We start from the raw sequence: 54164 nt of genomic DNA, 5'->3' as shown, positions 1-54164 counted from the left end.
GCCCAGCCAACTCACCGTATAGAACCGCGCCGCGGAAAACACGCCCAGTGCAACAGCCACCGCAAAGAGAGCGACAAAGTGATCGCGCAGCGCCATCGTTTGTTCTCCCTTGTCGCTGGGCACCAGTCCGCCGTCGATCAGGCTGCGCAATGCGACCGGGAACACCAGCGTGGTCGCTGCCGCCAGCACGAGGAAAACGCCCGCGAGGCCAATCTGGATGCGATAGGGCCGCAGGAAAGGGGCCAATCCGGACAGTGACTTGGGAGCGCCTTTGCCGGACGAAGGGGAAGCAGGGGAAACCATAGCCCGATTCTAGCTAACGCTTGCCCGCACAAAAGTCGCCTTGACAGTAATTGTCGCGGCAACTATTATTGCGTCATGTCCGATCCAAAGACTTCCGGAACCGGCCCACCGGCTCCTTCGCCAGGCAAGCTGCCTGAGGTCAGGGCTTTCTACAAGGCCGAGAACTATCGCGCGGAGGAAAGCATTGGTTACATGATGCGCCGCATCCTGACGGCGGTCGGCCAATCCGTCGAAATTCACATGTGCGAGCCCGGCAGCCCGACCTATCCGCAGTGGGTTCCGCTGCACAAGCTGCATATCGGTCAGGCCACCACCGTCGCCGAATTGGCGCGCGAATGCCAGCTCGATACCGGCGCCATGACTCGCCTTCTCGATCGCCTGGAAGCCAAGGGCTTGTGCCGCCGGGTGCGCTCCGTGGCCGATCGGCGCGTGGTCAATATCGAGCTCACCGATGAAGGCCGCGCGGCCGCCGAAGAAGTACCTCACGTGCTCAGCCGTGTGCAAAACGAGCACCTCGCCGGATTCACGAACGAAGAGTGGCAACAGCTCAAGAGCTATCTGCGCCGCATCCTTGATAACGCACAGGCCCTGTCGGCCCGTGGAGAGAAAGATGACTCAGCTTCTTCCTGAAGGCGCCGTGCGCCATGCGACTGCAGCGGCAGCCGCGGCGCTCGCCCTGGTCCTTGCCGGCTGTGCCGACATGGGCAATATCGCTTCGCACGCGAAGCTTCGCGACGCGGAGTCGCTCGGCCTCACGGCCGCGGCCGCCACATCGGCAGTGCCTGCCGTCAGCGCCGCTGCCCCGGCGATCGATAGCCAGTGGTGGCTCGCGTTCGGCAATGCGCAACTCGATTCGCTCATCGCCCAGGCGATCGAAGGCAATCCCAGTCTGCAAGTCGCGCGCGCTCGTCTTGTACGCGCGCAGGCCTCAGTCTCGGCCACCGAGGCTGCGGACAAGCCCCAGATCAATGGCTCGCTCGACCTGACGCGCCAGAAGTTCAGCGGCAACTACATCTATCCGGCGCCGCTGGGCGGGTCTATCCAGGAAACGGGTGCCCTTCAGCTGAACGGCAGCTGGGAGCTCGACTTCTTCGGCAAGAACCGCACCGCGATCGAAGCCGCCATCGGCTCTGCAAACGCTGCCGCCGCCGAAGCCGATGCGGCTCGCATCCTGTTGGCCAGCAACGTCGCCCGGAGCTACGTGCAGTGGGCCCGCTTGCACGATCAGCTCGCAGTCGCCGAACGCACGCTGGCGCAGCGGGAAGAAGTCTTCAAGCTGGTGCGCGACCGCGTCTCCGCCGGCCTCGATACGCAACTGCAGTCAAAGCAGAGCGAAGGCGCCATTCCCCAGGCGCGCCAGCAGATCGAGTCGTTCCGCGAGCAGATCGAGATCGCGCAACATGCGCTGGACGCACTGGTGGCAAAGCCGGGTGCAACTCAGGCGCTGATTCCACCGGCGCTCGACGGCCTCAAGACGATGGCACTGCAGCCGACGATCCCCGCCGACCTGCTGGGCCGCCGCGCCGACATCGCCGCCGCCCGCTGGCGCGTCGAAGCGGCGACCAGCGACGTCGCCAACGCCAAGACCCAGTTCTATCCCAACATCAACCTCGTCGCCTTTGCCGGTTTTTCCAGCATAGGTATCGACAACCTGCTCAAGTCGGGCAGCCAGCAGTGGGGCGTCGGTCCTGCCATTCGATTGCCCATTTTCGAGGGCGGGAGGCTGCGCGCCAATCTGCGTGGCAAGGCGGCCGATCTCGACGCTGCGATCGAGAGCTACAACACCACCGTGCTCGACGCCGTGCGCGATGTGGCCGACCAGGTCACGAGTGTGCAATCGATCGCGCGCCAGCAGGTCCAGCAGCGCGAAGCGCAGGACGCCGCGGAAGCTGCCTACCAGATCGCCGTCCAGCGCTACAGCGCGGGCCTGGGCAACTTCCTCGACGTGTTGTCGGCCGAGACCACTGTGCTGCTGCAGCGCCGCGAGGGCGTAGATCTCGCCGCACGCGCGCTGGACAGCCAGGTCGCCCTCGCACGCGCGCTGGGCGGCGGCTGGCAACCTGACGGCGACAAGACCGCCGCTGCTGCATCCGCGCCCCAACACCCCTGAACATCGCTCTGAATTCGAAAGACATTGCCATGGAAAATAACAACGCCGCCCAACCCGCTGCACCCGCTGCCGAGGCGCCGGCTTCCAATAACACGCGACGTCGCGCGCTGACCGCCCTCGCATCGATCGTCGTCGTCGCCGGTGCCGGCTGGGGCGTGTACGAATGGCTGGTCGCCAGCCACTATGAATCGACCGACAACGCCTACGTGCAAGGCAACGTGATCCAGATCAACCCGCAGATCGGCGGCACGGTGATGGCGATCATGGCGGACGACACCGACCTGGTGAAGGCCGGTCAGCCGCTGGTGCAGCTCGATCCGTCCGACGCCAAGGTGGCGCTCGACCAGGCCGAGGCCGCGCTCGCGCAGGCCGTGCGCCAGGTTCGCACCCTGTACGTCAACAACGCCTCACTGGCGGCACAGGTGTCGCTGCGTCAAGCGGACATCGTCAGGGCGCAGAGCGACATCGCCCGCGCGCAGGACGACCTGAAGCGCCGCCAGGCGCTCTCCGGCAACGGCGCGGTGTCGAAGGAAGAACTCAATCACTCCGAGACGGCGCTGGCCAACGCCAAGAGCGCCCTTGCGGCCGCGCAGGCCAATGCACTCGCCGCGCGCGAACAGCTCACCAGCAACCAGTCGCTGACCGAAGGCACGAGCGTCGAGCAGCATCCGAGCGTGCAGGCCGCTGCCGCCAAAGTCCGCGAGGCCTACCTCGCCACGCAGCGCGTCGCCATGCCGGCGCCGGTCGAAGGCTATGTCGCCAAGCGCACCGTGCAACTCGGCCAGCGCGTGGCCGCGGGCACGACGATGATGTCGATCGTCCCGCTCAACCAGCTGTGGGTCGACGCCAACTTCAAGGAAGTGCAGTTGCGCAACATCCGTATCGATCAGCCCGTGAAGCTCACGGCCGACCTGTACGGCAAGAAGGTGGAGTACGACGGGCGCGTCGCCGGGCTGGGCGTCGGCACCGGTGCAGCGTTTGCGCTGCTGCCCGCCCAGAACGCGACCGGCAACTGGATCAAGGTGGTGCAGCGCGTCCCCGTGCGCATCGCGCTCGACCCCGTGCAGCTCAAGGCCAATCCGCTTCGCGTGGGTCTTTCGATGGACGCGGAGATCGATGTGAGCCAGAAGGGCGGCAAGATGCTCGCCGACGCACCGCGTGACAGCGCGCTGGTGCAGACGCAGGTCTACAGCAAGCTCGACCACGGCGCCGACGCCGAAGTCGAACGCATCATCGCCGCGAACCTGGGCCGCGAAATGACGCGCAAGGCTCCCGCCGCGACGAGCCCGAACCATCACGGTGCGCCGGCCGCTTCGCAGGCCCAACCCGGCTGATCGGTCGGGCCCGCGCGATGTCGAACGCCCCGGTTTCCCAGCCGCTCCCACCGCTCGAAGGCTCAGCCCGCGTGTGGGGGACGGTCGCGCTGTCAGCCGCGACCTTCATGAACGTGCTCGACACGTCGATCGCCAACGTCTCGCTGCCGGCCATTGCCGGTGACCTCGGCGTCAGCTCGACCCAGGGCACGTGGGTCATCACCAGTTTCGCGGTGGCCAACGCCATTGCGGTGCCGCTCACCGGGTGGCTGACACAGCGCTTCGGCCAAGTGCGCCTGTTCATGACCAGCGTTCTGCTGTTCATCATCAGTTCGTGGCTTTGCGGCCTGGCGCCCAACATGACGATGCTCATCGCGTTTCGCGCGCTGCAGGGCTTCGTTGCCGGTCCGATGATTCCGCTGTCGCAGACGCTGCTGCTGTCGAGCTATCCGCGCGCGAAAGCCGGCCTCGCGATGGCGATGTGGTCGATGACCACGCTGGTGGCGCCCGTCATGGGACCGTTGCTCGGTGGCTGGATCACCGACAACATCTCGTGGCCCTGGATCTTCTACATCAACATCCCGGTCGGCCTGCTCGCCGCAGGCATCACGTGGGGCATCTACCGCAAGCGCGAAAGCGGCACGCGCAAGGTGCCGATCGACGGCATCGGACTCGCGCTGCTCGTGCTGTGGGTCGGCTCGCTGCAGCTCATGCTCGACAAGGGCAAGGAGCTCGACTGGTTCCACTCCGCCGAAATCGTCACGCTCGCTGTTGTGGCAGGTGTCGGCTTCGCGTTCTTCCTGGTCTGGGAACTCACCGACAAGCACCCGGTGGTCGACCTGTCGCTGTTCAAGCGGCGCAATTTTTGGTCGGGTGCGTTCGCGACGGCGGTGGCCTACGGTCTCTTCTTCGGCAACGTGGTGATCCTGCCGCTGTGGCTGCAGCAGTTCATGGGCTATACGGCCACGCAGGCCGGGATGATCATGGCGCCCGTGGGCTTGCTGGCGATCTTCTTCTCGCCGATTGTCGGCCTGACGGTGGCCAAGATCGATCCGCGCCGCTATGCCACCTTCTCGTTCCTCGTGTTCGCGCTGGTGCTATGGATGCGGTCGAACTTCAATACGCAGGCCGACTTCTGGACCATCATGATCCCGACGATCATCCAGGGCGTCGCGATGGCGTTCTTCTTCATCCCGCTGGTGACGATCACTTTGTCGGGCCTCTCGCCCGACCGGATTCCGGCCGCGTCGGGCCTGTCCAACTTCCTGCGCATCACTGCAGGCGCCATCGGCACCTCGACCGCGACCACCCTGTGGGAGAACCGGGCGGCCCTGCACCATGCGCAACTGGTCGAATCGGTCACCCAGGGCAGCGGGGCGGCAAGCAGCGCCATCGCCGGCCTGGGCGGCAGCGGTTTCAGCCCCGAGCAGGTGCTCGGTCAGCTCAATCGCTTCGTTGACCAGCAAGCGTTCATGCTCGCATCGAATGACCTGTTCTACGGCTCGGCGATCCTGTTCCTCCTGCTGATCCCGCTGGTCTGGCTGGCCAAGCCCACCCGCGGCCCCGGCGCCGCCGACGCTGCGGCCGGAGCGCACTAGCTAGGCACACCCCCAGGCTTGCCCACTTCGTGTGGCCGCCCACCCCCTTGCAGGGGGCGCTGCTTGCGGCCCGGCGGAGCCGGTTCCGCAGCAGCCCACGCGTAGTGCGGGGGCAACAGATACGTCCCAGAACATCTGCGGCAAGCGAAGCGAAGCCCCTTCGTGAAACACCGTGGAACCGGCTCTGCCGGGCCACCGGTGTTGCGCCCGGCAGGGGGGAGGCGCTGCGACACGAAGTGCGCAAGCCTGGGGGCGAGCTCAGCTAGGCATTTGCCCCAGTAGGCAAGTTTTGGTGGCCCCGCAAACAATGCGGTCCGCGCAGCCATGGTGGCGCGCACAGATGGACTGCATGACTGATTCTTCCTGCCAGCACACGGGTGACCGCGCGAGATGAGCGACATCATTCTCGAAACACGCCAGCTCACCAAGGAATTCAAGGGTTTCACCGCGGTCAGCAAGGTCAATCTCTCGGTCGTTCGAGGATCGATTCATGCGCTGATCGGTCCGAATGGCGCTGGCAAGACGACCTGCTTCAACCTGCTCACGAAGTTCCTCGAGCCGACGTCCGGCACCATCTTGTTCAATGGACAGGACATCACCAGCGAACGCCCGGCGCAGATCGCACGGCGCGGCATCATCCGTTCGTTCCAGATTTCGGCGGTGTTCCCGCACCTGACCCTGCTCGAAAACGTGCGCTTGGGTCTGCAGCGTGCGCTCGGCACTTCGTATCACTTCTGGAAGAGCGAGAAGTCGCTCACGCCGCTGAACGATCGGGCGCGTGCATTGCTGGCCGAGGTCGGCCTCGAAGACCTGGCGGACGAACTGACGGTCAATCTTCCCTACGGACGCAAGCGCGCGCTCGAAATCGCGACCACGCTCGCCATGGAGCCTGAGCTGATGCTGCTGGACGAGCCCACTCAGGGCATGGGTCACGAGGACGTGCACCGCGTGGCTGAGCTCATCAAGCGCGTGTCCGCCGGCCGCACTATCCTCATGGTGGAGCACAACATGAGCGTGGTGTCGACCATCGCCGACACGATCACCGTGCTCCAGCGCGGCGCCGTCCTGGCCGAGGGGCCATACGCCGAGGTGTCGAGGAATCCGCAGGTCATGGAAGCCTACATGGGCACCACCGACGGCCAACTGCAAGGGGCCCACTGATGGCGACCCCTGCACTCGAAATCAAGGGACTGCAAGCCTGGTACGGCGAGTCGCACGTGCTGCATGGCGTCGACATGGTCGTGCAGCCCGGCGAAGTGGTCACGCTGCTGGGCCGCAACGGCGCTGGCCGCACCACGACGATGCGCGCGATCCTCGGCCTCACGGGCGCGCGAAAGGGCAGCATCAAGGTCAACGGCACCGAGACCATCGGCATGGCCACGCACCGCATCGCGCACCACGGCATCGGCTACTGCCCCGAGGAGCGCGGCATCTTCGCGAGCTTGTCGTGCGAAGAGAACCTCTTGCTGCCGCCGGTATTGAAGGGCGCGGGGCAGGGCATGTCGGTGGACGAGATCTACGCGATGTTTCCCAACCTGGCGGAGCGGCGCAACAGCCAGGGCACGCGCCTGTCGGGTGGCGAGCAACAGATGCTGGCGGTCGCGCGCATCCTGCGCACGGGCGCTCGCCTGCTGCTGCTTGACGAGATCTCCGAGGGCCTGGCGCCGGTGATCGTGCAGGCGCTCGCCCGCATGATCCAGATGCTGCGCGGCAAGGGCTACACGGTGGTGATGGTCGAGCAGAACTTCCGCTTCGCCGCGCCACTGGCCGACCGCTTCTACGTGATGGAACACGGCCGCATGGTCGAGGCCTTCAGCGCCGCCGAACTCGAGGCCAAGATGCCGGTGCTCAACGAGCTGCTCGGCGTTTGAATTTCTCAACCCTTTGATTGGATTGGAGATCCCCATGAAGAACCAGCTCACCGCTTTGACACTGGCCGTCGCAGCGCTGGCGCTCGCGTCGGGCGCAGCGCATGCGCAGGAAAAGGTGAAGATCGGCTTCGTCACCGATATGTCCAGCCTGTACGCCGACCTCGAAGGCAAGAACGGCGCGCTCGCCATTCAAATGGCGATCGACGACTTCGGCGGCAAGGTGCTGGGCCAGCCGATCGAGCTCCTCACGGCCGACCACCAGAACAAGGCCGACATCGCCGCCTCGAAGGCGCGCGAATGGATCGACACCGAAGGCGTGACGATGGTCTTCGGGGGCACCAATTCGGGCACGGCCCTGGCCACCGCGAAGGTGGCGCAGGAAAAGAAGCGCGTGTATTTCAACAACGGCGCTGCATCTTCGGCACTCACCAATGAGCAGTGCAGCCCATACACGGTGCACTACGCATATGACACCGTCGCGCTCGCCAAGGGCACAGGCGCCGCGGTGGTCGATCGGGGCGGCAAGTCGTGGTTCTTCCTGACCGCCGACTACGCCTTCGGCCATGCGCTCGAGGCCGACACCACTGCCGTGGTCAAGGCGAAGGGTGGTACGGTGGTCGGCGCGGTGCGCCATCCGCTCAACGCTTCGGATTTCTCGTCCTTCCTGTTGCAGGCGCAGAACTCCAAGGCCCAGATCCTCGGCCTCGCCAATGCGGGCGGAGACACCATCAATTCGATCAAGGCATCGAAGGAGTTCGGCATCGGCAAGACCATGAAGACCGCGGGCCTGCTGATCTTCCTGAGCGACGTGCACAGCCTGGGCCTCAAGAACACCGAAGGCCTGCTGCACACCACGAGCTGGTACTGGGACCTAAACGACGACACGCGCAAGTTCGCCAAGCGGTTCTTCGACAAGACCAAGCGCATGCCGACCGACATCCAGGCGGCCGACTACTCCGCCACCACGACCTACCTGAAGGCCGTGCAGGCAGCCAAGACCACCGATTCGGACAAGGTGATGGCGCAACTCAAGAGCATGAAGATCGACGACTTCTACGCCAAGGGCCAGATCCGTCCCGATGGCCGCATGGTGCACGACATGTACCTGGTCGAGGTGAAGTCGCCCGCCGAATCCAAGCAGCCCTGGGACTACCTCAAGGTGAACGCCAAGCTGCCGGGTGAGCAGGTCTTCACCGCGAAGGCCGACTCCAAGTGCGCCCTCTGGAAATAACCGCATCTCTGCTATCAACCAACCTGAACCTGCCCTGAACATGAAAAAGACCATTGCACTCACCGCCGTTTCCCTTGCCGTTGCGTTTGCCACCGGCGCCGTGCAGGCCCAGGAGAAGGTCAAGATCGGTTTCATCACCGACATGTCGAGCCTCTACGCCGACGTCGAAGGCAAGAACGGCGCGACCGCGATCCAGATGGCCATCGACGACTTCGGTGGCAAGGTCAATGGCCTGCCGATCGAACTCGTCACGGCCGACCACCAGAACAAGGCCGACATCGCGGCATCGAAGGCGCGCGAGTGGATCGATACCGACAACCTGACGATGCTGTTCGGCGGAACCAATTCCGGCACCGGCCTCGCCATGGCGAAGGTCGCGCAGGAGAAAAAGCGCGTCTTCATCGTCAATGGCGCGGGCACTTCGGCGCTCACCAACGAGCAATGCAGCCCCTACACCGTTCACTACGCCTACGACACCGTGGCTTTGGCCAAGGGCACGGGCGGCGCAGTGGTCGAGAACGGTGGCAAGAACTGGTTCTTCCTGACGGCGGACTATGCGTTCGGCGCGGCGCTCGAAGGCGACACGGCCAAGGTCGTCAAGGAAAAGGGCGGCACGGTGGTCGGCGGCGTCAAGCATCCGCTCAATGCATCCGACTTCTCGTCCTTCCTGCTGCAGGCTCAGAACTCCAAGGCGCAAATCCTCGGCTTGGCCAACGCCGGCGGCGACACCATCAATGCGATCAAGGCTGCCAAGGAATTCGGCATCACGAAGAGCATGAAGATGGCGGGCTTGCTCGTGTTCATCACCGACATCCACAGCCTCGGCTTGAAGAACACCGAAGGCCTCCTGCTCACCACGAGCTGGGACTGGAACCTCAACGAGCAGACGCGCGCCTTCGGCAAGAGGTTCTTCGACAAGACCAAGCGCATGCCCACCGACATCCAGGCCGCCGACTATTCCGCCACCACGACCTACCTGAAGGCCGTTCAGGCAGCCAAGAGCACCGACGCCGACAAGGTGATGGTGGAGCTCAAGAAGATGCCGATCAACGACTTCTACGCCAAGGGCAACATCCGTCCTGACGGCCGCTTCGTGCACGACATGTACCTGATGCAGGTCAAGTCGCCGGCCGAATCGACGCAGCCGTGGGACTACTACAAGGTGGTCGCCAAGCTGCCCGGCGAGCAAGTTTTCACGACCAAAGCCGAGAGCAAATGCGCCGTTTGGAAGTAAAGCTCGCCTCCAGGCTTCGCGCTCTGCGTGTCGCTGCGCCTACTCCCTGCCGGGGGCGGGCCGGCCGCTACGGGCGGCCGGGCGCGGCGGCCCCTGGTGAAGAGGGCCGCTCCCGGTTGTTAAGACGTCTATGAACATCTCTCTCCCTGCCTTGTTGAGCCAGCTCCTGTTGGGGCTGGTCAACGGGTCGTTCTACGCCATTCTGAGCCTCGGGCTCGCGGTGATCTTCGGGCTGCTCAACGTCATCAACTTCGCGCACGGCGCGCTGTTCATGCTGGGGGCGGTGTTCACCTGGATGGCGATGAACTATTTCAACGTCAACTACTGGGTGATGCTGGTGGTGGCGCCGGTCATCGTGGGGCTTTTCGGCGTGCTCATCGAGCGGCTGCTGCTGCGCTGGATCTACAAGCTGGACCATCTCTATGGCTTGCTGCTCACCCTCGGCCTGACGCTGCTGATCGAGGGGGTGTTCCGTTCCATCTATGGGGTCTCGGGCCTTGCCTATGACACGCCGGACGCGCTTGCGAGCGCTACCGATCTCGGCTTCATGATCCTGCCCAACTACCGGGCCTGGGTGGTCGTCGCGTCGCTCGTCGTGTGCTTCGCGACCTGGTTCGTCATCGAGAAGACGCGACTTGGCGCCTACCTGCGCGCCGGCACGGAGAACCCGCGGCTGGTGGAGGCCTTCGGCGTCAACGTGCCGTTGATGATCACGCTCACCTATGGCTTCGGCGTCGCGCTCGCAGCCTTTGCCGGCGTGCTTGCAGCGCCGGTGATCCAGGTGTCGCCGCTGATGGGGCAGAACCTCATCATCGTGGTGTTCGCCGTGGTCGTGATCGGTGGCATGGGCTCGATCATGGGCGCCATCCTCACCGGGCTCGGGCTCGGCGTGATCGAGGGGCTGACCAAGGTCTTCTATCCGGAGGCTTCCTCCACCGTGGTGTTCGTGATCATGGTCATCGTGCTGCTCATTCGCCCCGCCGGCCTGTTCGGCAAAGAAAAATAAGACGACAGCTGCATGAAAAAGCTTTCCACTGTCATTTATCTGCTGCTGCTCGTCGCACTGGTCGCCGCGCCGTTCGCCGGCGCCTACCCCGTGTTCGTGATGAAGCTCATGTGCTTCGCGCTCTTTGCATCGGCTTTCAATCTGCTGCTGGGCTATACGGGGCTGCTGTCCTTCGGCCACGCGGCTTTCCTCGGCGGTTCCGCCTACGTGGCGGGCCATGCGATGAAGGTGTGGGGCCTGACGCCTGAACTGGGGCTCATCGCCGGCACGATCACAGGCGCGCTGCTGGGCTGGCTCTTCGGCGTGCTGGCGATTCGCCGGCAAGGCATCTACTTCGCGATGATCACGCTGGCGCTCGCGCAGATGGTGTTCTTCGTCGCATTGCAGGCGAAGTTCACCGGCGGCGAGGACGGTCTGCAGGGTGTGCCGCGCGGCAAGCTCTTCGGCGTGCTCGATCTGCAGAACGACCTCACCATGTACTACGTCACGCTCGTGATCGTCGTCGCCGCGTTCCTGCTGATCGTGCGCACCATCCACTCGCCCTTCGGGCAGGTGCTGAAGGGCATCAAGGAAAACGAGCCGCGTGCACTCTCGCTGGGCTACGACGTAAGCCGCTTCAAGCTGCTGGCCTTCGTGATCTCGGCGGCGCTGTCGGGCCTCGCGGGTTCGCTCAAGACGCTGGTGCTGGGCTTTGCCACGCTGTCTGACGTGCACTGGAGCGCTTCGGGACAGGTCATCCTGATGACGCTGGTCGGCGGCCTGGGCACGCTCTCGGGTCCGCTGGTCGGCTCGGCCGTGGTGGTGCTGCTCGAGAACAAGATCGGCGAGTTCGGCCACTTGCTGGCCCGCATCACGACCATCGACTGGTTCAACACGCTGGGCGAATCGGTCACCATGGTCACGGGCCTGATCTTCGTGATCTGCGTTCTCGCCTTCCGGCGCGGGATCATGGGCGAGATCATTGCCTTCATCGATCGTCGGCGTGGGGCAGCCAAGGGCTGAGCGCCAGCTCGAAGGTGTTCAGAGCCGCAGCGGCTGCGCGTAACCCGTGAGTTCGAGGTAGCCGCGGCCAACGGATTTTCCGCTCGCATCCAGCAAGTCGCTCAGGCCTTCCCAGTACACGGTGCCGGTCGAGCCATGGCCGTCAAGCTCCTGATCGTCCAGCAGGGCGCGTACCGCGAAGGCGCCGGCAGGCGTCTGGATTCGCCACCTTGTCGGGTAGACCGCTCTCGTGCGTGGGCTCGTCCAGGTACCCTCTGCATCGAAGTGCAGTTCGTCCGGGCCGAACACCCGCTGGTGCCCGTCGGCGGTGCGCAGCGAGCCGCCCGCCCAGATCGCCGAGCCGTCACGGCCCCGGATGCGGAAAGCCATCAACGCGCCGCCATCGAAGAGATTCATGCCGATCCAGTCCCAGCCTGCCGCGTCCGGGTGCAGGTAGGCCTCGCTCCATTCGCGATCAAGCCATGCGGTGCCCTGCACATCGAAGCGCCTGCCTTGCAGGCTCAGGCTGCCCTTCGCCGCGAGCTGTGGCTCGCTGTAGTAGTAGCTGGCCTGCTCGGCGTCCGGGCCCTTGCGCGAGAGGCCCGCGCTGCCTTGCAGCATCACCGGCTGGGTAGGGTTGAAGCGCAAGTCGATCGCAAAGCCGTTGGCGGGAAGGCGTGCCACATAGCCATTGGCGTCGCGCCGGAGCGTCCAGTCACGCAAGCGGACGTCGGTGTCGGTTTCGGAGGCATAGGCCACGCCGAAGCCCGCGCGTGCGATGCGCTGGTCGTGCCACAGCTTGCGGCCTTCGAGATCGGTGATGGCCGCGTGCGCAAAGATCAACTGCCGAGCAGCGAAGGCGGATCGCATCGACTGCGTCGCTTCGACGCGCGAGCGAAAGAAGGTGAGCTGGAATCCGAATTCACGCGCACCGGATTTCGCATGCCCCGTGATGTACCACCACTCGGTGCGCAAGTCCGGATGGCTGCCGAAATCGCGCGGAAACTGCATGGCACGCGGCGGCAATGCCCATGCCGCAGGCACCGCGAGCGCGGACAGCAACACAGCGCGACGTGACAGACCCTGCGAGGACGCATTCATTCACACATTTTCGGCCATTCGATTAAGAATGCGGGCGCTGGAGAGTCCCCATGCAAAAGACCGCGCCCGCTTCAAGTCCCGACGCCTATGTGCTGGCGCTCGATGGCTGGCGGCGCGAGTGCGTCGATGGGTTGCGAGCCGCGGTGCGTTCCGCGTCAACGATGGAGGAGGTCGTGAAGTGGCGCCACCTCGTCTATCTGGCGAACGGGCCGGTGCTGCTCATTCGCGCGGAGGACAGCCGTGTCCTGTTCGGCTTCTGGCGAGGGCAGCGCCTGCGTGACATCGAACCGGGTCTCAAACCCGGAGGCAAGTACGAGATGGCCACATTGGAGTTGCACGAAGGAATGGCCGTCGATACCGCCACGGTGCGGCGCCTGACGCGAGAGGCTGTCGAACTCAATCGAACCTTGGGCGATCCGACGCTCGCTGCGAAGTGAGACAGGGTCAACGGACCGCCGTTCCTGGAGCATTGAACATGCAGATCCTCAGCCCGTTCTTTCGCGAAGCCGGCGCCGGTCCCGGCGTGGTGTGCCTGCATTCGAACGCGAGCAGTTCGAGCCAATGGCGCGGCCTCATGGACCGCCTGGCACCGCAGTTTCACGTGCTAGCGGCCGACTCTTTCGGAGCGGGCAAGAGTCCCACGTGGCCGACCGACCGGAAGGTTGCGCTCCGCGACGAGGTCGCGCTGCTCGAGCCCGTTCTCGCGCTTGCCGGAGATCCCATGGTGCTGGTCGGCCATTCGTATGGCGCTGCCATTGCGCTCGTCGCAGCGATCGTTCATCCGCAGCGCGTGCGCGCCCTGGCGCTGTACGAGCCGACCTTGTTCGCAGTGCTGGATGCCGAGACGCCACCGCCCAATGCGGCCGATGGCATTCGCTCGGCCGTGGCGGGCGCCGGCGCCGCGCTCGACCAAGGCAATCCGTCCGAGGCAGCCAGATGCTTCATCGACTACTGGATGGGCGCAGGCGCCTGGAAACACACGCCCGACGCTCGCAAAGGCCCGATAGAAGGCTCGATGGTCAACGTCCGCAACTGGGCACGTGCGTTGCTGACTGAACCGACTCCCCTCGCTGCCTTTGCCGCAATGCGTGTTCCAGTGCTCTACATGACCGGGAAGAAGTCGCCGGACTCTTCCCTCGGCGTCGCCAGGTTGCTGAAGCGCACATTGCCCGACGTCCAGGTCGTCGAGTTCGATTCGCTCGGTCATATGGGCCCCGTGACGCATCCGGAAATCGTCAATGATGCAATCTGCCGCTTCCTGAAGTCTCTTTCCTGAGCCGGCTTCAGTTCACCAGTCTTCCTTTACCGCCATCACCGCATCGTGTCCCGCCGCCGCGCGGCCGGCCAGCCAAGCCGTGATGGTGCCGGCAGCCAGCACGGCCGCGCACAGCGCGAGGAGGCGCGTCCAAGGCACCAGCAGATCCATGGTCCAGTGGAAGCTTTGCGGGTTGACCACGTGCACCAGCACCACCGACACCGCCAGCCCGAGCACCAGCCCTGCGACCGCGCCGATGGCGGTCCATGCAGCGCCTTCACCGGCGACGATGGCGAGCACCTGTGTGCGCGTGAAGCCCAGGTGTGCGAGCAACCCGAACTCCTTGCGACGCGCCAGCACCTGCGCGCTGAAACTGGCGGCGATGCCGAACAGCCCAATGCCGATCGCGACGGCCTGCAGCCAGTAGGTCACGGCAAAGCTGCGGTCGAAGATGCGCAGCGAGGTCGCGCGGATCTGGCCCACCGAGGCGATTTCAATGGGTTCGCTCGTGCCGAGTTCGCGCGCCGCAAACTCGCGCACTGCCTGCTCGGCCGTGCCGGCATGGGTTCCCGGCGCGAGCCAGAGCGCGATGTCGCTCACGTTGCGCTCGCCGCTGAGCCGCTCGAAGTCCCGCGCGTCCATGGTGATCGCGCCGAACTGGCGGATGTAGTCCCGCCACACGCCGGCAACGAAGAAGACCGGTGGCACCGCCCGTTCGCCGGCCGCGCCCGTGGCCCAGGCGCGTGCCAGCGGCTCGAAGACCGTGCCCGGCTTCGCGTCATAGAGTTCGACCATGGCCTCGCTCACGTAGATGCCGACCTGTCCCGCGGGCACCGGCAAGGCCGCACCCAGCAAGGGAAGCGACCGACCGGCATCTTCTTCGAGGCTGCGCGAAATCAGCGTGACGGAGGGCCGCGAAGGATCGAGCAGCAAGGCCCGTGTTCGCAGCGTGCCGGTGCGCACAACGCCCGGCAAGTGCGCGAGGGACTGCACGAAGGTCGGCGAGAAGGCCGCCTGCTCGCTGATCGAACTTCCGCCGGCTGCGCTGCGCACGTAGAGATCGGCCGGCAAGACCACATCCAGCCAGCGCGTGACCGACTCGCGAAAGCTCGCGACCATGACGGTCAGCGCGACGGCGAGGCTGAGGCTCGCGACCACGCCGCTGACCGCCACTGCCGCTGTCCCCCGCATGCGTCGCGCGCGCTCGATGGCCAGCAGCGGCAGCACGCGTCGCGCGAACAGGGGTGCGAGGCGGTCATACAGCAGGGCGATGAGCCACGGCAGCGCCGCGATGCCGCCGACCAGCAGGAAGCCGACGGAGAGATAGGCCGCGATCGGGATGCCGTACACCGCCGGCGCCATCGCCAGGGCCACGCCGGCCGCGATCAACAGCAGAGCAATGCCATGCGCGCTGCCGCGCGCGGGCGCGGCACCCAGGCCTTTCAGCGTCTGGGCTTCCGGCAGGGCTTGGGCCGCCCGGGCGGGCCACCAGCCGCCGACGCCTGCAGCGAGCACGCCCAGCGCGCCATAAAGCACTGCCGCGCCCGTGCTCCATCGCAAGGTCGGCGCCACGCCTTCGAAGTAGCCGCCGCCGAGATCGCCGCCCAGCACCTGCAGCGCGAACTGCGCCAGCGCAGTGCCCAGCGCGATGCCAGCCATGCTGCCGATCAGTCCGAGTGCGATGGATTCGGCCAGCACCAGCCGCAGCCGCTCGCGCGGGGTGACACCAAGCACGCCCAGCAGCGCGAACTGCTGCGCGCGCTTGGCCACGCTCAGAGCCAGCACGGAGAACACCAGGAAGGCCCCCGTGAACAGGGCCACCAGCGCGAGAACCGTCAGGTTGACCCGGTAGGCTCGCGACAGGTTGCTCACCCGCTGCGCAGCGTCGCCCGGCTCGGCGATCTGGATGCCCGCCGGCCAGCCGGGCGATTGCCGCAGCGATTGGATGAAGGCCGCGCGATCGGCACCTGGCGCGAGGCGCAGGTCGATGCGCGTGAGCCGGCCGCCACGCTCGAACAGGTCCTGCGCCGCGCCGATGTCCATCACGGCGAGCCCGGCACCGCCGGCCGCGACCTGGCCGGCGACGCTGAGCGTTTGCCATTGCGTGCCGACGCGCAACTGCATGGTGGTCGCGGAATCGCCCAGCGCCTTGCGTGCGGCGGCGTTGAGAAACACGTGGCCCGGCGCCAGCAGTGCCAGCCGGTCGCCGCCCTCGGCGGGCCGAGGCATCAGCGCCGGCGCGATCGAAGGGAGCACCAGCGCATCGACGCCGACCACGCGCAGCGGCAAGCGGCGCTCGCCCGCGATCGTCAGGCTCTGCACTTCCAGCACCGGGCTCGCCAGCGTCACTTGCGGATGCTGCGCCACTTGAGCGAACACCGCCTCGTCGAAGCTCCCTTGCGCGGCGCGCAGCTCAAGATCGGGCTGGCCGTTGACCGAACGCACCGCACTGGAGAACTCGTCGAGCGCCGAGGCATTGATGAGCTGCACCGAAAAAGCCAACGCCACGCCCAGCATCACGGCGACGACCGCCGCCGCGTTGCGCCACGGATGGTGGCGCAGCTCTTGCCAGGAAAAGGTTGAAAGCAGCGAGCGCATGCTGCCTCATTCTGCGCGATGCGCACGCCGGTCAAAGCCGGCTGGATGCCAAGGCGAGATAGGCGCGCACGGCCGGGCTGGTGCTGAGGCCCGCTGCGCGAGCGTAGGCCTGCCGGGCAGCGACAGGGTCGCCGGTGCGACCTAGCAGGTAGGCACGCGCGGCCCAATAGGGCTGGTAGTTGGCGATTTCGTCCGGCGCGAAGGTGTCGAGCGCACGCAGGCCTTCGGTCGGCCCGTCGGCCGTTGCGAGCGCGCAGGCGCGGCCCACTCTTGCACCGGTGCTCGGGCGCAGTGAGATCAATCCGTCGTAGAGCGCGAGCACCGCGTGCGGAGGTACTTGCGCACCGAGGCGCCGCGCACAGTGGGCCGACTGGATGGCTGCTTCCATCTGATAGGCGCCGGCGGCATTCATGTCCGCGGCATGCTGCAGCGCCCGCTCGGCCTGTTCGCGCAGGGGTGTGTCCCAACGCAGGACGTCTTGTTCATCGAGCGGCACGTAGGCCCCTGTGTCGCTGCGCCGCGCCGCTGCACGGCTCTCACAGAAGAACATCAGCGCGAGCAGGCCCAGCGGCTCGGGTTCGTCCGGCATCAGGCTGCACAGGATGCGACACAGGTCGATGGCCTCCGCGGTGAGGCCGCGCTGGGTGGCATCGGCGCCGTCGACCTCGTCCCAGCCGGTGCCATAGGCGGCGTAGATGCCGTCCAGCACGTCCTGCAGCCGTTGCGGCAGATCGCCGGCGCGCGGAAATTCAAAAGGGATGCCCGCCGCGCGGATGCGCGCCTTGGCCCGGACCAGCCGCTGCCCGAGCGTGGCCGGCGCAATGAGGAAGGCGCCGGCCATGCGGGCGGCGTCCAGCCCCAACACCGTCTGCAGCATCAGCGGTGCGCGCGCCGCCGCATCGATGGCAGGGTGCGCGCAGACGAAGAGCAGGCGCAGTCGTTCGTCCGGTACGGCATCGCCGCCGGTGGCATCGGCGCCGACTTCCTCGGCCAGGAGCAGCAGGGTCTGGGCAGCCTCGTCCTGCACGCGGCTGTGGCGCCAGGCGTCCAGGGTGCGGTTTCGCGCGACGCTCAGCAGCCACGCTTCGGGCCGCTCGGGCACGCCGTCGGCCGGCCATCGCTCGAGCGCGCGGGCGAAGGCATCGGCGAGCGCATCTTCCGATGCCGCGATGTCGCGCGTGCGCGCCGAGAGAATGGCCACCAGCCGCCCATACGACTGGCGCGCGGCCTTCTCCGCGGCCGCGCGTGCCTCCTGAACCGCCGGGCCGGTCACATGTCGGGCGTGCTGAAGACCGGCCGGACTTCCACGCCCCCCGTGCTGGCGCAGGGCGCGCGGGCCGCCCATTCGAGGGCGGTGTCGAGGTCCGTCACGTCGATGACGAAGTAGCCGCCGAGTTGCTCCTTGGTGTCGGCAAAGGGGCCGTCCTGCACCTGGCGCTTGTCGCCGCGCACGCGCAGCGTGGTGCCGGTCATCGGCGGGTGCAGGCCATGGCCGTTCTGCACGATGCCGGACTGGCGCGCCGCACTGACGTACGCCATCCAGCCCGCCCGGTAGGCCTGCGCGGCCGCTTCGTCCCGCTGGTCGAATTCGGACTGGGGCTGGTAGAACATCAACATGTATTGCATGGAACCTCCGCGAAGAGAGAAGAACATCGAGCAGGATCGCTCACAGCAATGACGGTATGCAAGCGGACATTTCGACAAGGCGTTCCAAATTTTTTGGGGTGCGGGGTAAGCTCCCCGTCATGCAGACACTTCCCACCTACGACGACGTGATCGCCGCGGCCGCGCGGCTCGAAGGCCATGCCCACCGTACACCGGTGCTGCGCTCGCGAACCGCGGACGCCCGCTGGGGTGCGCAGTTCTTCTTCAAGTGCGAGAACTTCCAGCGCATGGGCGCCTTCAAGTTTCGCGGTGCGTTCAATGCGCTGTCGAAATTCGATGCGGCGCAGCGCAAGGCCGGCGTGATCGCCTTTTCATCGGGCAACCATGCGCAGGCCATCGCGCTCGCGGCCGGCATCCTCGGCATGCCGGCGGTGATCGTGATGCCCAACGACGCGCCTGCGGCCAAGCTCGCCGCCACGCGGGGTTACGGCGCCGAGGTCGTGCAGTACGACCGTTTCACCGAAGACCGCGAAGCGCTGACGCGCCGTTTGGCCGGCGAGCGCGGCATGACGCTGATCCCGCCCTACGACCATCCCGACGTGATCGCGGGGCAGGGCACGGCGGTGAAGGAACTGATCGAGGACGTCGGCGCGCTCGACGTGCTCTACGTCTGCCTCGGCGGAGGTGGCTTGACGAGCGGTTCGGCACTGTCGGCCCGCGCCCTGTCGCCCGACTGCCGGATCTACGGTGTCGAGCCCGAAGCCGGCAACGACGGCCTGCAGTCGCTGCGCGCGGGCCGCATCGTCCACATCGATACGCCGAAGACCATTGCCGACGGCGCGCAGACCCAGCACCTGGGCGAATACACCTTCGGCATCATCCGGCGCGACGTGAACGACATCGTGACCGTGAGCGATGCGCAACTCGTCGATGCGATGCGCTTCTTCGCCGAGCGCATGAAGATGGTGGTCGAGCCCACGGGGTGCCTCGCGTTCGCGGCTGCCTGCGCCGCAGGCGATGCAATTCGCGGGGCGCGCGTGGGCGTGATCATCAGCGGCGGCAACGTCGACCTGGGGCGCTTTGCTGCGCTCCTCGCGGGATCTGCCTAGGCGCTGATTCCGTCGGCGCTCAAGTGCAGCACCCGGTCGGCACGCGCCGCGGCCGCTTCCGAATGCGTGACCAGCACCAGCGAGGCGCCATGTTCGCGCGTCTGCGCGATCAGCACATCCATGACGCGGGCGGCGGTGGTCGGGTCGAGGTTGCCGGTCGGCTCGTCGGCCAGCAGCAGTGACGGGCGGTGCACCAGGGCGCGCGCAATGGCCACGCGCTGCAACTGGCCTCCGCTGAGTTCCTGCGGAAGGCGCTCGCCCAATCCGGCAAGGCCGACAGCGTCGAGCATCTGCGTCACGCGCGTATCGCTGGCCGGACCACGCTGGCCCAGCAGCATCAAGGGCAGCCCGACGTTCTGCGCGACATCCAGATGCGGCAGCACATGAAAAGCCTGGAACACGAAGCCCACGTGCTCGCGGCGCCAAAGCGCTCGTGCCTCGGCGTCGAGCGCACCGATATCGACGCCGTCGTGAATGACGGTGCCGGAATTCCAGCTGTCGAGCCCGGCCATGCAGTTGAGCAGCGTCGATTTGCCCACGCCCGATTCACCGACGATCGCGACGAATTCGCCGGTCGCGACGTCGAGCGACACGTGTTCGAACACCGGCACCTCGCCGTAGTGCTTGCCCAGATCCGTGATGCGCAGCGTCATGCGATGTCGACGACCTGCCGCACGACCTGCTCGATGGCGTCGGGGGCCTCCGCTGCGATCACCTTGCGCTGCGGCATGCTGCGCAGCCACGTGATCTGGCGTTTCGCGAGTTGGCGCGTGGCCGCGATGCCGCGCTCGCGCAACTCGGCAATGGGCCATTCGCCGTCGAGCGCTTCCCAGGTCTGGCGGTAGCCGACGCAGCGCATCGACGGCAAATCCGCGACCAGGTCGCCTCGTGCGCGCAGGGCCTGCACCTCGGCGATGAAGCCGGACGACAGCATCGCGTCGAAGCGCGCGGCGATGCGTTCATGCAGCCATGCCCGGTCGGTGGGTTCCAGGGACAGGAGCGCGGTGGCCTGCCAGCCACCGTCGGCGGAGCCCGCCGCGTGAAAGCTCGAAAGCGGCTGTCCGCTGCTGTGCCAGACTTCGAGTGCGCGCTGGATACGCTGGCTGTCGTTGGGCGCCAGGCGCAAGGCGGTGACGGCATCGACTTCCGCGAGGCGTGCGTGCATCGCGGGCCAGCCCAGTGCGGCGGCGTCGGCTTCGAGTTGCCTGCGCACTTCGGGGTCGGCTGCCGGCATGGCGTCGATGCCGTCGGCCAGCGCCTTGAAATAGAGCATCGTGCCGCCCACCAGCAGCGGCAGCCGGCCGCGCGCGCTGATCTCGCCGATCAGCCGCTTGGCGTCCTGTACGAATGCGGCGGCGCTGTAGGCCTCGCGCGGATCGCGGATGTCGATGAGGTGATGCGGGACTTCGGCGAGTTCGTCAGGCGTGGGCTTGGCGGTGCCGATGTTCATGCCGCGGTAGACCAGCGCCGAATCGACGCTGACGATCTCGATGGGCCGCGCGCGGGCGATGGCCAGTGCGGCAGCGGTCTTGCCGGATGCTGTGGGTCCGGCCAGTGCGACGTAGCGCGGCGAAGGCTGTGCCGCCGACGTGCCTGAAGCACGCGGCACGGTTTGCGAAAGGGCCGGTACGACAGAGGGCGGCATGCGCCCGAGGTTAACAAAGCCGGTGAACGGACCGCCCGCGGCGCGTCAGATCGCCTGTCCGGACAGGCGGGCTTGACGGTGCGAGGTGATGTCGGGCAGCGCGGGTGGTGCAGTTGCTGCAGCCGTTTCGGCGCCAGCGGCCATCTCGGTGGGCGGCTCCTTCATGCGAAAAAGCTGCGAGAGGGCTGCGCGGTACTGCGCCTGGCCGATCGAATTGGTGTTGTGATGCGATCCGCCTTCGACGAGCACGAACAGCTTGGGCACGGTCGCCGCGTCATACAGCTTGCGGCCCAGCGTCGGGTTGATCAGGCTGTCCGCCGCGCCATGCACCACGAGCAGCGGCGCGCCGATGTCCTTGACCTTGCTAATGGCTTCGAAGCGTTGCGTGATGAAGGGGCTGAAGGGCAGCCAGCCCCACTTGAAGCTGCCCACCACGTCGGCGATCGAGGTGAAGGTGCTTTCGACGATGGTGCCGCTCTCGTCGTTCACGCGGGATGCCAGGTCGATCCCGATAGCGCCGCCGAGCGAATGGCCGAAGATGTAGCGCGGTTGCTGGGGGTGCTTCGCTGCCAGCCAGGTCCATGCGGCATACGCATCCTCTCGGGCCGAGTCTTCAGAGGGCAATCCCTTGGAGCTCTTGCCGAAGCCGCGGTAGTCGATCGCCAGCACCGCGAAGCCCAATTCGTGCATCCGGCGCATTCTGGGTGCGGAGCCGGCCACGTTGTACCGTGCACCATGCAGGTAAAGCAGAACAGGCGTATCGGGTGATTCGGGTGCGCCGCCGAGCCACAGGCCGTGCAGCCGCGCGGGCTCTCCCGTGAGCGGTGACTTGAAATCGATCCAGACGTCGTCCATTCCCTGGCTCATGGCTTCCGAATTGCCCCAGCTTCGGTCGCTGGGTTGGAAGATCCACTCGCGCTGACGCTCGTCGAGGGTGGAACAACCACCCGCCAGCAGGGCGACCAGGGCGGTGGCGGATGCGAAGAGGGTCCAGGATTTCATGAAGGCTGAAGGACAGGCGAGAGGCCGGAAAGTTCAACGAAAGACCTCATGCAACGCGCGTGCCCGGTCGCTCGATGACCCATGAAAACCCTCGGTTTGGGCCTCAAGCACCGTCAAATGCGCGGAATTTCGCAGCCGGCAAGCCTAAAAAGCGTCCTGGCCGACAGTTTGTAAGCGAAGGAAAAGTAGCGGCCTAACGCCCGCGCATGAACAGCGAGTCCAGCTCGCGCACCGAAAGCTGGCGCCATGTCGGACGGCCATGATTGCACTGGTCGGAGCGCTCGGTCGCCTCCATCTGGCGCAGCAACGCGTTCATTTCGTCGAGCGTGAGCTTGCGGTTGGCTCGCACCGCGCCATGGCAGGCCATGGTGGAGAGCAGTTCGTTCTGGGCGCGCTGCACGACGGTACTGGCGTCGTGATGGGCAAGTTCGGCGAGCACGCTGCGCGCGAGCTCGACCGGGTCGCCGTCAGCCAGAGTGCCTGGCACGGCGCGCACCGCCAGGGTGCGTGGCGAGAAGGGCGTGATCTCGAGGCCGAGCGATGGCAGCACCGCCGCGCAGGCCTCGGCAGTCGCCACTTCCTGCGGCGTGGCGGCAAAGGTGGCGGGGATCAGCAGTGGCTGACTGGCGATCGAGGCGCCGTCCAGCTGGGTCTTGAGGCGCTCGTACACGATGCGTTCGTGCGCCGCGTGCATGTCCACGATCACCAGACCCTGGTTGTTCTCGGCCAGGATGTAGATGCCCTGCAACTGGGCCAGTGCGCGGCCGAGAGGCCAGGCTTCGGATTCGGTGGGCGGGGCGGCTTCCTGTCGTGCAGCCGGCGCCGCAGGTGCGACCCAGGAGGTGCTTGCGACCGCTGGGGTGTCCGCAGGCTTTTCCTGCCGGTAGGCGGGCCACATGGCAGCGGCATCGCCGAGGCCACGCTCCGCGGCGAATGGCATCGCGGGTTGCGTCCACGACGCCGATGCCGGAAGCATGCGCGGCTTGAAGAAAGGCTCGGCCGGCGCGGCGGTGGCGTCGCCGGCGCGGGGCGCGGCGAGTGCATCCTCGATGGCGTGGCGTACCGCCTGGTGCACTTCACGCCCGTCGCGGAATCGCACTTCGATCTTGGTCGGATGCACGTTGACGTCGACACGCGCGGGATCGATCTCCAAATACAGCGCGTAGACCGGCTGGCGCTGGCCGTGCAGAACGTCCTCGTAAGCGCTGCGAACGGCGTGTGCGAGTACCTTGTCGCGCACGAAACGGCCATTGACGTAGAAGAACTGCTGGTCGGCCCGCGAACGCGCCGCATCGGGAATGCCGGCGCGGCCCGTGACGCGCACCGGGCCGGCGACGTGCTCGACCGCAACGCTGTGCGTCACGAAGTCGTCGCCGAGCGTGTCGCCAAGCCGTTGATCGCGTGCGGCCGCAGCGCGCCACTGTTCGACCAGCTTGCCTTCATGCCAGATCGAAAAGCCGACTTCGGGCCGCGCGAGGGCATGACGGCGCACCGACTCGATGCAATGCGCCAACTCGGTTGCGTCGGTCTTGAGGAACTTGCGGCGCGCAGGCGTCGCAAAAAAGAGTTCGCGCACTTCGACGGTCGTTCCGATCGCGCGGGCCACGGGGCGCAACTCGCCGGTGCGGCCATCGAGCATGAAGGCGTTGTCGGCGCCGGCGAAGCGCGAGAGGATGCTCAGCTCCGCAATGGCATTGATGGCTGCGAGTGCTTCGCCTCGAAAACCCATCGTGCCGACCGTCTCGAGGTCGTTGAGACTGGCGATCTTGCTGGTGGCATGGCGGCGCAGGGCCAGCGGCAGTTCGTCGCGCGGCAGGCCTTGTCCATCGTCCTCGACAGAGATCAGGCGCACACCGCCGGCAGAAAGCCGCACCGTGATCTGGCGCGCACCGGCGTCGAGCGCGTTGTCGAGCAACTCGCGCACCACGGACGCGGGCCGTTCCACCACCTCGCCGGCCGCGATCTGGCTGATGAGCTCGTCAGGAAGTTCGCGGATGGGGCGGCGTGCGGCCGGATCGATGGAAGAGGGAAGGGCGCTCACGCGAACATTCTAGAAGGGGGCTTCCGCCCCTGTCGCGATAATGCGCGCCATGGAAATCATCAGCTTTCTCATCGACTTCGTCCTGCATATCGACAAGCACCTCGAAGCCTTCGTCATTGCCTATGGGCCATGGGTGTACGGGCTGCTGTTCCTGATCGTGTTCGTCGAGACCGGGCTGGTCGTCATGCCTTTCCTGCCGGGCGATTCGTTGCTGTTCATCGTCGGCGCGCTGTGCGGCGCGGGGCTGATGAGCTTCGGACTGGCGGTGCCGATCCTGCTGGTGGCTGCGGTACTGGGCGATCAGTGCAACTTCAGCATCGGCCGCTATTTCGGCCCCAAGGTCTTCCAGTGGGAGAACTCGCGATTCTTCAACCGCAAGGCCTTCGACCAGGCCCATGCGTTCTATGAGCGCTTCGGTGGCGTCACCATCATCCTGGCGCGCTTCATGCCGTTCATCCGCACCTTCGCGCCCTTCGTGGCGGGCGTGGCCGAGATGAACCGGGGCAAATTCACTCTTTTCAACGTCGTGGGTGCGTTGATATGGGTGGTGGGCCTTTGCACCGTCGGCTACTTCTTCGGCAACCTTCCGCTCGTGAAGGAGCACCTCGAGAAGATCATCTGGGCGCTGATCCTGGTGCCGGGCCTGATCGCGATCTACGGCGCCTGGCGCGCCCGCGGCGCGTCGTCGGCGCACTGAGTCGCCACACTACGGCCGCTGCCGGGGCGGCACGCGCACCGTCAGCGGTTGCGGAACATAGGTGGGATCGAAATGGCACCCGCCTCCGAAGCGCGCTTCGATGTCTTTGCAGCGGGCAGCGATGCCTTCCGTTGTCGGCTTGCGGCCGTTGTCGATCCAGTCGAGCAGAGCGGCGAACAGCGTCGGGTATTCGGCATCGCTCAGGTAGCTGTGTTCGGATTCGCGGCTGAAGGTCTGCACCAGCAAGTCCGCCGTGCCCGCGCGCTCCCGCACATCGCGGTAGACCGATTCGAGCTCGACGAAGGCAGTCGGATCGTCGATGGCGTGAAGCCCGAGCGTCGGGATGTTCACGCGGCCGGTCGGATTGCTATCAGCGGCCAGCTTGCTCACTGCGGCAAGGTCGGCAGGGTAACGCAGCACACCGGCATTGAGTGCAGCGTCGTCGCGCGAGCCGCTGTACTTCACGCCGATGTTGCCGAAGGGGTTGCCGCCATCGAGTCGCTCCTGCACCACGTCGCGGAACAGAAAGGTCGCCCAATTCATGTTGCCTACGAGTGAACGTTCGGGGATGCGGACGGTGTCGAGGAGCGTGGCGAGATTTGCGCGCTGTTGCGCCGTCCGATCTTCTGCGGACATGCGCACGCCGGTGCAGGCGTCGATGCGGCGCAGCAGTTCCGCGGACGTGAGTTTCGATTCACGCGGAAGCCCTTGCCACAGCGGGTACGCAGGCTCGCTGGGCAAGGGATGGTTGTTGCAGACGAATTGGTAGACCACACGCAAGTCCAGCCGGTAGTCGTAGGCTTGCGTGCCGCCGCCGAGTACGCCGCTGGTAAGTAGCAATCCGTCGTACGGGCCCTTGCGCCCGTCGACCGTCGCGTACAGCTCGGCCGCTTTCGCGGCGACGCCCGCCCCGTAGCTTTGTCCGTGCAGCAAGGTGCGCCGCGGTGCGCCGAAGGTCTGGACGAACAAGGCACGCAGTCGCTCGGTGTCTTCGGCAGCCATCGTGACGCCATAGCCGCCGCGCCGGTACGTCGATCCTGCCCACGCGAAGCCTGCCTTCAGGGTGACGGCCCATCGTTGCAAGTCTTCGGTGGCGCGTGCCATGGAGGGAGCACCCAACTCGGGGCCGCCATGTGCGTGCATCACGAGCACCCGGTTCCACTCGGCAGGAATGGCGATCCAGTAGAAGGCGCCTGCGCCGTCCTGGCCGCTGTAGCACCGCGTGTCGGCGGGGACGCCCTTGGGGCATGGCGACGTGATGGGCGAAGCGCTTGCAACTTGCGGGGACGGCTTGTCGGGGATTGCGCTGCATGCACTCAGCACGATGACCCAAGTGGCGATGAAGGATCGAAGAATGTCTTGTCTCATGCCGCGTTTATACGATCACGCACTCGCCATGAAAAAGCGCGCCCGAAGGCGCGCCCTTTGTGTTCTCCAACCAGCGGTTCGTGCTTGCTCGCTGCTCAGTAGCGCGGACCGTTGTTCGGGTAGTAGCTATTGCTCGGGTAGTAGTTGCGCTGATTGCGCTCGTCGACGCTACGGCCCACTTGGTTGCCGATCAGACCACCAACAGCCGCGCCACCGACTGTACTGGCCGTGTTGCCGCCGATGGCGTTGCCGATCAGCGCGCCGCCCACCGCCCCACCCGCGGTCCCGAGGTTCTGGTTGGGGCCGCTTGCGCAGCCGGCCAAAGTAAGAACGCAAGCAGCAGCCGCTGCCGATATCCAAAGTCTTGTCTTCATGATGTCCACCTTTCAGTGATTGGTGGATTCATTCTGTGGAGAACGCTGCGCCGGAATGTAGGAGACGGCCCCGGTGTATTGCCCGAAAGGGCGGTCGCCCCGTGCGCGACTGCAGCGACCCGCAGTGCACGACCACGGCTTGCGCTAATCGAGATGCCTCCGCGAAAGATGAATGCCCGCGATCATGCAGCGCACCGATCCGCCGGCCATCTCGATCGTCGGCACCGCGAGCGGAACCAGCCGCGCCGACCGTTCGATGACCGCTTTCTGCTGTGCCGTGAGGCTGTCGAACGCGCGCTGCGAGAGTGCGAGGATGCGACCGTCGCGACCGGACAACTCGATCGCATTGCCCGCGAAGTTGGCGATCTGATGCGGGCTCAATGCGATGACATCGCGTCCCGATTCTTCGAGCCGTGCGCGCACTTCATTCGCGCGGCGGGCATCGGAGACGAGGTCGAGGCCCACCATCGCGAATTCGGTCGCGACGCACATCAGCACGTTGGTGTGATAGACCGGCCGCCCGCTCGGATCGGCCGAGTCGAACGCCATCGGCTCGAAATTGAAATGCGTGCTGAAGCGCTCCAGCGCGACGGGGTCTGCACGATGGGAGCGCGCGACATAGGCGACGCGCGCCATATGGTCGAACACCATCGCGCCGGTGCCTTCGAGGAAGAGGCCGTCATGCTCCAGGCCGGAGTAGTCGATGACTTCCTGCACGCGGTACTCGGACTTGAGCATCTCGATGACGTCCGGACGGCGCTCGCGGCGGCGGTTCTCGCAGTACATCGGGTAGAGCGCGACGTGGCCGCCCGGGTGCGTGGAGAACCAGTTGTTTGGGAAGACCGAATCCGGTGTGTCGCGCTCGCCGCGATCCTCGAAAAGATGCACCCGCACCCCTTCGGCTTCCAGGCGCTCGGCCGCAGCAGTCACCTCGCGGTAAGCAGAGCGGGCGACGGCTTGCGCGGACTCCTGTTCGGCCCGGCTCTGGAATGCGTTGTCGGCGGCGGTCTCCGGGTTGGGCGTGAAGCCGTGCGGCCGGATCATGACGATTGCGGAAGGGGCCTGGATCGAGAGGAAACGCGACATCGTGTGGGTTCTCCTGAGGGCTGCACCGCTGACTGCGGCATGGGTTCATTGTTCCAGCCGGAGGTGCCAAGATGAACCATTCACCTTGTCAAAAATGACGTTGATGTTTACATTGTGTCGACTGGATATGGCAAATTGACAGATGGACGACACCGACCGCCAACTCATCGCCCTGCTGCGCGACGACGCCCGCATGTCCGTGGTGGCCCTGGCCCAGAAGCTCCGTGTGGCGCGCGCCACCGTTCAGAACCGGATCAGCAAGCTGGAGAGCGACGGAACCATCGTCGGCTACACCGTGCGACTTCGACCGGACGCGGAGCCCCATCGCATCCGGGCCATGATGAGCATCGAGGTCGATGGGCCGCACGGCGCGGAGGTTCGACGCGCGCTGCGAGGTCACGCCAATGTCGTGACGCTCCACACCACGAACGGGCGTTGGGACCTGATCGCCGAACTGCGCGCCGATTCGCTCGAGGCCTTCGACCGGGTGCTGACCGCGATCCGCTTGATCCCCGGCATATCGAACAGCGAGACGAGCATCTTGCTGTCGACCTACAAGCTGTGATCAATCCAGCTGAAGCGCGCCCAGCCGGGCAATGATCAGGTCGTGAAGCGTTTGTGCGGCCACCGAGAGGCTGCCTTCGCGACGGCGCACGAGGTACACCGTGCGCTTCAGCGCCGGCAGCGGCAACGGTCGGGTCACCAGCGTCTCGCGGCGAAAGTGAAACAGCGTCAGCGCCGGCACCGCGCTGATGCCCAGGCCCGCTTCGACCAGCCCCATGACCGTGGCGAGATGCTCCACCTCGAAAGTCGCGTTGAGCCTCAGCGGGTGCAACGCGGCGTCGAGCGACTGGCGCACGCTGCTGTTGCGCGCCATCTGGATGAAGGGCCACGGCGCGAGCTTTTTCATCGTCAGGCGCGGTTCCGTTGCCAGCGGATGGTCCGCGCGGCAGACCAGGTGAAACCGGTCGCTGCACAGCTTCCGTGCGAGCAGGTCGCTGGCCGATGCGGTTCCAGCCTCCGATGAAGCCAGCGCGAAATCCGCCTGTCCACCGCGCAGCTGCGCGATGCAGGCGTCCGACAGCGCATCGTGCAACTCGAGGGTGATTCCGGGCCATGCGCGCTGGAATTCCGCGAGGATCGTCGGCAGCCAACCGGCCGCGAGCGACGGCAGGGCGGCGACTCGCACACGGCCCTTGCGCCGCTCGACGTGGTCGGCGAGGTCCCTGATCGCGCCGCCCATGTCGTCCAGCAGGCGACGTGCCGAGCCTTCGAACAAGCGGCCCTCGGGTGTCAGCTGCACGCTGCGGGTGTCGCGGTCGAACAGCCGCGTGCCCAGCGCGTCCTCGAGGCCGCGTATCACCGCGCTGAACGCGGGTTGGGAGAGATGGCAGCTCTGCGCTGCCCGCGTGAAGTTGCACTGGTCGGCCAGCGCCAGGAACGCGCGCAACTGCCGCGTCGAAAGATCGGGAGTCTTCAATGCATTGATCCGAAATATGGATTAATCGATCCGAACTTTCGATTTTACGGATGAAGGCGCCGGGTCTAGAGTGCACCCATGAACTCCATCGACCGCCCCGCGCTCCTCATCGGCTGCGCCGCCGGCTTTTCCGGTGACCGCACGGACGCAGCCGGTCCGGTGGTCGATACGCTCATCGCCCGGCTGCAGAACGGCCCCGCAGCCCAACGCGCATTCCTGATCTTCGAAACCCTGGCCGAGCGCACGCTGGCGCTCGCGCAACTACGCCGCCGCGCCGACCCTGAAGCGGGCTACGAGCCCCTCCTCGATGCGATGCTGCGACCGGTGCTGGCGCGCTGCCTGGCGCACGGCATCCGGATCGTCAGCAACTTCGGCGCTGCCAATCCGCGCGCCGCCGCGCGGCATATCGGGCGCATGGCGCGCGAACTGGGCGCGGCGGCGCCGCACATCGCGGTGGTGGAGGGCGACGACCTTTCCGCGCCGGCGCAACTTGCGCTGCTGCGGAAGCAGCTCGGCGCGGAGATGGACAACATCCGCGTTGTCAGTGCCAACGCCTACATCGGCGCCGAGCCGATCGCCGCGGCGCTCGATGCGGGTGCGCAGATCGTGGTCTGCGGGCGCGTGGCCGATCCCTCGCTCACTGTCGGTCCGGCCATGTCGCATTTCGGCTGGCGCAGCGACGACTGGGAACGGCTCGGCCGCGCGACCATGGCAGGCCATCTTCTCGAATGCGGCGCGCAGGTCTGTGGCGGCTACTTTGCCGACCCCGGCTACAAGGAGGTGCCGGGTCTGGAGGCGGTCGGCTTTCCGATTGCGGAGATCGATGCCGACGGCTGCTGCACCATCGGCAAGGCGGACGGCACGGGCGGCCTCGTGACGGAGGCGACAGTCAAGGAGCAACTGCTCTATGAAGTGCACGATCCGGCCGCCTATCTGACGCCTGATGTGGTCGCCGACATCTCCGATGCGGAAGTCCACGGACTCGGCGCGGACCGTGTGGCGGTGTCGGGTGTGCGTGGGCATGCGCGGCCGACGCACTACAAGGTCAACGTCTGCCATGAGGGGGGCTGGCTGGCCGAAGGCGAGATCTCCTATGCCGGGCCGCGGGCCGAAGCGCGTGCGAGGCTGGCCGCCGATGTGCTGAAGAAGCGCCTGGTCGACCTGGCGCTGCGCGTCGATCTCATTGGTGCCGTCAGCGTGCTGGGAGACGACGCGGGCCGCACGCTCGCGGCGACGCCCGATGCGGGCTTGCGCGACATCCGGCTGCGGGTTGCAGCGACGCACGAGGACCGCGCGCAGGCCGAACGCCTCGCGCGCGAAGTCATGGCGCTTTACACCTGTGGCCCGGCGGGAGGCGGCGGCGTGCGGACCGCGCTCACGCCGCGGCTCAACACGATCTCTTGCCTGCTGCCGCGCGAAGCCGTGCCCGTGAGCTTCGCAAGGATCGACGAGGAGACGCCCGCATGAACACGACCATCGACATCCCGCTCTACCGCGCCGCGCATGGCCGCACGGGCGACAAGGGCGATCGCTCCAACATCAGCGTCATCGCATGGCATCCGGCGCTCTATCCGATGCTGGTGGAGCAGGTCGCGCCCGAGGCGGTGGCTGCCCAGTTTCGACATCGCGCACCTGCTGGCGTGCAGCGCTATCTGCTGCCCAGGCTGCACGCGATGAACTTCGTGCTCGACGGCGTGCTCGACGGCGGCGTGAACGATGCGCTGAACCTCGATGCGCATGGCAAAGCGTTGTCCTTTCTTCTGCTCGATCTGCGGATCCGCGTTCCGCATGAATTGGTTTCGCTGCTTGCCGGCAGTGATGAATATTGAGTTCGTATTTCCCAACCTTTCCGGAGACAAACAATGAAACGCTTTCCCTTCACGGTGCTCGCCGCTGCACTGGCCATCGTCCCGCTGCTTTCCCAGGCACAAGCCTTCCCCGACAAACCCATCACGTTCGTGGTGCCCTTTGCCGCAGGCACGGCAACCGACCAGATCGCCCGCGCGCTCGGCAACGGCGTGACAGCTGAGACGAAGCAGCCGGTGGTGATCGACAACAAGGCCGGCGCCAGCGGCTTCATCGCCTCGCAGCAGGTGGCCAAGGCGCCGGCCGACGGCTACACCGTGCTGATCACCACCAACACCACGCACGCGGCCAACGAGCACCTCTTCAAGAAGCTGCCCTACGACCCGGTGAAGGATTACGCGCCGATCGCCGCGCTGGGCAAGGGCGGCCAGATCATGGTGGTCAACCCCTCTTTCCCCGCCAAGACAGTTGCGGAATTCGTAGCGCTCGCGAAGAAAGAGCCGGGCAAGTACAGCTTCGGAAGCGGCAGTTCGTCGAGCCGCATGGCGGGCGAGCTGCTGCAGCAGATGGCCGACATCAAGCTGCTGCACGTGCCCTACAAGAGCAACACGCTCGCGGTGACGGACCTGCTCGGCGGCCAGATCAACATGATGATCACTGACACCGCGACCGGCCTGCCGCAAGTCAAGTCCGGCAAGCTGCGTGCGCTGGGTGTTTCAAGTGCCACGCGCTCGCCGCTGGCGCCCGATGTGCCGACGATCTCGGAGGCCGGCGTCAAAGGCTACGAGATGGGCTACTGGTTCGCCGCGTACGCACCGGCAAAGACGCCGCCCGCGGTCGTCAAGCGTCTGAACGAGTTGCTGGTCAAGGCAGCCAAGAGCGAGGCGGCCAAGGCTGCGTTTTACGAGCCGACCGGGACCGAGGTATTCACGACCTCGCCGGAAGAACTCGCGAAGTTCCAGGCCGGCGAATCGCAGAAGTGGGGGCGCATCGTGAAAGCCGCGGGAATCGAGGCCGAGTAGGTCCGCTACGCAAGGAGTGCGGCCGCGAGAGAACCCTTTGCCAGGCGCGGCGCGCGTGGAGCAAGATGGTTCCCGCCATTTCCAAAGAGGCCGCTCATGAATGTGCTGGAGCATCGGATTCCCCCTCCGCTTGTCGCGCTGGCCGCCGCCTTGTTGATGTGGCTGGTATCGCTGCTACCGCCGGATGTGGAGGCCCCTTTCGCGTGGCGCGCCACTTTCGCCATCGTGGTCGCCGCGGCGGGTGTGGCCTTCAGCGTGGCTGGGATGCGGGCTTTTCACCAGTCGAGAACCACGATGAACCCGTTCACGCCCGACATGGCATCCGCCCTTGTCACCCGCGGGGTCTACCGCTTGACGCGCAACCCGATGTACCTCGGGCTGCTGCTGGACTTGCTGGCGTGGGCGGTCTTCCTCTGGGATCTTCTCGCGCTGGCCGTGTTGCCCCTGTTCGCTCTCTACATCCAACGGTTCCAGATTGCCAGCGAGGAGCGCGCGCTGTCCTTGCTGTTCGGGGCGGAGTACGCCGCCTACCAGCAGCGCGTGCGGCGCTGGCTGTGAGAGGGGGAGAGGTTCGCGCCGAGACTACCGGACAGACTTACAGCTGCCGGCTGCGCGCCAGCGGCGGATTCTGCGCAAAGTAGCGTTGAATCCCCCGCATCAATGCATCCGCCAGATCTTCCTGGTAGGCCGTGCTGCGCAGCTTGGCCTCTTCCTCGGGGTTGCTGATGAAGGCCGTCTCGACCAGCACGCTCGGGATATCCGGCGCCTTGAGCACCGCGAAGCCGGCCTGTTCGACCTGCGCCTTGTGCAGGCGTGCGCCGATGCCGCGGATCTCGCCCAGCATCGCGCCGCCCAGCTTGAGGCTGTCGTTGATCTGCGCAGTGGTGCTCATGTCGAGCAGTGCGCGCTGCACCTGCGCCTCGTGATTGCCCACGTTCACGCCGCCGACCTTGTCGGCCTGGTTTTCCTTGTTGGCGAGCCAGCGCGCGGCACTGCTCGATGCGCCACCCTGGCTCAGCGCAAACACGCTGGCGCCTTTCGCCTCGGGGGTGGTGAAGGCGTCGGCGTGGATGCTCACGAACAGGTCGGCCTGCACGCGGCGCGCCTTCTGCACGCGCACGCCGAGCGGCACGAAGAAGTCTGCGTCGCGTGTGAGAAAGGCGCGCATCGGGTTGCCGTTGACGCTGCTCGCGTTGATGCGTTCGCGCAGCCGATGGGCGATCTGCAGGACGATGTCCTTCTCGCGCGTGCCGTTCGGGCCCATGGCGCCGGGGTCCTCGCCGCCGTGGCCCGGATCCAGCGCGACGATGATGATGCGGTCGGTCTGGCTCGCCGTGGCGACGCCGCGCCCGGAAGTGGCCGGTGGGGGAGGCGCGCTGACGGCCGGCGGCGGCATGGGAATCGGCAGTGGGCCGACGGGTGCCGACGGGCGATTGGCCTGCGTGACTGAAACCGGCGGTGCCGCACGGGTGGACTGCTGCGCCATCAGGTCGCCGAGCGGGTCAGCGGCCTCGGCGCCGGGTCGCGAGGGCGCAGGTGTGTCGCCGGAAGAGGGGGCGGCGCCGGCCACCGCGGTTTTCGGCGCGTCGCGCAGGCGCTCGGCGATCAGTGACTCCAGCGGATCGGCTGCCTGCTGCGGATAGAGGTCCAGCACGAGCCTGTCCTTGTAGGCCGCGACCGGCGCCAGCGAGAACACCTGCGGCGCCACCGCCTGCTTGAGGTCGAAGACGATGCGCACGACGCCCGGCGCGAACTGCCCGACACGCAGGCCGTTGATGTACGGGTCGTCAGGCTTGATCTTGCCGACCAGCTCGCGCAGCGCGGGATTGAGGTCGATGCCGTTGATGTCCACCGCCAGCCGCGGTGGACTGCCGACCACCAGCTGCTGCGAGTTCAGCCGGCCATCGGATTCGATGGTCACGCGTGTGTAGTCGGATGCGGGCCAGACGCGGACCGCGACGATGGTCGCGCCCTGGGCGATCTCGTGGATGCCCAGCAGCAAGGCAATGCTGCCGCCTTGCAGCAGCGCACGTCGCTTCAGTCCGCTCGCCCTCATGCGGCGTCGGCAAGCAACCGGCTGCCGCGCTGCGTGTGCGCGCGAAGGGTCACTGTGCGGGTGTCGTCGGTCATTGCTTCGATTTTAATAGCGAGGTCCGCAAGCGGAATGCGCCCCGCGGCGTTTTCGGGCCATTCCGCCAACTTGACCCCTGGTCCGGCAAAGATGTCACGGAAGCCGGCATCCTCCCATTCGCGTGGATCGCTGAAGCGATAGAAGTCGAAATGGAAGATGGCGAGCCCGTCGGGCGCCTCGTGCGGCTCCACGACCGCGTAGGTCGGGCTCTTGATGCGGCCCGTGATGCCGAGTGCGCGCAGCAGGTGGCGCACGAAGGTCGTCTTGCCCGCGCCCAGGTCGCCTTGCAGCGAGATGAAGGCGTCGCGCAGCGCCGGCGACTGCGCGAGGGCGCATGCCAACGCGTCCGTGTCGTCTTCGGTGCGCCAGACCAAGGTGGCGCTGTGCGTTTCTACAATCGGCAGGTGATCGGCAGACATCAACTCGTGATTCGGATTCGGGCTTTGGCCCGGGAACTCGGATTCTCCCAAATCGGGGTCGCGGGTGTCGACCTCTCGAGTGCCGAGCCGGGGCTGATGCAGTGGCTGGCCGAGGGATTCCATGGTGACATGCATTACATGGCCGCCCACGGCACGCGGCGCGCGCGGCCGGCGGAACTGGTGCCCGGCACCGTGTCGGTGATCACGGCCCGCATGGACTACCTTCCACGGGCCACGCCCGACGATTGGCAGGCGATCGAGTTCTCACGCCTTCGGCGGCCGGACGAGGGCATCGTGTCGCTCTACGCGCGTGGCCGGGACTATCACAAGGTCCTTCGCTCGCGCCTCTCCAAACTGGCGGATCGCATTGCCGGCGAGGTCGGACCCTTCGGTCACCGCGCCTTCACCGACTCCGCGCCCGTGCTGGAGGCCGAACTCGCGTCGCGCAGCGGCCAAGGCTGGCGCGGCAAACACACGCTGGTGCTGGACCGCGAAGCCGGCTCGATGTTCTTCCTCGGCGAGATCTACGTCGACATGGCGTTGCCGCCGAGCCAACCGGTCACGCCCCATTGCGGCAGTTGCAGTGCCTGCATCGACGTGTGCCCGACACAGGCCATCATCGCGCCGTACCGCCTTGACGCGCGACGCTGCATTTCGTACCTGACGATCGAACATGCGGGGGCGATCCCCGTCGAACTGCGGTCGCTGATGGCCAACCGCATCTATGGGTGCGACGACTGCCAGTTGATCTGTCCCTGGAACAAGTTCGCCAAGAAAAGCGCGCTGCCCGACTTCGATGCGCGCGACGGCCTTACCGGGCGTCAGTTGAGCGAACTCTTCGCCTGGAGCGAGGAAGACTTTCTGCGCTACACCGAGGGCAGTCCGATCCGGCGCATCGGTCACGAGCGATGGCTGCGCAACGTGGCCGTCGCGCTCGGCAATGCGCTGCGCGCCGGGGATGACAGCGCGCGCGCGGCCCTGGCCTCCCGCCGCGAGCACCCGAGCGCGCTGGTGCGCGAGCACGTCGAGTGGGCGCTGGCCTTCAGTGCCGGATGATGGCTGAGATCTGGGCCGTCCCCGAGTCCAGCGAGCGCATCGAGCTCAGGCGAAGCGAGGCGTATTTCAATGTGGGGTTGTTGATCAGCTTGCCGCTGAAGTGGCCGTTGAAGCGTGTGTCCTTGCAGCCGCTCACGGTGAGCTCGAGCGAGGCATTCGCGGGCGACACGTAGTCCATGCTCGACCCCATCAGGCTGCAGGTGGCTTCAGGGACACTGCCATTCACCCGGCCGTCGAAGTCGATCTGCAGCACGCCCGAATAGACCTCCGGTGGTCCTTGCGCGCCCGTGTCCTGCTGCACCACGTAGAACAGGAAGGGGCCGTTCCAGCCACCCTGGTAGCGGGTGTATTCTTGCGCGTGCGCCACGCCCGCCAGCGATGATGCTGCGACAACGGCCAGGAGGTAGCGGCGCATCGGGAGATGGTAGCCGCGAAGGTGGCCCACTAGCGTGTCAGCGCGAGGGCAAAGGGCAGGCTCAGGACGCCCAGCAGCGTCGACAGTGTCACAAGCCCCGCCACATAGGCGCCGTTGTAACCCATGCGCGCCGCCAGCACGTAGGCGCTCGACGCGGTGGGCACGGCAGAAAAGGTCATCAGCACCGCCGCCTGGGCCGGGTCCAGCTTCAGCACGATCGCGAGCCCCCAGCCGATCAGCGGCAGCACCAGATGCCGTATGGCCAGGACCGATACCGCCAGCACCTTGCCTTGCGCGAGCGTCGCGAACTGCATGCCCGCGCCGGCCGCCATCAGCCCCAGCGCGAGCGATGCCGCGCCGATGCGGGTGAGCGTCGGTTCGAGCCAGGTGGGCACGCCGAGGCCCAGCACGTTGGCGATCAGGCCGGTCACGGTGGCGATGATCAGCGGGTTGCGCGCGAGCTGCCGCACGAAGCCGGTCTGCGCGTGCCGGGTCATCGGCCAGACGGCCGCGATGTTGAACATCGGCACGCACACCCCGATGAGCACCGCGATCATGAGCAGGCCCTCCGGCCCCGCCACGCGGTCGGCAAGGGCGAGGCAGATGAACGAATTGAAGCGAAAGGCGATCTGCGCGCTGGCCGCGTGGTCGCGACGATCGATGTGCGCGCCGATTGCCGGCAGAAAGGGCAGGGCGTAGGCCAGCGCGATGCCGCTGAGCCCGACGCCCACGCCCGCGGTCAGCAGGTTGGACGTAGCCCCGAAGTCGAGCGGGCTGCGCACGATCGAATGGAACAGGAGCACCGGAAAGAGAAAGTAGTAGACCAGGCTTTCGACCTGGTTCCACACGCGGCGGTCAAGTGCCGTATAGCGGCATAGAAGCCAGCCGCAGGCGATGAGGGAGAAGTCGGGGAAGAGCAACTGCGCATAGTTCACCGTTCGAGGATATCCGCCGCGCGGCATGGGTAATCCACGACGTAGACGGACGAGCGACCCGTTAGCATCCGGGCTTTCGTTTATTGGCCCAAGGAGGGCTATCCAAATGCAACGTCGTCAATGGAATGCGTTTGCCAGCGCAGCCGCGCTGTTCGCGCTCGCAGGGTCCAGCTGGGCGCAGGGTTACCCGAACAAGCCCATCGAACTTTCGGTGCCGTTCGCACCGGGCGGCACCACCGACATCGTGGCGCGCGTGATCGCCGAACCGCTGGGCAAGACGCTGGGCCAGCCCGTGGTGGTCATCAACAGGGCGGGCGGCGGTGGCATCGTCGGCGCGGCCGAAACGGCCCGGGCCACGCCGGACGGCTACAAGCTGGGCGTCGCGACAGTGTCGAGCACGGCAGCCAATCCGGCGATCAACCCGAAGACGCCGTACGACCCGATCAACGATTTCACGCCGATCGTCAACATCGCCGCCACGCCCAACATCATCGCGGTGCACCCGAGTTTCCCGGCCAAGAACTACGCCGAATTCATCGCCGAGCTGAAGAAAAACCCGGGCAAATATTCGTACGCGACCTCGGGCACGGGCGGCATCGGGCATCTGCTGATGGAGCTCTACAAGAGCCTCACCAACACGTTCGTCACCCACATTCCGTATCGCGGTGCAGGCCCCGCGCTGAACGACGTCGTGGCTGGACAGGTGCCGATCATGTTCGACAACATCCCGTCGGCGCTGCCCTTCATCCAGACCGGCAAGCTGGTGCCGATCGTGGTGTCGGCGCCCCAGCGCCTCGCCGCGCTGCCCAACGTGCCGACCTTCAAGGAAGTCGGCCTGGAACCGGTGAACCGCATGGCCTACTACGGCATCCTCGGCCCGAAGGGGCTGCCGAAGGAAGTGGTCGACAAGATCAACGCTGGCGTCAAGAAGTCCGTCGAGGACCCGGCCGTGCGCAAGCGCATCGAGGACACTGGCTCGCTCGTCGTGGCGAACACGCCCGAGCAGTTCGCGGCGCAGATCAAGGCCGAGTACGAGGTCTACAAGCAGGTCGTGGCCAAGCAGAAGCTCAAGCTCGACTGATCACGGCACTCCCGCTCGAAGCCGCCCCTCCTGGGCGGCTTTTTCTTTTTGTTATCTTGCATCGCATGACCGCGGCCACCGAAACGCCCACCGAAACGCCCGAAATCGACGACTTCATCGACGCCCTGTGGCTCGAGGACGGTCTGTCGAAGAACACGCTGGCCGCCTATCGCCGCGATCTCGAACTGTTCGCCCATTGGATGAAAGCCGAGCGCGGCAAGGTGCTCGACGCCGCCCAGGAGAACGACCTGCAGGCCTACATGGGCGTGCGTCTTTCCGACAAGGGCAAGGCGACCTCGGCCAACCGGCGGCTCACCGTTTTCAAGCGCTACTACCGATGGGCTCTGCGCGAACAGCGCATCGCCGCCGACCCGAGCCTGCGGCTGGCGCCGGCCCGGCAGATGCCGCGAGCGATCAAGACCCTGTCGGAGAAGCAGGTCGACGACCTGCTCGCCGCGCCGGATGTCGATACGCCGCTGGGCCTGCGCGACCGCGCCATGCTCGAGCTGATGTACGCGAGCGGGCTTCGCGTCAGCGAACTGGTCGAACTCAAGGTGTTCGAGATGAGCCTGAACGATGGCGTGCTGCGCGTGCTCGGCAAGGGGAGCAAGGAGCGCCTGGTGCCTTTCGGAGGCGAGGCTCGGCGCTGGATCGACCGCTACTTGCACGAGTCGCGTCCCGTGATCCTGGATGGTCAGCAGACCGCCGACCTCTTCGTCACGAATCGCGGCGCGGGGATGACGCGCGCGATGTTCTGGGTCATCGTGAAGAAGAACGCGCTGGCGGCCAGCATTCATGTGCCGCTGTCGCCGCACACGCTCCGCCATGCGTTCGCGACGCACCTGCTCAACCATGGCGCGGACTTGCGCGCGGTGCAACTGCTGCTGGGCCACGCGGACATTTCCACCACCACCATCTACACGCACGTCGCGCGCGAGCGGCTGAAGCAGCTGCATGCGCAGCACCATCCGCGCGGCTGACAAGAAAGGAGTTGCATCGATGTCTTTCAATTTTCCCGTGCACCGCATTGCGCTTGCGCTGGGTCTTGCACTGTCCGCCGGCGTCTCACAGGCGCAGGTCATACCGAAAACGATTCGCCTCGTCGTGGCCTATCCCGCGGGCGGCGTCAGTGACGTGATTGCCCGCGCACTGGCCGACAAACTCTCTGCCCAGCTGGGCAGCACGGTCGGGGTCGAGAACAAGGCGGGCGCGAGCGGGACGATCGGCATGGACGCCGTCGCCAAGGCCACGCCCGACGGCGCGACGCTGGGCTTCTCCGCCATCAGTCCGTTGGTGCTGAATCCCCATCTCGGCAAGTCGCCTTTCGATCCGCTGAAGGACATCGCTCCAGTGGTCAGCGTCATGTATTCGCCGGTGTTGCTGCTGGCAACGCCGGCGACCGGGACTCGCGATTTCCAGTCATTGCTCGACGACGCGAGGGCAAGGCCGGGTGCAGTGCGTTGGGCGACATCGGGCCAGGCCTCGCTGGGCCACGTGGTGCTCGAACAACTTCGCGCAACCGCAAAGGTGGACATCACGCACATCCCCTACAAGGGGGGAGGCCAGCAGCTCAACGACGCGATCGGCGGGCAGTTCGAGATTCTCTCGACCAATGCAGGGCCAACTGTCGCCGCGCAGATCACGGCCGGGAAGCTGCGTCCTCTGGCAGTCGGCGCGCCGAAGCGGCTCGACAACCTGCCGAAGGTGGCGACGCTGTCGGAGTTGGGCTATCCCGCGGCCAACGTTTCATCTCTCTTCGGCGTGTTCGCTCCGGCCGGGACGCCGTCGATCCTGATCGAGAAGTACAACGTCGAGATCAACAAGGCCCTGGCCAGCCCCGATCTGCGAGCGAAGTTGCAGTCGACCGACAACGTGCCCACCGGTGGTCGCGCCGAAGAATTCGCGAACGAGATCGCGAGCGAATACGAAAGCAACGGCCGCATCGTGCGAGCCGCAGGCATCAAGGGTGACTGACAGGGCCGAGGAGATCGACATGACAGAACCAGGGACCTTCCAGCCAAACCTCTATCTCGAAGACCTAGAGCCCGGCGATCGCTTCGTCAGCGAATCGCACGCGCTCGATGAGGCACAGATCATCGAGTTCGCGCAGCGCTTCGATCCGCAGCCTTTCCATCTGGATCCGGAAGCCGCCAAGAACACTTTCTTCCAGGGTCTGGCGGCGAGCGGCTGGCATACGGCGGCGATCACGATGCGGCTGCTCGTGACCAGTGGCATGCCGCTGGCCGATGGCGTGATCGGCTCGGGCGGCGAGATCCACTGGCCCAAGCCGACCCGGCCGGGAGACGTGCTGCGCGTCGAGAGCGAAGTGGTGGAGGTGATCCCGTCGCGCTCGAAGCCGGAGCGCGGGATGGTCGTGATGCGTTGCGAGACGAAGAACCAGCACGGTGATGTGCTGCAGCGTTTCTCGCCGAAGATGGTGGTGTCGCGGCGTCAGTTTTCCCCGCGGGAATGAGCCGTTAAGGCCTGCAACTCTTCGTTCGTGAAGCCGGCCCGCGCACGGGCCTCCAGATTGAATGGAGCCTTCAGGCGCGGCGCCTCGTGCCGCCGGTACAGCACGCGGTAGTGTGCGATCGGGTCGAGGCCCTGGCGCTCGCACAGCCAGCGGTACCAGCGGTTGCCGATAGCCACATGTCCGACTTCGTCGCGCAGGATGATGTCGAGGATCGCGCAAGCGGCCAGCGCGTCCGGCGTGTTCACGCGGCGCAGCTTGGCCTGGATCAGCGGCGTCGCGTCCAGACCGCGCGCTTCGAGGGTGCGAGGCACCAAGGCCATGCGGGCGACCACGTCGTCCTTGGTCTTCTCGCACATGTTCCACAGGCCGTCATGGCCGGTGAAATCGCCGTAGCTCCAGCCCATGCCACGAAGATGGTCGTGCAGCAGCATGAAGTGCTGGGCCTCCTCGTCGGCCACGCGCAGCCAGTCGCGGTAGTAGGCCTCGGGCATGCCGTCGAAGCGCCAGGCCGCGTCCAGGGCGAGGTTGATCGCATTGAACTCGATATGGCAGATCGAATGGATCAGCGCGGCGCGGCCTTCCGTCGTGAACGGCGAGCGCTTCTCGACTTCGGTGGCGGAGACGCGCAGCGGACGCTCGGGGCGGCCAGGGACGCCGGCTTCGTCGCCTTCCGTGCGGATGGGCTCCGTGGGCATCGGGTGCAGGATGGATTGCGCGACCGTGGCGTGCGTCGCGGCCACCTTGAGGTCGGGATCGGTGAGGCGCAGTGCGGCCAGGGCGCCAAGGCGGGGGTGCATCCCTACAATTCTAGTTTTCGACCTCTGGAGACATCGCGATGGCCCTTTACGAACTCGACGGCGTGGCACCCCAACTCGGCGAAGGCGCATGGGTCGCCGATAGCGCTCAGGTCATGGGCAACGTGGTGCTCGCCGAGAACGCGAGCGTCTGGTTCGGCGCGGTGCTGCGGGGCGACAACGAGGCGATGCGCCTCGGGCGCAACAGCAACGTGCAGGATCTGTCGATGCTCCATTCCGACCCCGGCTGCCCGCTGACCATCGGCGACAACGTGACGATCGGCCATCAGGTCATGCTGCACGGCTGCACGATCGGTGACAACTCGCTCATCGGCATCCAGGCGGTGATCTTGAATAACGCGAAGATCGGCCGCAATTCCATCGTTGGCGCCGGCAGCGTCGTGACCGAGGGCAAGGAGTTTCCTGACAACTCGCTCATCATCGGATCGCCGGCGAAGGTGGTGCGCACGCTCGACGATGCCGCCGCCGCGAAGCTGCGGCATGGCGCCGAGCACTATGTGGAAAACGGCCGTCGCTTCGCGAAAGGCCTCAAGAAAATCGCCTGAAGGGGCGGGAGAGAGAGTCTCAATTGAGCGAGTTGCACAAGTTCCTGTTCGACGGCCTGCCTGTGCGCGGCATGATCGTGCGACTGACCGATGCCTGGCAGGAAATCCTGGCGCGCCGTGCGTCCAATACAGGCACCGGCGCCTATCCGGCCCCGGTGGCAGAGTTGCTGGGCGAGATGACGGCCGCGGCCACGCTGATGCAGGCCAACATCAAGTTCAACGGCGCGCTCATCCTTCAGATCTTTGGCGACGGCCCGGTCAAGATCGCGGTCGCCGAAGTGAAGCCCGATCTGAGCCTGCGCGCCACCGCCAAGGTGGTGGGTGAGCTCGCCGCCGATGCGCGTCTGCCCGACATGGTCAACGTCAAGAACAAGGGCCGCTGCGCGATCACGCTCGACCCCAAGGACAAGCTCCCGGGCCAGCAGCCGTACCAGGGCGTGGTGCCGCTGTTCGGCGACCGCGGCGAAAAGCTCGACAAGCTCAGCGACGTGTTGCAGCACTACATGCTGCAAAGCGAGCAGCTCGATACGACGCTGGTCCTTGCGGCCGACGACAAGGTGGCTGCAGGCCTCCTGATCCAGCGCCTGCCGGTCAAGGGTGAAGCCAACCTCGAAGGCACATCCCGCAGCGATCATGACCAGTCCAACGAGGACGAGATCGGCCGCAACGAGGACTACAACCGCATTTCCATTCTTGCCTCGAGCCTGACGCGCGACGAACTCCTGACACTGGATGTGGACACCATCCTGCGTCGTCTTTTCTGGGAAGAGAAACTGCTGCGCTTCGAGCCGCAGGCCGGCTTGCTGGGACCGCATTTCGCATGCACCTGCGGGCGCACGCGGGTCGCGAACATGATCCGTGGGCTTGGCGTGGAAGAAGCGGAGAGCATCCTTGCCGAGCGTGGCGACATCGAGGTCGGTTGCGACTTCTGCGGCAAGCAGTACCGCTTCGATGCGGTCGATGCCGCGCAGATATTTACCGCGCCGGGGGATCAGATGCCGGGTACGGCGGTGGTGCAGTAGGGCGGTTCAACCTTCATGGCTGGGGCGCGGAGCGTCTCGTCCCGGCCTCGAAGGCGCTGAACCGGATGTCCGGTGCGCTGGTGTTGTGGCGCGAAGGCACTGTGCGGCCGAAGCGGACCTGTGCCGCCTCGAGCGTGGAGACCGAAGGCAGCTCCCGCGTCTGCAGAGCCGAAGTGGGTGTCGCCCGCCAGCTCACCGCGCTCATGTCCGCGTTGTCGGCGGTCACGTACATCGAGCGCAGCATCGCGAAGGGCTGGTCGCCGCGCGTCGGCGGCTTCAGGGACACATCGAGCGCAGTGCGTTTCTCGCTGATCTCCGCGACCTTCACGTCGGCACGGCCGCCGCCGACGAAGCGAACGTGGAAGGCGAGTGGCCTCGTACTGACGTCGATCGATGCGATGTTGACCACCGGCCGGCCGTCCGTCTCGACCCGCCCCATCAGGAAGGACGAGCCGTAGACGCCGTCACCGAAGCGCGCCGGCGGGAGCGGTTTGAGGCGCCAGTAGCCGTCGGCCGGATACATCACCAGCGCTTCGAGCGGCTTGGCACCGGGCTTCTTCGCATAGACCTGCAGCAGATGGATGTCATCCTCCACTCGCTTGCCGACACGCACCGGCACCCGGTGCGGCCGCCAGAAGCTGGGCAGCGTGATGCCGACGATCATCCAATCCTTGCCGTCGTGGAATACGACGCGGCGCGGCTTGAAGGGGTAGCTCGGGTCCGTGGGATGCGCGCCGCCGTCGAAGTTGCAGTTGGAAAAGTCGGGCGCGGTGATGTCGGCCTTGATGTCGGCCAGGTAGATTGGTTGCAGTGCTTCGACCCGGAAGCGGGCAATATTCCGGCCGCTGAGGGTCATGGACACGTTGTCCTCCTCGGCGCAAGCGGTGGGGCGCGTCTGGTTCTCGACGGTCACGGTGGCCGGTGCGGCTCGTGCCGACGCGCATACGAAGCATGTCACGGCCAGGAAAGCCGCTATCTGGACTTTGAGTTTGAGTAGCGATGGACTTGCCATGGGGTCTTGTGGTGTCTTATGCACTAAGGGCGCCGGGCCACCAAGTCGCTGAACAGCCTGTGCTCGCACGCGGGATCGGAACATTTGTCGCATGGCCAGAACCAGGGCCGTTGGTCGCCGCCGATGCGGCCCCTGCTCGACGCATTTCCCGCGGCTTCCGCGCTCGCGTTGATGGCGTTCCATGCACTGGCGAGTCGCTCCGAGCCACGTCCATGGATCACGGAGTAGGGCGTTCCCGAGCGGGCGAAGGCTGCGCGCAACGATGCGTCTACCCGGTCGCGTTGCTCCTCCTCGATGCTGCTCGGCAGGTCGAGCGCCATGAGCAGCGTGATCGCATAGCCGCGGTGTGCCGTCAGTGCATTCGCATACAGCGCGTCGTCGTTGAAGAGGATGTCGTTGTGAACCGCTGGCGTCAGGGCCGTCGTGTCGGCCACGACCACCCCCTGTTCGGCCGCGGATGCGATGAGTCGGGTCTGTTCGCGGGCGATAGCCGCCAGTTCGACGGCGTTCGGACTGCGCCGCTCGCGCACTCGCCATTCGTGCGAGACGTCCGCCACCAGGGTGGCCACGATGCCGCGCTGCAAGATCCGCGCTGCGAGCGCGTTCGCGAGTTCGGTCTTTCCGGTGCCGTGGGCGCCGAGCAGCGCGATGACGCAGCCAGCGGGGAGATCGGGCGTCATGGGGCCGCCGAGATCGAAGTCATTCAGCGCGTGATCTGCACGAAGACTTCGTTGGGCTTGACCATGCCGAGCTCCTGCCGGGCACGTTCCTCGACCATCTCCAGACCCTCTTTGAGGTCGTTGACCTCGTTGGCGAGACGTTCGTTGTTCAAGGCGGCGCGGGAATTGGCTTCCTTCTGGTCCGCCAGCTTCTCCTGCAGCTGTGCGACCTCGCGCACGCTGCCGCGCCCGGTCCAGAGCTGCCACTGAAGGATCAGCAGCAGGAGGACCAGGATGATCGGGACGATGCGTGATCGCATGGCGCCTGATCCGGGGAGATCAGCGCAGGTTGTAGAAAGCGGCGCGACCCGGGTACGACGCGACGTCGCCGAGGTCTTCCTCGATGCGCAGGAGTTGGTTGTACTTGGCGATGCGGTCCGAGCGCGACAGCGAGCCGGTCTTGATCTGACCGGCGTTGGTGCCCACGGCGATGTCGGCGATGGTGCTGTCCTCGGTCTCGCCCGAACGGTGGCTGATCACGGCGGTGTATCCCGCGCGCTTGGCCATCTCGATGGCGGCGAAAGTCTCGGTCAGTGTGCCGATCTGGTTGATCTTGATCAGGATCGAATTGGCGATGCCCTTGTCGATGCCTTCCTGCAGGATCTTCGTGTTGGTCACGAACAGGTCGTCGCCGACCAACTGCACGCGCTTGCCGAGGCGCTCGGTCAGGTGCTTCCAGCCGTCCCAGTCGCCTTCGTGCATGCCATCCTCGATGCTGATGATCGGGTACTTGTCGACCCAGGTCGCGAGCATGTCGGTCCAGCTTTCGGCGGTGAGGCTGAGGTTCTCGCCGGAAAGCACGTACTTGCCGTCCTTGTAGAACTCGCTCGCGGCGCAGTCCAGGCCCAGGGCGATCTGTTCGCCGGCGGTGTAGCCGGCCTTGTCGATGGCTTCGAGGATCAACTGGATCGCGGCTTCGTGGCTCTCGACGCTCGGTGCGAAGCCGCCTTCGTCGCCCACGGCGGTGCTGATGCCGCGGTCGCCCAGGATCTTCTTGAGCGCGTGAAACACTTCGGCGCCATAGCGCACGGCCTCGCGGAAGCTCTTCGCGCCCACGGGGATGATCATGAATTCCTGCAGGTCCAGGCTGTTGTTGGCGTGTGCGCCGCCATTGATGACATTCATCATCGGCACCGGCAGCTGCATGCCGCCCATGCCGCCGAAGTAGCGGTACAGCGGCAGGCCCGATTCCTCGGCAGCAGCGCGAGCCACGGCCATCGACACGGCCAGGGTAGCGTTGGCGCCCAGGCGTGCCTTGTTGTCCGTGCCGTCGAGGTCGAGCAGCGTGCGGTCGAGGAACGCCTGCTCGCTGGCGTCGAGACCCAGCACGGCCTCGGAGATCTCGGTGTTGATGTTCTCGACGGCCTTGAGGACGCCCTTGCCGAGATAGCGGCTCTTGTCGCCGTCGCGCAGTTCGATCGCTTCGCGCGAGCCGGTCGATGCGCCCGAGGGAACGGCCGCGCGGCCCATGGTGCCCGATTCGAGCAGCACGTCGCACTCGACGGTGGGGTTGCCGCGGCTGTCGAGGATTTCACGCCCGACGATGTCAACGATTGCACTCATTGTTCTCTTGCTCCGAAAAAAACCTGGTAATCACTCAATATCCAAATCATGCCACTCCCATTCGCGAGATACCGCAGAACCGGCTCCGCCGGGCTGTTGGTTGGGGGGGAGCCTGCTAGACACCTTCGACCACGATCATGCGCATGATCGCTGCGCCCTGGCGTGACGCGCGGGCCTTGCCGTATTCGGGGGAGTCGTTGAATTTCTTCGCGGCCTCGACGGTCGGGAACTTGAGGATCACGAGACGCTGGGGATTCCAGTCGCCTTCGAGCACTTCGACCTTGCCGCCGCGCACGCAGACTTCGGCGCCGTGCGCCTTCATGGCCTCGGTGGACCACTTCTTGTATTCCTCATACTGCGTCGGATTCGTGACTTCGACGTTGGCGATGATGTAGGCACTGGTCATTGCTGAAAAATGTCCTCTAGGAATGCGTTTTTCTTGGTGACGCTGTCGAGCGCGAGCAGCGTCTCGAGCAGCGCCTTCATGTGCTTGAGCGGCACGGCGTTGGGGCCGTCGCTGAGCGCCTTGGCCGGGTCAGGGTGGGTTTCCATGAACAGGCCGGCCACACCCACCGCGACGGCGGCACGCGACAGCACGGGCACCATCTCGCGCTGGCCGCCGGAACTCGTGCCCTGGCCGCCGGGCAGCTGCACCGAGTGCGTGGCGTCGAAGACCACCGGCGCGCCCGTCTCGCGCATGATCGCGAGCGAGCGCATGTCGGAAACGAGGTTGTTGTAGCCGAAGCTCGCGCCGCGTTCACAGGCCATGAAGCTGTCTTCCGGCAGACCCTTTTCTTTGGCCGCCGCACGCGCCTTGTCGATCACGTTCTTCATGTCGTGCGGCGCGAGGAACTGACCCTTCTTGATGTTGACCGGCTTGCCCGACTGCGCCACCGCGCGGATGAAATCGGTCTGCCGGCAGAGGAAGGCCGGCGTTTGCAGCACGTCGACCACCTGGGCGGCTGCCGTGATGTCGTCCTCGGTGTGCACATCGGTAAGCACCGGCAGGCCCAACTCGCGCTTGACCTTGGCAAGGATGTCCAGGCCCTTGTCACGGCCGGGGCCGCGAAAGCTGGTGCCCGACGAGCGGTTGGCCTTGTCGAAGCTGCTCTTGAAGATGAAGGGGATGCCGAGCGAGGAGGTGATTTCCTTCAGCGTGCCGGCCGTGTCCATCTGCAACTGCTCGGACTCGACCACGCAGGGACCCGCGATCAGGAAGAAGGGCTTGTCCAGCCCGATATCGAATCCGCACAGCTTCATGCCACCACCTTCAAAGCCTTCTTGTCCGTGTCCGCATTCTGATGCTCGAGCGCCGCCTTGATGAACGCGTTGAACAACGGATGGCCGCTCCAGGGCGTCGACTTGAACTCAGGGTGGAACTGCACACCCATGAACCACGGGTGCACGCTCTGCGGCAGTTCGACGATTTCCGTCAGGTGCTCGCGCTGGGTGAGTGCCGAAATCACCAGGCCCGCGCGGCGCAGTTCGTCGAGGTAGTTGACATTGGCCTCGTAGCGATGGCGGTGCCGTTCGGTCACGACGTCGCCGTAGATGCTGTGGGCCAGGGTGCCTGGCGCCACGTCGGAGCTTTGCGCACCGAGGCGCATCGTGCCGCCGAGGTCGGACTTCTCGTCGCGGACCTTGACCGTGCCGTCGCTGTCCTTCCACTCGGTGATCAGCGCGATCACGGGGCAGGGCGTCTGTGGGTCGAACTCGGTGCTGTTGGCATTCTTCAGGCCGGCCACATTGCGGGCGTACTCGATGGTTGCGACTTGCATGCCGAGGCAAATGCCCAGGTACGGCACCTTGGTTTCGCGGGCGAAACGTGCCGCCGAGATCTTGCCTTCGACGCCGCGCTGCCCGAAGCCGCCCGGAACGAGGATCGCGTCGTACTTGCCCAGCCGGGCGACGTCTTCGCGCGTGATGGTTTCGGAGTCGATGTACTCGATCTTCACGCGGGCGTGGTTCTTCATGCCGGCGTGCCGCAGTGCCTCGTTCAGCGACTTGTAGCTGTCGGACAGGTCGACGTACTTGCCGACCATCGCGATGCTCACTTCCTTCTGCGGATGTTCGACCTCGTAGACCAGGTCGTCCCAGCGAGTGAGCTTGGCCGGCGGCGTGTTGATGCGCAGCTTGTCGCAGATCAGGCCGTCGAGGCCTTGCTCGTGCAGCATGCGCGGCACCTTGTAGATGGTGTCGACGTCCCACATCGAGATCACGCCCCACTCGGGCACGTTGGAGAAGAGCGAGATCTTGGCGCGCTCGTCGTCGGGGATGGGCCGGTCGGCGCGGCACAGCAGGGCGTCGGCCTGGATGCCGATCTCGCGCAGCTTCTGCGCCGTGTGCTGTGTCGGCTTGGTCTTGAGTTCTCCGGCCGCGGCGATCCACGGCACGTAGCTCAGATGCACAAAGGCCGAATTGTTGGGGCCCATGCGCAAGCTCATCTGGCGCACGGCTTCGAGGAAGGGCAGCGACTCGATGTCGCCGACCGTGCCGCCGATCTCGACGATCGCCACGTCGACTTCGTGCGACGTGCCGATGCCGGCGCCGCGCTTGACGTATTCCTGGATCTCGTTGGTGATGTGCGGGATCACCTGCACCGTCTTGCCGAGGTAGTCGCCGCGGCGCTCCTTTTCGAGCACGGACTTGTAGATCTGGCCGGTCGTGAAGTTGTTGGCGCGCCGCATGCGCGTCGTGATGAAGCGCTCGTAGTGGCCGAGATCGAGGTCGGTTTCGGCGCCGTCGTCGGTGACGAAGACTTCGCCGTGCTGGAAGGGGGACATCGTGCCGGGGTCGACGTTGATGTAGGGGTCCAGCTTGATGAGGGTGACTTTGAGGCCGCGCGACTCAAGGATGGCGGCGAGCGAGGCGGAGGCGATTCCCTTACCCAGGGAAGACACCACACCACCGGTGACGAAGACGAATTTGGTCATGCCAGTTCCGAACGTGCAGGTCCGGGAAGTGGGAAATAGGGATTATAGGTGGGGGCACTTGCCCCTTTACACTGCCGGCCATGCAAGAACTTGGCGGCAAACACATCGTTTTGGGGCTCACGGGGGGCATCGCCTGCTACAAGTCGGCGGAGTTCTGCCGGCTGCTGGTCAAGGCCGGCGCTACCGTACAGGTCGTGATGACCGAGGCGGCCATGCAGTTCATCACGCCGGTGACGATGCAGGCGCTGTCCGGGCGTCCGGTCTACACCTCGCAATGGGACTTGCGCGAGGTCAACAACATGCCCCACATCAACCTGAGCCGCGAAGCCGATGCGATCGTGCTTGCGCCTGCCAGCGCCGATTTCATCGCGCGGCTCGTGCAGGGGCGCTCCGACGAACTCCTGAGCCTGATGTGCCTGGCGCGGCCGGTGGACCGTGTGCCTTTGCTCATCGCCCCGGCCATGAACCGCGAGATGTGGAGTCATCCGGCGACGCAGCGGAACCTGCGGCAGGTCGATGCCGACGGCGCCCGGGTGCTGGGCGTGGGCAATGGCTGGCAGGCCTGCGGCGAGACGGGCGACGGCCGCATGCTCGAAGCCGATCAGCTGCTGGACGAAGTCATTGCCCAGTTCCAGCCCAAGGTGCTGGCGGGCCAGCACGTGGTCGTGACGGCGGGGCCGACCTTCGAGGCGCTCGATCCGATCCGCGGCATCACCAACCACTCGTCCGGCAAGATGGGCTTTGCCGTTGCACGCGCCGCACGCGATGCCGGCGCCGAAGTCACGCTGGTGGCCGGACCCGTGCACCTGCCGACGCCGCGAGGCGTGCGCCGTGTCGACGTGCTGTCGGCGCAGCAGATGCTCGAAGCGACGCTGCATTCGGTCCAGAGCGCATCGATCTTCATCGCGACGGCTGCCGTTGCCGACTGGCGCCCGGCCGCGCACAGCGAGCAGAAGATCAAGAAGGACGGCACCGGCAAGCCGCCGGCGCTGCAGTTCGTCGAAAACGAGGACATCCTGCTGACCGTCGCCCAGGGCCCGCGTGCCAAGGGCGGTCAGTTGTTCTGCGTGGGCTTCGCAGCCGAAAGCGAAAACCTCGCGGAACATGCCAAGGCCAAGCGCGAGCGCAAGGGCATTCCGCTCCTGGTCGGCAACATCGGGCCTCTCACCTTCGGGCAGGACCACAACAGCCTGTTGCTGGTCGATGCCAAGGGCGTGCGGGAGCTGCCGCGCGCCCCCAAGCTCACGCTGGCGCGCGAGCTGGTCGCGGAGATCGCGGCCCGTTTGCCGGCCGGGCTCCACCCATGAATCAACAGCCATCGCAATACCAAAGGCGCAATCAGTGAAAGTCGACGTTCGAATCCTCGATCCCCGCATGCAGGACCAACTGCCGGCCTATGCAACCCCCGGCAGTGCCGGACTGGACCTGAGGGCCTGTCTCGATGCGCCCATCACGCTGGAACCGAATGCATGGCAACTGGTGGGAACGGGCATCGCTATCCATCTGGCCGATCCCGGCTTTGCGGCCATGATCCTGCCGCGCTCGGGGCTGGGCCATAAGCACGGCATCGTTCTCGGCAACCTGGTCGGCCTGATCGACAGCGACTACCAGGGCGAGCTCAAGGTCAGCGCGTGGAACCGCAGCGACGCGCCTTTCGTGCTGCAGCCAATGGAGCGGCTGGCCCAACTGGTGATCGTTCCGGTCGTTCAGGCGCAATTCAATGTCGTGGCCGAGTTCCCGCCCAGCGAGCGCGGCGAGGGCGGCTACGGTTCGACCGGCAAGCACTGAAAGGCCTTGGTGAAGGCGCCGCTGTAGGCCCGGTCCTTCATCGGCGCACAAGGCGTGCCCACGCGTAAAGAATGGAACCACAGACGCGGTTGCGCGTCGAAGGTTTCAACATGTGTTCAAGGTCATCGCGCGCGCCTGCGCTGCGTTGATCCACATGCAGGGCGCGCATCGGCCGTGCCGTTTCGAGGAACTACATCATGAAAATCTCCATTCGTTCGCTTTCCGTCACCGCTTCGCTTCTGGCCCTCGCCACGTTGACCGCCTGCGTGGCGCCAGCACCGGTCTATCAGACGACCCACTATCCATACCAGCCGGTGCAGCCGGTCGCGCAGGGGCCCTACGTCGAATACGGTCGCGTGGCCAACATCGAGGTCATCCGCAGCCAGACCGCGGGCACCCCCACGACGGGCGGCGGTGCAATCGCCGGCGGCTTGCTCGGCGGTGTGCTGGGCAACCAGATCGGCAGCGGCAACGGCCGCACGGCGGCCACCGCGCTGGGCGTGGTCGGCGGTGCCTTGCTGGGCAACAGCGTCGAGGCCAATCGCAGCGGCCCGCGCGCCTATGAAAGCTTCCGCGTCTCCATCCAGACGGACAACGGCGGCTATCGCGCATTCGACGTGCCGACCCCCGGCGACCTGCGCATTGGCGATCGCGTCCGCATAGACAACGGACAGATTTCGCGCTTCTGATCGCGACGCAGCAATGGTGAAAAAGCCGGGCAATGCCCGGCTTTTTCATGCGAGGTTGGAGGGATTCAGTGCAGCAGGTCGTTGCCGGGCGCCGTGGGCGGCACCTTGAAAAAGCCCGTGCCTGCCGTGCCGCGCCCGATCTCTTCTTCAGTCGCCTCGCGCACCGACTTCACGGTCATGTCCAGCCGGATCGCGATGCCAGCCAGCGGGTGGTTGCCGTCCAGCACCAGATGATCCGGATAGATTTCACTCACCGTGTAGAGCACATCCTTGGGCATATCCGGGTTCACGCCTTGCGGCAACGCGGCGCCGTCGAAAGTCATGCCTTCCTCCGTGCCTTCGGGGAAGAGGGTGCGGGGCTCGAGAAAGAGCAACTGGTCGTTGAAGTCGCCGAAAGCCTGCTCGGGTTCGAGTTGAAGTTGCACCCGGGCGCCGGGGCCATGGCCCATGAGGGCGGCCTCGATGGCCTCGAAGAGATCGTCGCCGCCGACCAGAAATTCCACGGGATCGTCGAGCACGTCCAGGACTTCGCCCAGCGTGTCTTTCAGCGTCCAGGTCAGGCCGACCACGCATTGTTCAGAGATTTCCATTGCAGAATTCTCCCATGGAGATTGATCAACCCTTGACCTTGCTCGGTGGACTGAGCGCGCAACAGTTCATGCGCCGCCACTGGCAAAAGAAGCCACTGCTGGTTCGCCAGGCCGTGCCCGCGATGGTGCCACCGATTGCGCGACCAGAACTGTTCGACTTGGCGGCGCGTGAGGAGGTCGAATCTCGCCTCATCCGGCATGGCAAGTCGGGCTGGACGCTCAAGCACGGCCCGTTCGCGCGCCGCGCGCTGCCGTCTCTCAAGCAACCCGGCTGGACGCTGCTGGTTCAGGGGGTCGACCTGCATCACCAAGGCGTGCACGAATTGTTGCAGCAGTTCCGATTTGTTCCCGATGCCCGACTCGACGACGTGATGATCAGCTACGCCAGCGACACCGGCGGCGTCGGCGCGCATTTCGACAGTTACGACGTGTTCCTGCTGCAGGCGCAGGGGCGACGACGCTGGTCGATCGGCAAGCAGCGCGATCTGCGCCTCCAGCCCCATGTCCCGCTCAAGATCCTCGCGCAGTTCGAGCCCGAGCAAAGCTTTGTGCTCGAAGCCGGGGACATGCTCTATCTGCCGCCGCGCTACGCGCACGATGGAGTGGCAGAGGGCGATGACTGCATGACCTATTCCATCGGCCTTCGCTCCCCGGCCGCTGCGCCGCTCGGCGCGGACCTGCTCGCACGTATCGCAGAGGCCCAGGCCGAAGCCGTGGAGGACGCGGCAGCACAAGCCGCCGTGCACTATCGCGATCCGGCGCAGCCGGCGCTCGACACGCCCGCGGCGATGCCGTCTGCCTTGCAGGCCTTTGCCCGCGAGGCCGTGCTGTCCGCCATGCGCGACGGCGACATCATCGACCGTGCGCTCGGCGAATCGATGACCGAGCCCAAGCCGACGGTCTGGTTCGACCAGGGCGAAGCGCCATCCCAACTGAACGCCGTCGCCCTCGACCGCCGCACGCGCATGCTCTACGACGAGCGGCATCTCTACATCAACGGCGAGAGCTTTCGTGCCTCTGGTCGCGACGCCAAGCTCATGCGACGTCTCGCGGATCAGCGAGGGCTCGGGCCACGCGATCTTGCGCGCGCGAGCGATGACGCGCTGGCGCTCCTGAGCGATTGGTGTGAAGCGGGGTGGGTACATGCCGAATGACTTTCCCGCTGCCGAATTGCCCGACGGTCCATTCGATGGACGCCATGCGTTTCGCGCGCATCTGCAGACGGCGCTTTCGGCCGCTGCGCGGCAGAACTGGCGAGAAATCGTCCTGAGCGACCCTGAATTCGACGACTGGCCGTTGGGCGAACGTGCCATCGTCGATGCGCTTCAGGCCTGGTCGGCGGCGGGGCGCCGCTTCGTGTTGCTGGCGCAGCGATTCGGTGTCTTCGAGCGCGAACATGCACGCTTTGTTCACTGGCGGCGCATGTGGAGCCACATTGTCGAATGCCGCGCCTGCGACGGACCCGGCCTGCCGGAGGTGCCGAGCGCGATCTGGACACCGTCATGGTTCCTGCATCGCATCGACGTCGATCATGGTCGCGGAGTCTGTGGAAGCGAGCCCGAGGGCCGGCGCGCGTTGCGGGAACGCCTCGATGAATGCCTGCGGCATGCTCGGCCGGCCTTTCCGGCATCGACCCTGGGCTTGTAAGCCAATGCCGCGAATCGCACCGCAATACATATTCTGCGGAGGGTGCAGGTCTAGAATTTTTTCTTTGAGACCTTCATCCAAAGGAGCCCTGTAATGAAGAAGTCTGTATTGATTGCTTCGCTGATTGCCGCTGCCGCGCTGACCGCATGCGGCAAGAAGGAAGAGCCGCCGGCCGTGGTCGCACCCCCGCCCGTCGTAGTCACCCCGCCTGCGGCGCCAGCACCCGCGCCGGCAGCGCCTGCTTCCGCAACGCCTTCCCCGGGCGCACAGTCTGCACTCGACGCGGCCAATGCCGCGACCGAAGCGGCCAAGAAGCAGGCAGAGACACCTCCGGCCAAGCCTTGAGCTTCGGGTACCACCAATACGGGCCGCCTTCAGGCGGCCTTTTTCATGGTGCGCCCAGCATGGGCGCCATCCCGGAGGTGCAAGTCCTCCCGCGAGCTGGCCACAGCAAGCGAAGCGAAGCGCAACTGCGTGAGGGCGACCGAGCGTGGG

Annotated in this window: 58 protein-coding genes (1 of these 58 running past the window's edge); 32 read left to right on the top strand and 26 right to left on the bottom strand. The window is 66.0% G+C overall.

Going from position 1 to position 54164, the window contains the following annotated elements; all coding sequences use genetic code 11:
- A protein-coding gene (locus QTI04_RS16925) for an ABC transporter transmembrane domain-containing protein (protein WP_286616656.1) crosses the window boundary here: on the bottom strand, positions 1-303 show its start. The gene continues 1482 nt to the left of window position 1, outside the view; the window shows 303 of its 1785 coding nt (coding positions 1-303); the start codon lies at positions 301-303; its stop codon lies beyond the left edge, outside the window.
- Positions 304-378: 75 nt separating this feature from the next.
- On the opposite strand from QTI04_RS16925, the gene QTI04_RS16920 reads away from it, so the two are divergent.
- The 10 genes from QTI04_RS16920 (at position 379) to QTI04_RS16875 (ending at position 11668) form a co-directional block, all read left to right on the top strand.
- Positions 379-933: a MarR family winged helix-turn-helix transcriptional regulator gene (locus tag QTI04_RS16920; protein ID WP_286616655.1), complete on the top strand. Its 555-nt coding sequence runs from the start codon at positions 379-381 to the stop codon at positions 931-933.
- Positions 914-2413, top strand: coding sequence for an efflux transporter outer membrane subunit (locus tag QTI04_RS16915; RefSeq protein WP_286616654.1), 1500 nt, complete (start codon positions 914-916; stop codon positions 2411-2413). Before QTI04_RS16920 ends, QTI04_RS16915 begins: the two co-directional genes overlap by 20 nt.
- A 29-nt stretch (positions 2414-2442) precedes the next feature.
- Complete coding sequence (locus QTI04_RS16910) at positions 2443-3747, top strand: efflux RND transporter periplasmic adaptor subunit (RefSeq protein ID WP_286616653.1); 1305 nt, start codon at positions 2443-2445, stop codon at positions 3745-3747.
- A 17-nt stretch (positions 3748-3764) separates the two neighbouring features.
- Positions 3765-5324: a DHA2 family efflux MFS transporter permease subunit gene (locus QTI04_RS16905; RefSeq protein WP_286599929.1), complete on the top strand. Its 1560-nt coding sequence runs from the start codon at positions 3765-3767 to the stop codon at positions 5322-5324.
- 390 nt (positions 5325-5714) lie between these two features.
- Positions 5715-6485 carry an ABC transporter ATP-binding protein gene (locus tag QTI04_RS16900; protein ID WP_286599930.1) on the top strand — a complete coding sequence of 257 codons (771 nt, stop codon included), beginning with the start codon at positions 5715-5717 and terminating at the stop codon, positions 6483-6485.
- Positions 6485-7195 carry an ABC transporter ATP-binding protein gene (locus QTI04_RS16895; RefSeq protein ID WP_286616652.1) on the top strand — a complete coding sequence of 237 codons (711 nt, stop codon included), beginning with the start codon at positions 6485-6487 and terminating at the stop codon, positions 7193-7195. The genes QTI04_RS16900 and QTI04_RS16895 overlap by 1 nt, the downstream gene beginning before the upstream one ends.
- A 34-nt stretch (positions 7196-7229) precedes the next feature.
- The gene (locus QTI04_RS16890) at positions 7230-8426 is read left to right on the top strand and encodes an ABC transporter substrate-binding protein (protein ID WP_286599932.1); all 1197 of its coding nucleotides are present in this window, start codon (positions 7230-7232) and stop codon (positions 8424-8426) included.
- A gap of 40 nt (positions 8427-8466) precedes the next feature.
- On the top strand, positions 8467-9660 hold the full coding sequence (locus QTI04_RS16885; RefSeq protein ID WP_286616651.1) for an ABC transporter substrate-binding protein: 1194 nt from the start codon (positions 8467-8469) through the stop codon (positions 9658-9660).
- Positions 9661-9790: 130 nt separating this feature from the next.
- Positions 9791-10666 (top strand): branched-chain amino acid ABC transporter permease, encoded by an 876-nt coding sequence (locus QTI04_RS16880; protein ID WP_286599934.1) that lies wholly within the window; start codon positions 9791-9793, stop codon positions 10664-10666.
- 12 nt (positions 10667-10678) lie between these two features.
- Positions 10679-11668, top strand: coding sequence for a branched-chain amino acid ABC transporter permease (locus tag QTI04_RS16875; RefSeq protein ID WP_286599935.1), 990 nt, complete (start codon positions 10679-10681; stop codon positions 11666-11668).
- A gap of 18 nt (positions 11669-11686) precedes the next feature.
- On the opposite strand, the gene QTI04_RS16870 is transcribed toward QTI04_RS16875, so the two are convergent.
- Positions 11687-12748, bottom strand: coding sequence for a carotenoid 1,2-hydratase (locus tag QTI04_RS16870; RefSeq protein WP_286616650.1), 1062 nt, complete (start codon positions 12746-12748; stop codon positions 11687-11689).
- A 50-nt stretch (positions 12749-12798) separates the two neighbouring features.
- On the opposite strand from QTI04_RS16870, the gene QTI04_RS16865 reads away from it, so the two are divergent.
- The gene (locus QTI04_RS16865; RefSeq protein ID WP_286616649.1) at positions 12799-13185 is read left to right on the top strand and encodes a DUF1801 domain-containing protein; all 387 of its coding nucleotides are present in this window, start codon (positions 12799-12801) and stop codon (positions 13183-13185) included.
- A 38-nt stretch (positions 13186-13223) separates the two neighbouring features.
- A complete protein-coding gene (locus tag QTI04_RS16860) occupies positions 13224-14024 on the top strand; it encodes an alpha/beta fold hydrolase (protein WP_286616648.1) in 801 nt (266 codons plus the stop codon).
- Positions 14025-14036: 12 nt separating this feature from the next.
- Here the strand turns inward: QTI04_RS16860 and QTI04_RS16855 are convergent, their stop codons facing one another.
- The 3 genes from QTI04_RS16855 to QTI04_RS16845 are packed head-to-tail and all read right to left on the bottom strand — an operon-like array spanning position 14037 to position 18227.
- A complete protein-coding gene (locus QTI04_RS16855) occupies positions 14037-16601 on the bottom strand; it encodes an FtsX-like permease family protein (protein ID WP_286616647.1) in 2565 nt (854 codons plus the stop codon).
- A gap of 31 nt (positions 16602-16632) precedes the next feature.
- Positions 16633-17874, bottom strand: coding sequence for an RNA polymerase sigma factor (locus QTI04_RS16850; RefSeq protein ID WP_286616646.1), 1242 nt, complete (start codon positions 17872-17874; stop codon positions 16633-16635).
- Positions 17871-18227 carry a YciI family protein gene (locus QTI04_RS16845; protein WP_286599941.1) on the bottom strand — a complete coding sequence of 119 codons (357 nt, stop codon included), beginning with the start codon at positions 18225-18227 and terminating at the stop codon, positions 17871-17873. Before QTI04_RS16845 ends, QTI04_RS16850 begins: the two co-directional genes overlap by 4 nt.
- A 119-nt stretch (positions 18228-18346) precedes the next feature.
- On the opposite strand from QTI04_RS16845, the gene QTI04_RS16840 reads away from it, so the two are divergent.
- Entirely contained in the window at positions 18347-19315 is a 969-nt protein-coding gene (locus QTI04_RS16840) for a threo-3-hydroxy-L-aspartate ammonia-lyase (protein ID WP_286616645.1), read from the top strand.
- Here QTI04_RS16840 and QTI04_RS16835 read toward each other — a convergent pair.
- The 4 genes from QTI04_RS16835 to mutL all read right to left on the bottom strand — a co-directional run bounded on the left by QTI04_RS16835 (position 19312) and on the right by mutL (position 24003).
- Positions 19312-19968 carry an ABC transporter ATP-binding protein gene (locus QTI04_RS16835; protein ID WP_286616644.1) on the bottom strand — a complete coding sequence of 219 codons (657 nt, stop codon included), beginning with the start codon at positions 19966-19968 and terminating at the stop codon, positions 19312-19314. The genes QTI04_RS16840 and QTI04_RS16835 overlap by 4 nt on opposite strands.
- The gene (gene miaA, locus QTI04_RS16830) at positions 19965-20960 is read right to left on the bottom strand and encodes a tRNA (adenosine(37)-N6)-dimethylallyltransferase MiaA (protein WP_286616643.1); all 996 of its coding nucleotides are present in this window, start codon (positions 20958-20960) and stop codon (positions 19965-19967) included. The genes QTI04_RS16835 and miaA overlap by 4 nt, the downstream gene beginning before the upstream one ends.
- Before the next feature lie 45 nt (positions 20961-21005).
- Positions 21006-21962: an alpha/beta hydrolase gene (locus QTI04_RS16825; protein WP_286616641.1), complete on the bottom strand. Its 957-nt coding sequence runs from the start codon at positions 21960-21962 to the stop codon at positions 21006-21008.
- Between the two features lie 193 nt (positions 21963-22155).
- Positions 22156-24003: a DNA mismatch repair endonuclease MutL gene (mutL, locus tag QTI04_RS16820; RefSeq protein WP_286616640.1), complete on the bottom strand. Its 1848-nt coding sequence runs from the start codon at positions 24001-24003 to the stop codon at positions 22156-22158.
- A gap of 49 nt (positions 24004-24052) precedes the next feature.
- Between mutL and QTI04_RS16815 the strand changes: the two genes are divergently transcribed.
- A complete protein-coding gene (locus QTI04_RS16815) occupies positions 24053-24700 on the top strand; it encodes a DedA family protein (protein WP_286599947.1) in 648 nt (215 codons plus the stop codon).
- Positions 24701-24709: 9 nt separating this feature from the next.
- Here the strand turns inward: QTI04_RS16815 and QTI04_RS16810 are convergent, their stop codons facing one another.
- The 3 genes from QTI04_RS16810 to ctlX all read right to left on the bottom strand — a co-directional run bounded on the left by QTI04_RS16810 (position 24710) and on the right by ctlX (position 27528).
- Complete coding sequence (locus tag QTI04_RS16810) at positions 24710-26068, bottom strand: hypothetical protein (protein WP_286616639.1); 1359 nt, start codon at positions 26066-26068, stop codon at positions 24710-24712.
- 95 nt (positions 26069-26163) lie between these two features.
- The gene (locus QTI04_RS16805; protein WP_286599949.1) at positions 26164-26442 is read right to left on the bottom strand and encodes a glycine zipper domain-containing protein; all 279 of its coding nucleotides are present in this window, start codon (positions 26440-26442) and stop codon (positions 26164-26166) included.
- A 144-nt stretch (positions 26443-26586) separates the two neighbouring features.
- A complete protein-coding gene (gene ctlX / locus QTI04_RS16800; protein ID WP_286616638.1) occupies positions 26587-27528 on the bottom strand; it encodes a citrulline utilization hydrolase CtlX in 942 nt (313 codons plus the stop codon).
- A gap of 142 nt (positions 27529-27670) precedes the next feature.
- On the opposite strand from ctlX, the gene QTI04_RS16795 reads away from it, so the two are divergent.
- Positions 27671-28093, top strand: coding sequence for an Lrp/AsnC family transcriptional regulator (locus QTI04_RS16795; RefSeq protein WP_286599951.1), 423 nt, complete (start codon positions 27671-27673; stop codon positions 28091-28093).
- Here QTI04_RS16795 and QTI04_RS16790 read toward each other — a convergent pair whose 3' ends face one another.
- Positions 28094-29008 (bottom strand): LysR family transcriptional regulator, encoded by a 915-nt coding sequence (locus QTI04_RS16790; protein WP_286616637.1) that lies wholly within the window; start codon positions 29006-29008, stop codon positions 28094-28096. It abuts the gene before it with no gap.
- 78 nt (positions 29009-29086) lie between these two features.
- Here QTI04_RS16790 and QTI04_RS16785 point away from each other — a divergent pair, with 78 nt between their 5' ends.
- The 4 genes from QTI04_RS16785 to QTI04_RS16770 all read left to right on the top strand — a co-directional run bounded on the left by QTI04_RS16785 (position 29087) and on the right by QTI04_RS16770 (position 32394).
- The gene (locus QTI04_RS16785; RefSeq protein WP_286616636.1) at positions 29087-30475 is read left to right on the top strand and encodes an acyclic terpene utilization AtuA family protein; all 1389 of its coding nucleotides are present in this window, start codon (positions 29087-29089) and stop codon (positions 30473-30475) included.
- On the top strand, positions 30472-30837 hold the full coding sequence (locus QTI04_RS16780) for a hypothetical protein (RefSeq protein ID WP_286616635.1): 366 nt from the start codon (positions 30472-30474) through the stop codon (positions 30835-30837). The genes QTI04_RS16785 and QTI04_RS16780 overlap by 4 nt, the downstream gene beginning before the upstream one ends.
- 33 nt (positions 30838-30870) lie before the next feature.
- Positions 30871-31836, top strand: a complete 966-nt coding sequence (locus QTI04_RS16775; RefSeq protein ID WP_286616633.1) for a tripartite tricarboxylate transporter substrate binding protein — start codon at positions 30871-30873, stop codon at positions 31834-31836.
- A gap of 96 nt (positions 31837-31932) precedes the next feature.
- On the top strand, positions 31933-32394 hold the full coding sequence (locus QTI04_RS16770) for an isoprenylcysteine carboxylmethyltransferase family protein (protein WP_286599956.1): 462 nt from the start codon (positions 31933-31935) through the stop codon (positions 32392-32394).
- A 37-nt stretch (positions 32395-32431) separates the two neighbouring features.
- Here the strand turns inward: QTI04_RS16770 and QTI04_RS16765 are convergent, their stop codons facing one another.
- On the bottom strand, positions 32432-33892 hold the full coding sequence (locus QTI04_RS16765; RefSeq protein WP_286616632.1) for an N-acetylmuramoyl-L-alanine amidase: 1461 nt from the start codon (positions 33890-33892) through the stop codon (positions 32432-32434).
- Positions 33889-34386: a tRNA (adenosine(37)-N6)-threonylcarbamoyltransferase complex ATPase subunit type 1 TsaE gene (tsaE, locus tag QTI04_RS16760; protein WP_286599958.1), complete on the bottom strand. Its 498-nt coding sequence runs from the start codon at positions 34384-34386 to the stop codon at positions 33889-33891. Before tsaE ends, QTI04_RS16765 begins: the two co-directional genes overlap by 4 nt.
- On the opposite strand from tsaE, the gene queG reads away from it, so the two are divergent.
- Positions 34372-35442, top strand: a complete 1071-nt coding sequence (gene queG, locus QTI04_RS16755; protein WP_286616631.1) for a tRNA epoxyqueuosine(34) reductase QueG — start codon at positions 34372-34374, stop codon at positions 35440-35442. The two genes, tsaE and queG, sit on opposite strands and share 15 nt — an antisense overlap.
- Here queG and QTI04_RS16750 read toward each other — a convergent pair.
- Both QTI04_RS16750 and QTI04_RS16745 read right to left on the bottom strand, forming a co-directional pair.
- Positions 35429-35857 (bottom strand): hypothetical protein, encoded by a 429-nt coding sequence (locus QTI04_RS16750; RefSeq protein ID WP_286599960.1) that lies wholly within the window; start codon positions 35855-35857, stop codon positions 35429-35431. The two genes, queG and QTI04_RS16750, sit on opposite strands and share 14 nt — an antisense overlap.
- Positions 35858-35886: 29 nt before the next feature.
- Positions 35887-36819, bottom strand: a complete 933-nt coding sequence (locus QTI04_RS16745) for an AEC family transporter (protein WP_286599961.1) — start codon at positions 36817-36819, stop codon at positions 35887-35889.
- A 79-nt stretch (positions 36820-36898) separates the two neighbouring features.
- Here QTI04_RS16745 and QTI04_RS16740 point away from each other — a divergent pair, with 79 nt between their 5' ends.
- The 4 genes from QTI04_RS16740 (at position 36899) to QTI04_RS16725 (ending at position 40346) form a co-directional block, all read left to right on the top strand.
- Complete coding sequence (locus QTI04_RS16740; RefSeq protein WP_286599962.1) at positions 36899-37873, top strand: tripartite tricarboxylate transporter substrate binding protein BugE; 975 nt, start codon at positions 36899-36901, stop codon at positions 37871-37873.
- Between the two features lie 65 nt (positions 37874-37938).
- Entirely contained in the window at positions 37939-38853 is a 915-nt protein-coding gene (gene xerD, locus QTI04_RS16735) for a site-specific tyrosine recombinase XerD (RefSeq protein ID WP_286616630.1), read from the top strand.
- A gap of 19 nt (positions 38854-38872) precedes the next feature.
- On the top strand, positions 38873-39847 hold the full coding sequence (locus QTI04_RS16730) for a tripartite tricarboxylate transporter substrate binding protein (RefSeq protein WP_286616629.1): 975 nt from the start codon (positions 38873-38875) through the stop codon (positions 39845-39847).
- Positions 39848-39866: 19 nt separating this feature from the next.
- Entirely contained in the window at positions 39867-40346 is a 480-nt protein-coding gene (locus QTI04_RS16725; RefSeq protein WP_286616628.1) for a MaoC family dehydratase, read from the top strand.
- Here the strand turns inward: QTI04_RS16725 and QTI04_RS16720 are convergent.
- The gene (locus QTI04_RS16720; protein WP_286616627.1) at positions 40325-41143 is read right to left on the bottom strand and encodes a ferritin-like domain-containing protein; all 819 of its coding nucleotides are present in this window, start codon (positions 41141-41143) and stop codon (positions 40325-40327) included. The two genes, QTI04_RS16725 and QTI04_RS16720, sit on opposite strands and share 22 nt — an antisense overlap.
- Before the next feature lie 38 nt (positions 41144-41181).
- On the opposite strand from QTI04_RS16720, the gene QTI04_RS16715 reads away from it, so the two are divergent.
- Both QTI04_RS16715 and QTI04_RS16710 read left to right on the top strand, forming a co-directional pair.
- A complete protein-coding gene (locus QTI04_RS16715) occupies positions 41182-41706 on the top strand; it encodes a gamma carbonic anhydrase family protein (RefSeq protein WP_286599968.1) in 525 nt (174 codons plus the stop codon).
- A gap of 23 nt (positions 41707-41729) precedes the next feature.
- Complete coding sequence (locus QTI04_RS16710) at positions 41730-42728, top strand: Hsp33 family molecular chaperone HslO (RefSeq protein ID WP_286599969.1); 999 nt, start codon at positions 41730-41732, stop codon at positions 42726-42728.
- A gap of 13 nt (positions 42729-42741) precedes the next feature.
- Here the strand turns inward: QTI04_RS16710 and QTI04_RS16705 are convergent, their stop codons facing one another.
- The 7 genes from QTI04_RS16705 to QTI04_RS16675 all read right to left on the bottom strand — a co-directional run bounded on the left by QTI04_RS16705 (position 42742) and on the right by QTI04_RS16675 (position 48955).
- Entirely contained in the window at positions 42742-43584 is an 843-nt protein-coding gene (locus tag QTI04_RS16705; protein ID WP_286616848.1) for a hypothetical protein, read from the bottom strand.
- Between the two features lie 179 nt (positions 43585-43763).
- Entirely contained in the window at positions 43764-44420 is a 657-nt protein-coding gene (locus QTI04_RS16700; protein WP_286616626.1) for an AAA family ATPase, read from the bottom strand.
- Positions 44421-44443: 23 nt separating this feature from the next.
- Positions 44444-44719: a cell division protein FtsB gene (gene ftsB, locus QTI04_RS16695; protein ID WP_286599972.1), complete on the bottom strand. Its 276-nt coding sequence runs from the start codon at positions 44717-44719 to the stop codon at positions 44444-44446.
- A 19-nt stretch (positions 44720-44738) separates the two neighbouring features.
- Entirely contained in the window at positions 44739-46022 is a 1284-nt protein-coding gene (eno, locus tag QTI04_RS16690) for a phosphopyruvate hydratase (protein WP_286599974.1), read from the bottom strand.
- Between the two features lie 115 nt (positions 46023-46137).
- Complete coding sequence (locus QTI04_RS16685) at positions 46138-46428, bottom strand: DUF1330 domain-containing protein (RefSeq protein WP_286599976.1); 291 nt, start codon at positions 46426-46428, stop codon at positions 46138-46140.
- The gene (gene kdsA, locus QTI04_RS16680; RefSeq protein ID WP_286616625.1) at positions 46425-47282 is read right to left on the bottom strand and encodes a 3-deoxy-8-phosphooctulonate synthase; all 858 of its coding nucleotides are present in this window, start codon (positions 47280-47282) and stop codon (positions 46425-46427) included. Before kdsA ends, QTI04_RS16685 begins: the two co-directional genes overlap by 4 nt.
- On the bottom strand, positions 47279-48955 hold the full coding sequence (locus QTI04_RS16675; protein ID WP_286616624.1) for a CTP synthase: 1677 nt from the start codon (positions 48953-48955) through the stop codon (positions 47279-47281). Before QTI04_RS16675 ends, kdsA begins: the two co-directional genes overlap by 4 nt.
- Positions 48956-49035: 80 nt before the next feature.
- On the opposite strand from QTI04_RS16675, the gene coaBC reads away from it, so the two are divergent.
- From coaBC to QTI04_RS16660, 3 genes are all read left to right on the top strand, one after another.
- Positions 49036-50262 carry a bifunctional phosphopantothenoylcysteine decarboxylase/phosphopantothenate--cysteine ligase CoaBC gene (gene coaBC / locus QTI04_RS16670; protein ID WP_286616623.1) on the top strand — a complete coding sequence of 409 codons (1227 nt, stop codon included), beginning with the start codon at positions 49036-49038 and terminating at the stop codon, positions 50260-50262.
- A gap of 34 nt (positions 50263-50296) precedes the next feature.
- A complete protein-coding gene (gene dut / locus QTI04_RS16665) occupies positions 50297-50743 on the top strand; it encodes a dUTP diphosphatase (RefSeq protein WP_286616622.1) in 447 nt (148 codons plus the stop codon).
- A gap of 197 nt (positions 50744-50940) precedes the next feature.
- On the top strand, positions 50941-51432 hold the full coding sequence (locus QTI04_RS16660) for a glycine zipper 2TM domain-containing protein (protein ID WP_286599984.1): 492 nt from the start codon (positions 50941-50943) through the stop codon (positions 51430-51432).
- A gap of 65 nt (positions 51433-51497) precedes the next feature.
- Here the strand turns inward: QTI04_RS16660 and QTI04_RS16655 are convergent, their stop codons facing one another.
- Positions 51498-52022 (bottom strand): peptidylprolyl isomerase, encoded by a 525-nt coding sequence (locus QTI04_RS16655; protein WP_286599985.1) that lies wholly within the window; start codon positions 52020-52022, stop codon positions 51498-51500.
- Between the two features lie 14 nt (positions 52023-52036).
- Here QTI04_RS16655 and QTI04_RS16650 point away from each other — a divergent pair, with 14 nt between their 5' ends.
- From QTI04_RS16650 to QTI04_RS16640, 3 genes are all read left to right on the top strand, one after another.
- Positions 52037-53176 (top strand): cupin domain-containing protein, encoded by a 1140-nt coding sequence (locus QTI04_RS16650; protein WP_286616621.1) that lies wholly within the window; start codon positions 52037-52039, stop codon positions 53174-53176.
- Positions 53166-53669, top strand: a complete 504-nt coding sequence (locus QTI04_RS16645; RefSeq protein WP_286616620.1) for a hypothetical protein — start codon at positions 53166-53168, stop codon at positions 53667-53669. The genes QTI04_RS16650 and QTI04_RS16645 overlap by 11 nt, the downstream gene beginning before the upstream one ends.
- A 93-nt stretch (positions 53670-53762) precedes the next feature.
- The gene (locus QTI04_RS16640; RefSeq protein WP_286616619.1) at positions 53763-54014 is read left to right on the top strand and encodes a hypothetical protein; all 252 of its coding nucleotides are present in this window, start codon (positions 53763-53765) and stop codon (positions 54012-54014) included.
- Positions 54015-54164: the final 150 nt, after the last annotated feature.

It is taken from the genome of Variovorax sp. J22R115, from assembly GCF_030317005.1.
Lineage (GTDB): Bacteria > Pseudomonadota > Gammaproteobacteria > Burkholderiales > Burkholderiaceae_C > Variovorax.
The sequence above is the reverse complement of the archived record's forward strand: the minus strand, read 5'-3'. Positions and strand labels throughout refer to the sequence as shown.

What these genes read in the sequence shown, in the direction of transcription:
- QTI04_RS16890 (WP_286599932.1), top strand. Translation starts at nt 7,230, where the DNA reads ATGAAGAACCAGCTCACCGCTTTGACACTGGCCGTCGCAGCGCTGGCG.
- coaBC (WP_286616623.1), top strand. Translation starts at nt 49,036, where the DNA reads ATGCAAGAACTTGGCGGCAAACACATCGTTTTGGGGCTCACGGGGGGC.
- QTI04_RS16855 (WP_286616647.1), bottom strand. Translation starts at nt 16,601, where the DNA reads ATGCGCTCGCTGCTTTCAACCTTTTCCTGGCAAGAGCTGCGCCACCAT.
- QTI04_RS16650 (WP_286616621.1), top strand. Translation starts at nt 52,037, where the DNA reads ATGGAGATTGATCAACCCTTGACCTTGCTCGGTGGACTGAGCGCGCAA.
- QTI04_RS16825 (WP_286616641.1), bottom strand. Translation starts at nt 21,962, where the DNA reads ATGAAATCCTGGACCCTCTTCGCATCCGCCACCGCCCTGGTCGCCCTG.
- QTI04_RS16685 (WP_286599976.1), bottom strand. Translation starts at nt 46,428, where the DNA reads ATGACCAGTGCCTACATCATCGCCAACGTCGAAGTCACGAATCCGACG.
- QTI04_RS16705 (WP_286616848.1), bottom strand. Translation starts at nt 43,584, where the DNA reads ATGACCCTCAGCGGCCGGAATATTGCCCGCTTCCGGGTCGAAGCACTG.
- eno (WP_286599974.1), bottom strand. Translation starts at nt 46,022, where the DNA reads ATGAGTGCAATCGTTGACATCGTCGGGCGTGAAATCCTCGACAGCCGC.
- QTI04_RS16905 (WP_286599929.1), top strand. Translation starts at nt 3,765, where the DNA reads ATGTCGAACGCCCCGGTTTCCCAGCCGCTCCCACCGCTCGAAGGCTCA.
- QTI04_RS16715 (WP_286599968.1), top strand. Translation starts at nt 41,182, where the DNA reads ATGGCCCTTTACGAACTCGACGGCGTGGCACCCCAACTCGGCGAAGGC.
- QTI04_RS16910 (WP_286616653.1), top strand. Translation starts at nt 2,443, where the DNA reads ATGGAAAATAACAACGCCGCCCAACCCGCTGCACCCGCTGCCGAGGCG.
- QTI04_RS16865 (WP_286616649.1), top strand. Translation starts at nt 12,799, where the DNA reads ATGCAAAAGACCGCGCCCGCTTCAAGTCCCGACGCCTATGTGCTGGCG.
- QTI04_RS16655 (WP_286599985.1), bottom strand. Translation starts at nt 52,022, where the DNA reads ATGGAAATCTCTGAACAATGCGTGGTCGGCCTGACCTGGACGCTGAAA.
- QTI04_RS16835 (WP_286616644.1), bottom strand. Translation starts at nt 19,968, where the DNA reads ATGACGCTGCGCATCACGGATCTGGGCAAGCACTACGGCGAGGTGCCG.
- QTI04_RS16645 (WP_286616620.1), top strand. Translation starts at nt 53,166, where the DNA reads ATGCCGAATGACTTTCCCGCTGCCGAATTGCCCGACGGTCCATTCGAT.
- QTI04_RS16785 (WP_286616636.1), top strand. Translation starts at nt 29,087, where the DNA reads ATGAACTCCATCGACCGCCCCGCGCTCCTCATCGGCTGCGCCGCCGGC.
- QTI04_RS16725 (WP_286616628.1), top strand. Translation starts at nt 39,867, where the DNA reads ATGACAGAACCAGGGACCTTCCAGCCAAACCTCTATCTCGAAGACCTA.
- QTI04_RS16920 (WP_286616655.1), top strand. Translation starts at nt 379, where the DNA reads ATGTCCGATCCAAAGACTTCCGGAACCGGCCCACCGGCTCCTTCGCCA.
- QTI04_RS16675 (WP_286616624.1), bottom strand. Translation starts at nt 48,955, where the DNA reads ATGACCAAATTCGTCTTCGTCACCGGTGGTGTGGTGTCTTCCCTGGGT.
- QTI04_RS16720 (WP_286616627.1), bottom strand. Translation starts at nt 41,143, where the DNA reads ATGCACCCCCGCCTTGGCGCCCTGGCCGCACTGCGCCTCACCGATCCC.
- QTI04_RS16810 (WP_286616639.1), bottom strand. Translation starts at nt 26,068, where the DNA reads ATGAGACAAGACATTCTTCGATCCTTCATCGCCACTTGGGTCATCGTG.
- miaA (WP_286616643.1), bottom strand. Translation starts at nt 20,960, where the DNA reads ATGCCGCCCTCTGTCGTACCGGCCCTTTCGCAAACCGTGCCGCGTGCT.
- QTI04_RS16640 (WP_286616619.1), top strand. Translation starts at nt 53,763, where the DNA reads ATGAAGAAGTCTGTATTGATTGCTTCGCTGATTGCCGCTGCCGCGCTG.
- QTI04_RS16730 (WP_286616629.1), top strand. Translation starts at nt 38,873, where the DNA reads ATGTCTTTCAATTTTCCCGTGCACCGCATTGCGCTTGCGCTGGGTCTT.
- QTI04_RS16750 (WP_286599960.1), bottom strand. Translation starts at nt 35,857, where the DNA reads ATGCGCCGCTACCTCCTGGCCGTTGTCGCAGCATCATCGCTGGCGGGC.
- QTI04_RS16900 (WP_286599930.1), top strand. Translation starts at nt 5,715, where the DNA reads ATGAGCGACATCATTCTCGAAACACGCCAGCTCACCAAGGAATTCAAG.
- QTI04_RS16775 (WP_286616633.1), top strand. Translation starts at nt 30,871, where the DNA reads ATGAAACGCTTTCCCTTCACGGTGCTCGCCGCTGCACTGGCCATCGTC.
- QTI04_RS16875 (WP_286599935.1), top strand. Translation starts at nt 10,679, where the DNA reads ATGAAAAAGCTTTCCACTGTCATTTATCTGCTGCTGCTCGTCGCACTG.
- QTI04_RS16700 (WP_286616626.1), bottom strand. Translation starts at nt 44,420, where the DNA reads ATGACGCCCGATCTCCCCGCTGGCTGCGTCATCGCGCTGCTCGGCGCC.
- QTI04_RS16770 (WP_286599956.1), top strand. Translation starts at nt 31,933, where the DNA reads ATGAATGTGCTGGAGCATCGGATTCCCCCTCCGCTTGTCGCGCTGGCC.
- QTI04_RS16780 (WP_286616635.1), top strand. Translation starts at nt 30,472, where the DNA reads ATGAACACGACCATCGACATCCCGCTCTACCGCGCCGCGCATGGCCGC.
- QTI04_RS16745 (WP_286599961.1), bottom strand. Translation starts at nt 36,819, where the DNA reads ATGCCGCGCGGCGGATATCCTCGAACGGTGAACTATGCGCAGTTGCTC.
- QTI04_RS16885 (WP_286616651.1), top strand. Translation starts at nt 8,467, where the DNA reads ATGAAAAAGACCATTGCACTCACCGCCGTTTCCCTTGCCGTTGCGTTT.
- QTI04_RS16915 (WP_286616654.1), top strand. Translation starts at nt 914, where the DNA reads ATGACTCAGCTTCTTCCTGAAGGCGCCGTGCGCCATGCGACTGCAGCG.
- QTI04_RS16765 (WP_286616632.1), bottom strand. Translation starts at nt 33,892, where the DNA reads ATGAGGGCGAGCGGACTGAAGCGACGTGCGCTGCTGCAAGGCGGCAGC.
- xerD (WP_286616630.1), top strand. Translation starts at nt 37,939, where the DNA reads ATGACCGCGGCCACCGAAACGCCCACCGAAACGCCCGAAATCGACGAC.
- QTI04_RS16740 (WP_286599962.1), top strand. Translation starts at nt 36,899, where the DNA reads ATGCAACGTCGTCAATGGAATGCGTTTGCCAGCGCAGCCGCGCTGTTC.
- QTI04_RS16840 (WP_286616645.1), top strand. Translation starts at nt 18,347, where the DNA reads ATGCAGACACTTCCCACCTACGACGACGTGATCGCCGCGGCCGCGCGG.
- QTI04_RS16895 (WP_286616652.1), top strand. Translation starts at nt 6,485, where the DNA reads ATGGCGACCCCTGCACTCGAAATCAAGGGACTGCAAGCCTGGTACGGC.
- QTI04_RS16815 (WP_286599947.1), top strand. Translation starts at nt 24,053, where the DNA reads ATGGAAATCATCAGCTTTCTCATCGACTTCGTCCTGCATATCGACAAG.
- QTI04_RS16860 (WP_286616648.1), top strand. Translation starts at nt 13,224, where the DNA reads ATGCAGATCCTCAGCCCGTTCTTTCGCGAAGCCGGCGCCGGTCCCGGC.
- QTI04_RS16795 (WP_286599951.1), top strand. Translation starts at nt 27,671, where the DNA reads ATGGACGACACCGACCGCCAACTCATCGCCCTGCTGCGCGACGACGCC.
- tsaE (WP_286599958.1), bottom strand. Translation starts at nt 34,386, where the DNA reads ATGTCTGCCGATCACCTGCCGATTGTAGAAACGCACAGCGCCACCTTG.
- ftsB (WP_286599972.1), bottom strand. Translation starts at nt 44,719, where the DNA reads ATGCGATCACGCATCGTCCCGATCATCCTGGTCCTCCTGCTGCTGATC.
- kdsA (WP_286616625.1), bottom strand. Translation starts at nt 47,282, where the DNA reads ATGAAGCTGTGCGGATTCGATATCGGGCTGGACAAGCCCTTCTTCCTG.
- QTI04_RS16660 (WP_286599984.1), top strand. Translation starts at nt 50,941, where the DNA reads ATGAAAATCTCCATTCGTTCGCTTTCCGTCACCGCTTCGCTTCTGGCC.
- QTI04_RS16870 (WP_286616650.1), bottom strand. Translation starts at nt 12,748, where the DNA reads ATGAATGCGTCCTCGCAGGGTCTGTCACGTCGCGCTGTGTTGCTGTCC.
- QTI04_RS16805 (WP_286599949.1), bottom strand. Translation starts at nt 26,442, where the DNA reads ATGAAGACAAGACTTTGGATATCGGCAGCGGCTGCTGCTTGCGTTCTT.
- QTI04_RS16880 (WP_286599934.1), top strand. Translation starts at nt 9,791, where the DNA reads ATGAACATCTCTCTCCCTGCCTTGTTGAGCCAGCTCCTGTTGGGGCTG.
- ctlX (WP_286616638.1), bottom strand. Translation starts at nt 27,528, where the DNA reads ATGTCGCGTTTCCTCTCGATCCAGGCCCCTTCCGCAATCGTCATGATC.
- QTI04_RS16845 (WP_286599941.1), bottom strand. Translation starts at nt 18,227, where the DNA reads ATGCAATACATGTTGATGTTCTACCAGCCCCAGTCCGAATTCGACCAG.